Below are 57,671 nucleotides of genomic sequence, written 5' to 3' on the forward strand. Positions count from 1 at the left end.
ATGACAGAGGAACCAACCAATGATGCAGGCCAGGCCCTGTGGCAGGTCTGCGTTGAGCAACTGGGTCAGGAGCTGCCAGAGCAGCAATTCAACACCTGGATCAAGCCGCTGACGGCACTCGTTGCAGAAGATTTTTCCAAGGTCACCGTCTATGTGGCCAACCGCTTCAAGCTGGACTGGATCCGTGCCCAGTATGCGGGTCGCATCTCCGCCATGCTGGAGTCGCTCTACGGCCAACCCGTCACCCTTGAGTTAGCACTTGCTCAGCGTGAAAGCGTTGTACGTACTTATGTGCGCCCTCCGTCATCGACACAGCAGGCTGCACCGCAGACGCACAATGTCGCTGTGCCAACCGTCACCAGCGAAGAGGCCAGCGCACCGGTATTCCGCACCCGGCTGAACCCGGCTCTCACCTTCGAGACGCTGGTCGAAGGTACGGCCAACCGCATGGCGCGCTCGGCCGCCATGCATGTGGCAGGCTCGCCCGGTCATCTCTACAACCCGCTGTTCATCTACGGCGGTGTCGGTCTCGGCAAGACCCACCTGGTGCATGCTGTGGGTAACCAGCTGCTCAAGGACAAGCCCGACGCCAAGATTCTCTACATCCATGCCGAGCAGTTCGTCTCGGATGTGGTCAAGGCCTACCAGCGCCGCACCTTCGACGAGTTCAAGGAACGCTACCACTCGCTCGACCTGCTGCTGATCGACGATGTGCAGTTCTTCGCCAACAAGGACCGCACGCAGGAAGAGTTCTTCAATGCCTTCGAGGCCCTGCTGGCCAAGAAGAGCCATATCGTGATGACGTCCGACACCTATCCCAAGGGTCTGGCCAATATTCACGAGCGCCTGGTCTCGCGCTTCGATTCGGGCCTGACGGTGGCCATCGAGCCGCCCGAGCTGGAAATGCGCGTGGCGATTCTGATCAACAAGGCCCGCGCCGAGAACGCCGACATGCCCGAGGAAGTCGCCTTCTTCGTGGCCAAGAACGTGCGCTCCAACGTGCGTGAGCTCGAAGGCGCGCTGCGCAAGATCCTGGCCTATTCGCGCTTCAACCAGAAGGAAGTGTCGATCCAGCTGGCCCGCGAGGCGCTGCGCGATCTGCTCAGTATTCAGAACCGCCAGATTTCTGTGGAAAACATCCAGAAGACGGTGGCTGACTACTACAAGATCAAGGTGGCCGACATGTACAGCAAGAAGCGCCCGGCCAGCATTGCCCGGCCGCGCCAGATTGCCATGTACCTGGCCAAGGAGCTGACGCAGAAAAGCCTGCCCGAGATCGGCGAGCTGTTCGGCGGCCGCGACCACACCACGGTGCTGCACGCCGTACGCAAGATTGCGGGCGAGCGCCAGACCAACACCGAGTTGAACCAGCAGCTGCATGTGCTGGAACAAACGCTCAAGGGTTAAGAGCGTGTTCACGATCTCCTCGCGCCGACGTAGAGACCTTGAGCACGCTCTAAAAAACTCCCCCATGAATGTCACTCACACAGGGCAAAATGGGGAATTCACGCGGCATGAGGGAGCGTCCGCCCTGCCCTGCGGACGCCGCCGCGTCAAAACATATGCGCACTTAAATCACTGAGGTTGACATGATCGTCCTGAAAGCCACACAAGACAAAGTTCTCGCGGTCCTGCAATCGGTGGCCGGCATTGTCGAGCGCCGCCACACGCTGCCCATTCTGGCCAATGTGCTGATCAAGAAGACGGGCAATGCGCTGCAGCTGACAACCAGCGACCTGGAAATCCAGATCCGCACCACGGCCGAGCTGGGCGGCGACGCCGGCGACTTCACCACCACCATCGGTGCCCGCAAGCTGATCGACATCCTGAAGACCATGCCCGGCGACCAGACCGTGAGCCTGGAGACGCAGCAGTCCAAGATGATTCTCAAGGGCGGCAAGAGCCGCTTCACGCTGCAGACCCTGCCCGCCGAAGACTTCCCGCTGGTGCAGGAATCGGCCGCCTTCGGTCCCGCCTTCAGCGTGCCGCAGAAGGTGCTCAAGGACCTGCTGGGCCAGGTCTCCTTTGCCATGGCCGTGCAGGACATCCGCTACTACCTGAACGGCATTCTGTTCGTCGCCGAAGGCAACACCCTGAGCCTGGTGGCCACCGACGGCCACCGCCTGGCCTGGGCCAGCGCCACGCTGGATGTGGAAGTGCCCATCAAGCAGGAAGTGATTCTGCCGCGCAAGACCGTGCTGGAGCTGCAGCGCCTGCTGTCGGACGCCAGCGGCGAGAACCAGCCCGTCATCGAGATGCAGTTTGCCAACAACCAGGCCAAGTTCACCTTTGGCGGCATGGAGTTCGTGACCAAGCTGGTCGAAGGCAAGTTCCCCGACTACAACCGCGTCATCCCGCGCAACCACACCAACAGCGTGACTCTGGGCCGCGCCCCGCTGCTGGCATCGCTGCAGCGCACGGCCATCATGACCAGCGACAAGTTCAAGGGCGTGCGTCTGTCGGTCGAACCCGGCACCCTGCGCGTGGCGTCGAACAACGCCGAGCAGGAAGAGGCCATGGACGAACTCGATATCGACTACGGTGGCGACACCATCGAGATCGGCTTCAACGTGACCTACCTGATCGATGTGCTCACCAATATGAGCCAGGACATGGTCAAGATCGATCTGCAGGACGGCAACAGCTCGGCGCTGGTCACCATCCCCGAGAACGAAAGCTTCAAGTACGTCGTGATGCCCATGCGCATCTGAGTGAACCGAACGCAGCCAGCCATTTCATTGCCTGAAATAACAGGAGCAGCTACTGCTCGTCCTGTAATGATTTCAGGCAAGTATTCATTTGAAAGTTATGCAGGTCAGGCGCCAACAGCTCCTGACCTTGTAGCAGCAAGGTAATTTCATGACCGAAGAGAACAAGCCAGACACCCAGACCGCCGCAGATGCAGGCGGCTATGGCGAAGGCGCAATCCAGATCCTGGAAGGCCTGGAAGCCGTGCGCAAGCGCCCAGGCATGTACATCGGTGACACCTCGGACGGCACCGGTCTGCACCACCTGGTCTTCGAGGTCGTGGACAACTCCATCGACGAAGCGCTGGCCGGCTACTGCGACGACATTCTGGTCACCATCCATGCCGACGGCTCGCTGTCCGTCATCGACAACGGCCGCGGCATTCCCACCGGCGTGAAGATGGACGACAAGCACGAGCCCAAGCGCTCGGCTGCCGAAATCGCGCTGACCGAGCTGCACGCCGGCGGCAAGTTCAACCAGAACAGCTACAAGGTCTCGGGCGGTCTGCACGGCGTGGGCGTGTCCTGCGTGAACGCGCTGTCCGTCTGGCTCAAGCTCACCGTCAGCCGCGACGGCCGACGCCACGAAATCGACTTCTCGCGCGGCTTTGTGCAAAACCGCCTGATCGAAGTCGTGGACGGCGCCGAAGTCTCGCCCATGCGCGTGGTCGGCGCCAGCGACAAGCGCGGCACCAAGGTGCACTTTCTGCCCGACCAGGAGATCTTCAAGGAGAACTTCGAGTTCCGCTACGAGATTCTGGCCAAGCGCCTGCGCGAGCTGTCCTTCCTGAACAACGGCGTGCGCATCCGCTTGAAGGACGAGCGCGACGGCAAGGAAGACGACTTTTCGGGCGCCGGCGGCGTCAAGGGCTTTGTGCAGTTCATCAACGGCACCAAGAAGGTTCTGCACCCCACCACCTTCCATGCCAACGGCTCGCGCCCTGCGGAAACCTATGGCGGCATTCCCGGCACCGAAATCGGTGTCGAAGTGTCCATGCAGTGGAACGACAGCTATGCCGAGCAGGTGCTGTGCTTCACCAACAACATTCCCCAGCGTGACGGCGGCACCCATCTGACCGGCCTGCGCGCCGCCATGACCCGCGTGATCGGCAAATACATCGCCGACAACGAAATGGCCAAGAAGGCCAAGGTCGAAGTCTCCGGCGACGACATGCGCGAAGGCCTGTGCGCCGTTCTCAGCGTGAAAGTGCCCGAGCCCAAGTTCTCCAGCCAGACCAAGGACAAGCTGGTCAGCTCGGAAGTGCGCGCGCCCGTGGAAGACATCGTGGCCAAGAGCCTGACCGACTTCCTCGAAGAAAACCCCAACGACGCCAAGATCCTGTGCGGCAAGATCATCGAGGCAGCCCGCGCCCGTGAAGCCGCGCGCAAGGCCCGCGAAATGACGCGCCGCAAGGGCGTGCTGGACGGCATGGGCCTGCCCGGCAAGCTGGCCGACTGCCAGGAAAAAGATCCTGCGCTGTGCGAAATCTACATCGTCGAGGGTGACTCCGCCGGCGGCTCTGCCAAGCAGGGTCGCGACCGTAAATTCCAGGCCATCCTGCCGCTGCGCGGCAAGATCCTGAACGTGGAAAAGGCCCGCTACGAAAAGCTGCTGTCCAGCCAGGAAATCATCACCCTGATCACCGCCCTGGGCACCGGCATCGGCAAGGTCAGCGAAGACTCGGGCAAGAGCAGCAGCGACGACTACAACCCCGACAAGCTGCGCTACCACCGCATCATCATCATGACCGATGCGGACGTGGACGGCGCCCACATCCGTACCCTGCTGCTGACCTTCTTCTACCGCCAGATGCCCGACCTGGTCGAGCGCGGCCATATCTACATCGCCCAGCCGCCGCTGTACAAGGTCAAGAACGGCAAGGAAGAGCTCTACCTCAAGGACGGCCCTGCCCTCAACAAATACCTGCTCAAGATCGCGCTGAACCATGCCAGCGTGAACACCGGCGGCGACAATCCGCGCACCGTGGAAGGCGAAGAGCTGGCCAAGCTGGCCAACATGCACCTGGCCGCCGAAACCGTCATCGAGCGCCTGTCCAACTTCATGGATGCCGAAGCCCTGCGCGCCATTGCCGACGGCGTGCAGATCAAGCTCGACACCATCGAGGAAGCCCAGGAGTGCGCCCCGATTCTGGAAGCCAAGCTGCGCGAGCTGACCACCACCGGCGTGCCCGCCGATGTGACGGCCGAGATCGACCCCAACAGCGAGCACCCCATCCTGCGCATCAGCCGCCATCACCACGGCAATATCAAGAGCTCCATCCTGACCCAGGAGTTCGTGCGCAGCCATGACTACGCCGCCCTGTCCGACGAAGCGCAGAACTTCGTCGGCCTGCTGGGCGAAGGCGCCAAGGTCACACGCGGCGAAGGCGAGAAGGCCAAGACCGAAAAGGTCGGCGACTTCCGTCAGGCCATGGCCTGGCTGATCTCCGAAGCCGAGCGCACCACGGGCCGCCAGCGCTACAAGGGTCTGGGTGAAATGAACCCCGAGCAGCTGTGGGAAACCACCATGGACCCCAACGTCCGCAGCCTGCTGCAGGTCAAGATCGGCGACGCCATCGAGGCCGACCGCGTCTTCACCATGCTCATGGGCGACGAGGTCGAACCGCGCCGCAACTTCATCGAAGACAACGCGCTGCGGGCGGGGAATATCGACGTGTGATGTCCTCGGGCGACGTGGGTACCAGTATGGATCAGGATTCGCAGGAGGCGCATGCACTGCCTCCCATGCCTTTTGTTGAAGACTATCTGCCGGCGCTGCTAGCGCAGGCCAGCAAGCTAATTTCAGCTGAATTCCATACCGTGGTCGAGGCCGAGGGCTTCTCAATCACCGAGTGGCGAATCCTCGCCTCGCTGACAGGCACCTCCGGCATCAGCACCGGCCGCCTGGCGCAGATCTCGGTCAGCAAGCAACCAACCGTCACACGCCTTCTTGATCGCATGGAAGCCAAGGGCTATGTGGAGCGCTTCGCGCACGACACCGACCGGCGCCTCACCATGGTGCGTATTGCGCCAGCCGGCCAGACTATTGTGGCCGACCTGATCCGCAAGGCCAAGGAGCACGAGCTGCGAGTGCTGCAGCCCTTCGGCCTCAAGCGCGCCGAAGCGCTCAAGGTCACGCTACGGCGCATCATCGAACTACACCTGCCTCCAGGCTGAGAGGCGGATTCACTTCAATCCGCCTTGATGCCCTGCGTCCTCACGATGGGACCGAACAACGCCGCTTCCTCGCCGACCATGGCCGTCAGTTCAGCTGGCGACAGCGTCATTGGTTCGGCTCCGACCTCTGCAAACCGGGCTTTGATGACAGGCTGCGCGAGCAGCCTGTTCAGTTCGCGGTTCATGCGCATCACATGGGCCGCCGGCATCGCTGCTGGCGCATAGACCGCAAACGGCGTGTCCACGTAGACTTTGCCAAAACCCGCCTCTTCAATCGTGGACACATCGGCAGCATAGGATGGCCGGCGCCGGCTTGCCACGGCCAGCAGCTTGAGCTTGCCGGCCTTTACGCTGGGAAATACCGTGCCCGGCACCAGCGCATAGTCGACCTGGCCGGCCATCACGCTTTGGATTGCCGGCGCTGCCCCCCGATAGGGAATGTGTGCCGCGGAGATGCCCGCCGCCTGCTTGAACAGCTCACCGCCCACATGCGGCGTGGTGCCGTTGCCGGCAGATCCGTAGCTGAGCTTGCCGGGGTTGGCCTTCGCATAGGCCACGAATTCGGCCAACGTGTCCGGCGCCAGCGTCGGCCGCGTCACCAAAAACAACTGGGTATTGGCCAGTAGCGCCACATGCTGCAGGTCCTTAGCAGGCTGGATCGGCATACGCTCGAACATCAACGGATTGACCGATTCCAGCGTGGTCACGTTGACCAGGAAGGTGCGTCCATCGCTGCCGTTGCGTGCCACCTCCACTGCGGCGACATTACCGCTGGCACCGCTACGGTTGTCGATAATCACAGGCTGACCCAGCGCTTCGCTCAGTTGAGGCACCAGCAGGCGCATCAGCACATCAGCCAACCCTCCCGGAGGAAAAGCCACAACAAAGCGTACGGGCTTGCCGGGCCATGCAGCCTGGGCCAGCGCCGGAGTGCCGATCATGGTCATGGCCCCCGCCAAGGCCAGCAGATCTCGGCGGCGCGGATAGTGAAAACGTGAGGCCATCAATATGCTCCTGGAAATGGTCCTACAGCGCCAGGCTGCCGATGCTGGTGCCGCCGCAAACGTAGAGCACCTGGCCGGTCACGAAGCTGTTGGCAGCATCGGCAAAGAAGCCGACGGCGCGTGCCACGTCGGCCGACTCGCCTAGCCGGCGTACGGGCACCGAGGCGGCGAGCTGGCGCTCGCGGTCGCTGCCCTGCTCCACCACGTCGTAGAACATGTCGGTGCGGATGGGCCCGGGTGCGACTACGTTGACGGTGATGCCCTCGGGCGCCAGCTCCAGCGCCCAGGTGCGCGCCATGCCCTGCATGCCGGCCTTGGTGGCCGAGTAGCTGGTGCGCGTGGCCAGGCCCAGCGCGGCGCGCGACGACAGCAGCACGACGCGGCCGAACCGACGCGCGCGCATGGCCGGCAGCGCCGCCTGCAGCATCTGCACAGCGCAGCCCAGGTGCAGGTCGACCAGCGCATCCAGGTCGCCGAGCTTCACGTCGGGCAGCAGCGCGGCGCGGATCACACCGGCGTTGTGCACGATGGTGGTGACCTCGTGCCGCCGCACCATGGCCTGCACGGCCTCGGCCGTGGCGGCGCGGTCGGCCAGGTCGACCTCGATACTGTGCAGCCGGGGGTGGTCGATCTCGGTGCGCCGCCGCGCCAGCGAGACGACTTCGTAGCCCTGCTCCAGCAGTTGTTCACAGATGACCTTTCCGATGCCGGCGCTGCCGCCCGTCACCGCCGCAACCTTGTTGGGTTTCATGTCTTGCCCTCCACCAGTGCCAGCACGCGCAGCGGGCTGCCGCTGCCGTTCTCGATCTTCAGCGGTGCCGCCACCACCAGCGCGCCGGTGGGCGGCAACTGGTCGAGATTGGTAAGGCACTGCAGGCCGTACTTGCCGGCGCCGTGCATCAGCGAATGGCAGGGGTACGGCGGGCGCAGGTGGTAGCCCTGGCCGGCGTCCGTGCCTATGGATTCGGTGCCGAAGCCCAGCACGCCGCGCTGCTCGACCAGGAAGCGCACGGCCTCTGTGTCCGGCCCCGGCGTGTGCTGGCCGCTGGCGTCGAAGTTCTGGAAGGCCTCGGCATCGCGCGCCTGCGACCAGCGCCGCGCCCAGTCGGTGCGCATCAGCACCCAGTGGCCCTCGGGGATGCGGCCGTGCGCGGCCTCGAAGCGCTCGATGTCGGCCACGCCCATCAGGTAGTCGGGGTCGGCCGACGCCTGGGCGCTGCAGTCGATCACGCAGGCCGGCGCGATGAAGTGCTGCGGCGGGATGTTGTCCACCGCGTTGTTGGGCAGGTCGCGGCCCGAGATCCAGTGGATGGGCGCGTCGAAGTGCGTGCCCGTATGCTCGCCGCAGGAGAAGTTGTTCCAGTACCAGCCGGGGCCGCGCTCGTCGTAGGCCGAGATCTGCTCGATGCGGAAGGGCTGGCACTGGCCCATCTCGGGCGGCAGCGCGATGGCGGGGAAGTCGGGGCTCAGCGTCTGCGTCAGGTCGACGATGCGGATGCGGCCAGTGGCGAGGGCGAGCGCCATGCCGCCGAGGAGTTCGAGGGGGGTCTGCATGTCAATATCCTCCGGCGGCGATTTCGCGCTCCAGTACCTTGGGGTTGTGGCGCCAGCGCTCCAGCCATTCCTGGGCAACGTCGCCGGGGTAGATGTCTTCCACGCCGTCCTTCAGCGCCTTCACGATGGCCGAGGCCAGCGCGGCCGGCGCCAGCTTCGGCGGCGGCAGGTTCTGGTTCCATTCGTCGTCGATGGGGCCGGGAAAGACGTTGACCACGCGGATTCCCGCCGCCCGCATCTCGGCGCGCAGGCACTGCGCCAGCGACAGCGCCGCAGCCTTGGAGGCCGAGAAGGTGCCGTGCGGCGGGAAGTTGGCCAGCGCATAGATCGACAGCAGATTGACCCAGGCCGTGGCATGCGTAGCGCCGTCGGCCGCACGGCCCTTGAGCGCCGGGCCGAAGCACTGCGCCAGCCGCAGCAGGCCGAGGTAGTTGACCTCCATCTCGGCCTTGGCCACGTCGGTGCCGCGCCGCGCCGCGATGCCGAAGCCGCGGTGCAGCTCGGCGGTGTTGACCACGATGTCGACCTTGCCGCCGATCTGGCCGGCCAGGGTGCTGACCGAGCGCTCGTCGGTCACGTCCAGCGGCACCAGCGCGACCTGCGGCAGGGCTGCCAGCTCCGCCAGGCCCGGTAGCTTTTTCCAGGGCTCGGCGTGGCCCACCCAGACGAGGTCGGCACCGGCCTTGACCATGGCATGGGCCACGGCCTGGCCGGTGGCGGACTTGCCGTCCGTCACCAGCACCTTGCGGTACTTGGGGTCGCTGGCCATCTCGCGCAGCATGGGGTCGTCAGCCATGTTCTCCGTTCCTTTCTCGGGGTATCCGATCAGCACCGCCTGGCCGGCGCGGTCGAGCCGCGCGCCGACACGCACGCGCGCCGGGGCCTCGCCCACCTCGCCATGCAGGTGCACCATGACGCTGGGGCCTGCGTCGAGCCGCACCATGCCCAGGCGCCAGGGCAGGCGCTCGCGGAAATACAGGTCGTTGCTGTGGGCCAGCGTGGTCATGGCCAGCAGCTCGCCTGCGCCGCTTTGCGGCCGCCACGGCAGATCGGGCGACAGGCAGCGGTGGCAGGCCTCGCGCGGCGGGTATTGCACGGCACCGCAGTCGGCGCAGACCTGCAGCGCGAAGCGGCCTTCGGCCGCCGCAGCGGTGAGGCCCAGCGCCACACGGCCGCGCGCGGCTGGCGGCAGGTTGATCTGCGGGGTGCGCAGCACCGGGTTCTTGCGCGGGGGCTTGATGAAGGGCATGGTCATGGCGCCTCCGCCGGGCCGCCCCAAGGAGAGCGCCGCACCCCCTCGTGGGGCAGCGACCACACGGAGTGGGGAGCGTGGGGGTCATTTTTCATTCGCTTGTCTCCAGGATCACCGCCCCAGTGCACAGGCAGCGGTCGTAGGTCACCATGCCGAAGCCTCCCACCAACCCGGTGCGCGCGCCCGCCACGCCGCGCTCGCCGGCCTGGCCGGTGAGCTGGCGCAGAGTCTCCGTCATGCCGAGAAAGCCGCCGGCCGCACCCGCCTGGCCGCAGGAGAGCTGGCCGCCGCTGGTGTTGTGCGGAAAGTCGCCGGCATGGGTCAGGTCGTGCTCGCGCACGAAGGCCGGGCCCTCGCCCTTGTCGCAGAAGCCCAGGTCCTCTATCTGCATCATCGCGATCACCGGGTAGTCGTCGTAGGTCTGCAGCAGGTCGATGTCCTGCGGCGCGAAGCCGGCCTGGGCATACAGATCGGCGCAGTCCACGCGCCAGCCGCCGCGCAGCATCACCGGGTCGTCGGCATAGGCGTTGTGGCGCTCGATCGCGCCGCGCAGCAGCACGTGAGGCAGCCCCAGGTCGCGCGCTCGCTCGGGCGCCATCACCAGGAAGGCCTCGGCGCCGGCGCAGGGCATGACGCAGTCGAACAGGTGTATGGGATCGGAGATCGGCCGCGCCGCCATGTACTCATCGAGAGTCAGCGGCTTCTTGAACAGTGCGTTGGGGTTGCGCAGCGCGTTCGCCCGCTGGGCCACCGCGATGCGGCCGAAATCCTCGCGCTGCGCGCCGTAGCGGCGCATATAGCTCGCGGTGATGAAGGCGAACATGGAGTTCGGCCCACCTGCGCCGTAGGGGTAGCTCGCGTCGCGGGCGAAGTCGCTGAACGCGCCCAGCGTCTGGCGGAACGAATCCACATGGTTGGTGTCGGCCGCCACGCAGGCCACCACCTCGGCGTCACCGCACTGCACGGCGCGGGCCGCGCGCCGCAGCGCCATCACGCCCGAGGCGCCGCCGGTGGGGATGTGGTCCAGCCAGCGCGGCGACAGGCCCAGGTGCTGGGTCACGCCCACGGCCGTGTCGGGCGCCAGCGAGAAGCTGCTGACCGTGAGGCCGTCGATCTGCTCCTTGGCCAGCCCGCTGCCCTGCAGCAGGCCACGCACGGCCTGGCCCAGGAACCAGTGCGCGCCCCGGATGGAGTAGCGCTCGTAGGGCACGGTGACGGGCACGGCCAGCGCCACGCCCTCGTAGCCCCTGCGTCGGATGTATGCGGTCATGTTCAGTCCAGCCTGATGCCGGCCGCGCGGATGATGCGACCGAATTTCTGGGTGTCGCCCTGGATGGTCTGCGCGAACTGCTCGGGCGTGCCGGCCACCACCGTCATGCCCACGCCGGACAACAGCTCGCGCGTCTGCGGCATCTGCAGGATGCTGGCCAATTCCTGGTGCAGCTTGGCTATGACGGGCTGGGGCGTGCCGGCCGGCACCACGAAGCCGATCCAGGTCAGCAGATCGACGCCGGGAACGCCGGATTCGGCCAGCGTGGGGACGTCGGGCAGCAGCGGGTTGCGCTGCGCGCTAGTCACCGCCAGCGCCCGCACCTTGCCGCCCTTGATGTAGGGCATGGCCGGGCCCAGCGCATCGAAGATCAGCGGCACCTGGCCGCCCACCGTATCCGTCATCGCTGGCGCGCCGCCCTTGTAGGGCACGGCCAGCAGGTCCGCGCCGGTGGCGCTCTTGAAGACCTCACCCGCCACCTGCGCCGGCATGGCGCCATGCGCATAGGCCAGCTTGCCGGGCTGTGCGCGCGCCGCCACCAGCAACTCGGACACCGTGCGCGCACTGACCGACGGGTGCGCCGCCAGCACCATGGGCATGGTGATGGCCAGCGTCACCGGCGCGAAGCTCCTGGCCGGGTCGTAGGGCAGCTTGCCGTACAGGCTCTGGTTCATGGCCAGCGTGGAATCGATGGCCACGAACAGCGTGTAGCCGTCGGGCGCCGCCTTGGCGGCCGCCTCGGCAGCGATGATGGTGTTGCCGCCGGGCTTGTTGTCCACCATGACGGGCACCTTCCAGCGCTCACCGAGGCGCGCCGCCACGGCGCGGGCCACCAGGTCGCTGCCGCCGCCGGGCGGAAAGGGCACGATGATGCGGATAGGCTTGCCGGGATAGGCATCCTGCGCCGCCACGCCGCAGACCAGGCAGGCGCTGCACAGCAGCAGGGCCAAAGATCGTTTCAGGAAGGGCAAAACTCGCATGGAAGCTCCTTCGGGGTCAGCGCTTGAGCTGGATGCCGGCCGCATCGCGGTCCCAGGTCTGCTCGGTGATGCCGCGCTCGCGCAGCTTGAACTTCTGCACCTTGCCGTTCTCGGTCGAGGGCAGCACGGCCATGAATTCGAGGTAGCGCGGCACCGCGAAATACGCCATGCGCGGCTCGCAGAAACGCACCAGATCCACCGGATCCAGCGCGGCGCCTTCGCGCGGCACGATGGCGGCCATGACCTCGTCCTCGGCCAGCTCGCTCTTCACCGGAAACACCGCCGCCACGGCCACGGCCGGGTGGCTGAGCAGCACCTGCTCCACTTCGTAGGATGAAATGTTCTCGCCGCGGCGGCGGATAGCGTCCTTGAGCCGGTCGAGGAAGGTGAAGAAGCCGTCGGCATCGCGCACCACGCGGTCGCCCGTGTGGAACCACAGGTTGCGCCAGGCTTCCACGGTCTTGTCTGCCATGCCGAAATAGCCGGTGGCGAAGGCGAAAGGCTCGTCGGCGCGCAGCAGCAGCTCGCCGGGCGTGCCAGTCGGCACGTCCTCGTCGTGCTCGTCGGCCACCCGGGCGGTGAAGCCCGGCACGATGCGGCCCATGCTGCCGGGGCGCTGCTCGGCATCAAGGCCGATGACGAAGTTGCTCTCGGTGGAGCCGTAGCCGTCGAGCAGGCGCATGCCGAAGCGCTCGCTGAACTGCGCATGGAAGCGCGGCGGCACGCCGGGCGCCAATGCAATGCGCACACGGTGCGCGCGGTCGTGCGGCGTCGCGTCCTTGGACAGCAGGATGGGCACCATCGCGCCCAGCACATAGGTGGCCGTGGCCTGGTGCCGCACCAGCGCGGCCCAGAAGCCCGAGGCCGAGAAGCGTTTCTCGACCACCAGCGTGGAGCCGGTCAGCAGCGCCTGGAAGAAGGCGTTCATCGCGTTGGTGTGGAACAGCGGCAGCGTGGTCAGCAGCACCTCGCCATCACCCAACTCCAGCAGCTCGGCGGTATGCCGGCCCCACCAGTAGAACTGCGCATGCGGGCAGCACACGCCCTTCGAGAGACCCGTCGTGCCCGAGGTGTAGAGGATGGCCAGCGTGTCGCCAGGCTGCACTGATGCGGCATCCACCAGCGCATCGCCCGGCGCAGGGAAAGGCTCGGTGCCGGGTTCCTGCGGCGCGTCTGTGCGCCATACACGCTCCAGTGGCAGACCATCACGGTCTTCCAACCCGCGCAGCGCCGCCAGCCCTTCGGCCTCGGCCACGAACAGCCGGGCGCCCGAGTTGGCCAGGATGTGCCGCAGCGTGGCACCGCGCGCGGCGGTGTTGACCGGCACGGTGACGGCGCCGATCCAGGCGCAGCCCAGGAAGACCTGCAGGAACTCGGCTCGGTTGCCGCACATCAGCGCCACGCGGTCGCCGGCACGGATGCCGGCGGCCTGCAGCACCGCGCCCATAGCCTGGGCGGTGCGCAGCGCGTCGGCGTAGCGCCAGCGGGTATCGCCTGCGACGAGCAGCGTGCGCTCCGCAAATCGCTGGCACTGGTGCGCCAGCATCGCCGGCAGCGTACGTCCTGCGGGCGCGAAGGTTTCTATGGCGGAAATGGCAGCAGGCATCGCGGGCCTCACATGAAGAGTTGCATGTTGCCGAAAGCGGCATCGCAGTTCACCAGGTCCACGCGCTTGAGCCGCATACGCAGCGCGCCGTCGGCCTGCCGCACCAGCTCGTGGCTGGCCCAGCCGGCGTACAGCGTCTGCTCGTCCTGGCGTGTCTCGATGTAGTGGAACGCCGTGCGGCAGGTATAGGTGCCGGCCGCATCGTCGCGCGCCGTCACGCGTGGCGTCTGCAGCAGGTGGTGGCAGCGGCTGATGGGCTGCTGCGAGAAGGTGCGCGCGCCGCGAAGGCGCTCTATGCGCACCTGCAGCAGCAGCCGGTCCTCGTACAGCAGCGAGGCATGCAGCCGCGGATCGGTCTGGCCGTGGGCCAGCGGCATCCAGTAGTGGCCGTCCTCGGTGAACAGGGCCAGCCAGTCGCCCCAGCGCTGCTCGTCGAGCAGGGCCGCCTCGTCGAGCACGAAGTCGATGAGCTGCGGGTCGGTGGGTACGTTGCTCATGCCTGGGCTCCTTCGCGCATGCCGGCCGTCATGAAACGCGCCCAGGCACGCATCTGACTGCGCATCTGCCATTCGTTGGTGCCATTGGTCACGGCCCCTTCCTGCCCGTCTTCCCGGGCCTTTTCGGCGGGATCGAACAGCCGGCCCACGTTCACCCATTGCGAGCCGCGCGAGGCCAGGCCCTGCTGGGCGCGCTCGTACATCTCCAGGTCGTCGTGGCCGACCACCGAGGTGGGCGCATTGACCAGGCGGTTGTACATCAGCGTGCGCTCCAGCAGCAGGTCCGGCGCGCCCACGAGGCGGAAGGTCCAGCTCTCCACCAGCGTGCGATCGGCCGCCAGCGGGCGGAAGATGCGCAGCGTCTGGATAGGGCCCTTGACCATGATGTTGGGGAAGTACACGGTGTTGTGGCGCACGTCGCTCAGGATGGCGTTGGCGCGCTCCTCGCCATAGGTGGCGACCATGCTCTCCCGGTAGCCGGGCGCGGGCGAATAGGCCGCGTGGATGGAGTCGCTGACGCCGGTGTGGCCATGGCCGTTTGGCCAGACGCGGATGCCCATGTTCTCGAAGAACTCGTAGGGATTTACGAAAGGCGCGAACAGCTCCACCGCCATGGGCTTGGGCGTGCCCTCCGGCGCGCTCTCCCAGACCTGGACGGCCGTGCCGGCCGAGGACTCGTGCGCGACCATGGGGTGGCAGGTGTCGGTCTGGTTGTCGACCAGCATCTTCCAGTTGCAGCGGTGCAGGTAGCGCATCACGCCGCCGGCCACCTCGAGCTGACCCTCGGGGGAGCGGTCGACCATGTTGTCCAACGTGGACAGCGAAGGGCCGAAGAATTCCTCGAAGCCCATGCCCTCGGGGCTCAGCCGGCAGAAGACGAAGTCGCGGTACACCTGCACCGCGCCCACGGCGGCCAGGCCCTTGCTGGCCTCGCAGCTTTCCAGGCCGGTGTTCTCGTAGCCCTTCTTCAGCGGGATGGACAACAGCTGGCCGTCGGTGCGGTAGGTCCAGGCGTGGTAGGGGCAGCGGAAAAACTTGCCCGTGCTGCCGCAGCCATCGGGCGCCACCTTCACTCCCTTGTGCGCGCAGCGGTTGTACAACACCTTGATGCTCTGGTCGGTGTGGCGCACCATGACCACTGGCTGGTCTCCCACGGTGGTCGCGAAATAGTCCCCCGGCTGGGGCACCTGGCTGGCGTGGCCGACGTAGATCCAGGTGTTGGTGAACAGTTGCTCCATCTCCAGCGCAAAGATCTCGGGATGGATGTAGCAGTCCTTGTGCACTTCGGTGTCGCGCACCAGGGCGCGGATGGCTGCCGGGTTGTCGCGGTATTCGGACATTGCGCCTCCCTCAGTCCAGCTTGATGTTGGCTTCGCGCACCACGCGGCCCCAGCGCTCGCGCTCCTGGGCCGCGAAGCGGGCCAGCTCCTGCGGCGTGCCGGGCAGCGGCTCGATGCCCAGCGTCTGCATGCGGGCGCGGATGTCGGTGGAGTTCAGCACGTCCACCAGGTGCTTGTTCAGCGTCTTCACCGTCGCGGCGCTGACGCCGGCAGGCGCCACCAGTGCCTGCCAGGCCGAGGCCTCGAAGCCGGACAGGCCCTGCTCGGACAGCGTGGGGATGTCAGGCATGGTAGCCAGGCGCTTGGCGCTGGCCACGCCGATGGCGCGCACTTTGCCGGAGGTGATGAAGGCGCCGCCGCTGGAGGTGTCGACGAACATGAAGGGCAGCTGCCCGCCAACCACGTCGGCGATGGCCGGCGCGGCGCCGCGGTAGGGGACATGCGTCAGCGTCAGGCCAGTCTGCTGGCGGAACAGCTCAGTCGCCAGGTGGTGCGGGCTGCCGGTGCCGGGGCTACCGTAGCTCATGCCCGCAGGATCGCTGCGCACCCAGGCCAGGAAGTCCTTGAGGTTACGGGGCTTGGCGTTCGGATGCACGACCAGCACGAGCGGGAAGCGGGCGATGGTGCCCACCGGCGCGAAGTCCTTCTCCGCGTTGTAGGTCAGCTTGCTGTAGAGGAAAGGGTTGGCGGCGATCACGGCCGAGTCCCCGGTGAAAACCATGTGCTCGGCATCGCGCGACTTGGCCACGTAGTCGCCCGCGATGTTCGAGCCAGCGCCGGGCTTGTTGATGACGATGATGGACTGGCCCATAGACCGGCTCATGGCTTCGGCCAGCATTCGCGCCACGGCGTCGGAGCCACCGCCAGGAGCGTAGCCGACCACCCATTCGATGGGCTTGCCATCGGCCAGGGCCAGCGAGGGCGCCACGGCCAGCGGCAGCAGAGAAAGCACTTGGCGACGGGACAGCATGGTGGATTTCATCGCGGGACTCCTGGAAGCGGGTCGGTGGGGAGGAAGGAAAGGAAGGGGCGCGGGCTCAGAGGTCGAGCACCAGCCGCGCACTGCGGGCGCGCGAGACACAGATCTGCATCACCTTGCCGCCGGCGCGCTCGGCGGCGCTGAGCACGGCATCGCGGTGGTCGATCTCGCCCTCGATCACCCCTGCGGCACAGACGCCGCATTCGCCGCGCTTGCAGTCGAACAGCGGGTCGCAGCCGTGCTCGATCAGGCAGTCGAGGATGGACTGGCTTGCCGGCACCCTGAGCTGCTTGCCACTCTGCGCCAGCACCAGGTCGATGGCCTGGTCGCCCACGGCTGCGACCGGCGCGGTGAACAGCTCGAAATGCACGCGCTCGCGCGGCCAGCCGCGCGCATCGGTGGCCGCCAGCACGGCGTCGAGCATCACGCGGGGGCCGCAGACGTAGAGCTGGTCCTCGCCGGCGCAGCCGTCCAGCAGCGCCGCCACGTCCAGCGGCGCGCCCTGGTCTTCGTCGGCGTGCAGGGCCAGCGACTCGCCCAATAGGACCTGCAGCTCTGGCAGGAAGGCCATCAGCCCCCGACTGCGGCCCGCATACAGCATGCGCACCGGCAGGCCGGCGGCACGGCGTGCAGCCGCCATGCTGGCCAGCGGCGTGATGCCGATGCCGCCGGCCACCAGCACCGCGCAGCCGGCATGCGCGCCGAGCGGAAAATCGTTCTTCGGCGGCTCGATCGCGATGCACTGGCCCGGCTGCAGCCCATGCATCCAGCGCGAGCCTCCACGGCCCTCGTCCTCGCGGCGCACCGCGATGGTGTAGTGCGGCTGCGGCAGGCCGGTATCGGCGCTGGCATCGGTGTTCACCAGCGAGTAGTGGCGCCAGTCCCGCACCTCACCCTGAGCCTTGCCCGGCAGCCCTACCTGCACACGCACATGGGCGCCTGCGGCAAAGCCCGGCAGCGGGCTGCCATCCGCCGCGCGCAACGTGAAACGGCGGATCAGCGGATTCAGTTGGTCGGCGGCGACGACTTCGACAGCAATCGTTTCCATGGAGGTTCTCCTTCAAGCCAGCGCATGGCGCGCGAGTGCGTCATGCAATGCCTTGCCATGCTCATCGGCCAGCGCGGCCTCGCGCAGTTCGCGCAGCGTGGCCGGAGCCAGGCGCTGGCCCGCACCGCGCACTGCATCCATCAGCCGCAGGTAGTTGGACAGGCCACGCGCATGCGTGTCGCTGTAGCCCTTGACGAGGCGCTGGCACTGCGCCACCTCCACGGCAAGGGCCGGGTTGTGACCGGCCGCCGTTTCGATGTGCGCCAGCCACTGCTCGATGTTTGCGCTCTCCATCTGGTAGCGCAGCGTACTGCGCCGGATGCCGCGCAGGCGCGACAAGCCCCACAGCAGCAGATAGCCGCGCAGCGAGCTGGTGGTGACCACTCGGCCCTCCCGCGTGAAGCGCGCCAACAGGCGGTGCACTGCATGCGGGCGCGCCAGCCAGCGGCCCAGACCGGTGGGCAGGGTTTCGCAAATTTCCTCGATGCGCGGATGCATGAATTCATTGATCGCGAGCTGCTGGCCCTGCTGCACGCCCACCTCGGACTGCACGCGGGCAAAGCGGCTGGCGCGCGTCTTCAGGTCGGCCACGCGGATGGTGTCCTCGTAGCTCATCCACAGCGCGAGATGGCGCGCCGTCTCGCGCAGCAGCAGGCCGGAGCCTTCGGCCAGCACCTGCACCCGCGCCAGGCGGTCAAGGTACAGCGCGGCATAGCCCGGGTCCTGGTAGTCGAGCATGCGGCGCACGCCCTCGATGATCACCGGGCGAGCGTCGACCGCAAAGCCCTGCTCCACGCGCTGCAGCAGCGCCGCCACCCGGGGATCGCGCGGCGTGGCCACGGCGGCTGCGGCTGTTGCCGTTGCAGGCGATGCGCTGTCCGCCTGCTGCGCCTGATCGCAGGCACCGCCGAAAGCCTTGAGGCTGGCCTTGACGCCCACGCCACCGCGCTCGATCGTGGCCTCGAACTGCGTGCGGCTGAAGGGCAGTACGCCGGTGCCGGCCAGCGCGCCGAACAGCACGGCGCTGACCACGCTGCCGCTGGCCTGCGCGGCCTCGGCCATATCGAAGCGCACGAAGCGCTTGGAGGCACGCTCGGCATGGGCCAGCAGGCTGGCGTCATCCACGCGGCCGTCGCCCATGGCCGTCTTCTCGGCGATGGCATAGACGCGGTGCGTGGAGGAGATCAGCGTGGTGCGGTCCGCGGTGACCAGGCCGCGCTGCACGGCGCGGCCTGCCTCCATCAGCTCGGAGGCCAGCACCACGTCCACGTCGCCCGGCAGCGGCATCAGCGCCAGCACCGGCTGCGCCCCGTCGCGGCGCGCCTGCTCTGCCGGGAATAGCTCGACGTAGTAGATGGTGGCGCCGGTGCGTTGCGCCACACCGGGCACCGACGTGGTCTGGGCGATGTAGTCGTTGTGCTCCGCGAGGTCGACGATCCAGTCGGCCAGCACGCCGCCGCCCTCGCCGCCCATGGCGAGGATCGCAATCTTGATGGGTTGGATGGTTTTCATGACGGTGTCAGAAAGCATGGCGCTCGAGACGGCGCTGGTCGCGGCTCTGCAACCAGCCGATGACGGCGCTACGCAGGCACTGGCGCAAGCGATCCCAGCGCGTGGGGTTGCTCACGATCTGCGCGCGGTAGAACGAGGGGCAGAGCACGGCAGCATGCGAAACCTCGCCGCACAGGCCGCAGCCCACGCAGCTGTCGATGACGGTCGCCACCGGGTCTGTGCGCAGCGGATCGGGGTTGGGCTTGATGGACAGCGAGGGGCAGCCCGAGAGCCGGATGCACGAGTGGTCTCCCGTACAGGTGTCAGAGTCGACGCCGAAGCGCTCGCGCACCACGCGCTCGCCGCGTGCCACGGCGGCGCGTTGCTGCGGCTTGATGCGGCGCTGCTTGTTGAGCATGCACTCGCTCTGCGCCACCAGCACCTTGGGCCCCTGCTCCTTGGTGGTCAGTGCTTCGCGCAACGTGCCGACCATGGCCTTCAGGTCGTAAGTGCGGCACACCGTCTTGACCCAGTTCACGCCCACGCCACGCACCGCCTTCTCTATCGCATGGTTGGTGCTGCGCGTGGGGTTTTGCGCCGCCGACGAGAGGATGTCCTGCCCGCCCGTGGCCGAGGTGTAGCTGTTGTCGACGACGATGGTCAGGTTGTCGCTCTGGTTGAACACCGCATTGGCAATGCCGCTGGTCAGGCCGTTGTGCCAGAAGCCGCCGTCGCCCATGACCGAGATCACGCGCTTGCCGCCCTCCTGCTGCTTCGGAGGGTTGAAGGCCGCCGCGCCCGCAGCACCCAGGCCATAGCCCATCGTGGTGTTGCCCAGGTTGAAAGGCGGCAGGATGGAGAACAGATGGCAGCCGATGTCGGCGCTGACATGGTGTTCGCCCAGCTCACGCTCAACCAGCTTCATCGCGGTGAAGATGGGCCGCTCGGGGCAGCCGGTGCAAAAGCCCGGCGGGCGCGCCTGCACGCTGGCCTCAATGGGGTGCTCCGGTTCGGGCGGCACGGGTGTCAGCGGAATGATCTTGCGCGCAGCGGGCTGCGGCTGCAGCTTGCCATGCATCTCGAGGAAGGCGCGCAGACCCTTGAGCAAAGCGGCCGTGGTGTATTCGCCTGCGACCGGCAGCACATCCTTGCCGTGCAGCTGGGTGGCCGAGCTGGCCTGGCGCAGGATGGTCGCCACGTTCTGCTCGACGAAGTTGGGCTGGCCCTCCTCCACCACCAGCAGGGCACGCTTGCCTTCGCTGAAACGCAGCAGCTCGTTGTCCACCAGCGGGTAAGCCACGTTCATCACATACAGCGGAATCTGCGTGTTGCCGTAAGCATCGGCCAGGTCGAGCTGCTGCAGCGCCCGGATCAGGGTGTTGTAGCTGCCGCCCTGGCAGGCGATGCCGACGTCGCCGGCACCCTCGGCGAAGAACTCGTTGAGGCCGCGCTCCTCAATGAAGCGCACGGCAGCGGGCCAGCGCTGCTTGACCTTCTCCTGCTCGTGCAGGAAGCTGGCCGGCGGCAGCACGATGCGGTCCACATCGCGCTGCGGCCGGGCCATGGCCTGCTCGATGGTGTAGGAGGGGCGGCGGTTGTCGCTGGCAGTGAACCGGCCATGCACGTGGCAGGCGCGGATGCGCAGCTGCAGCATCACCGGCGTGTTGCTGGCCTCGGACAGCTCGAAGCCGTCCTTCACCGCCTGCACAATGCTCGGCAGGTTGGGGCGCGGATCGAGCATCCAGATCTGCGACTTCATCGCAAAGGCGTGGCTGCGCTCCTGCATGATGGACGAGCCCTCGCCGTAGTCCTCGCCCACGATGACCAGCGCCCCGCCCTTGACGCCGCCCGAGGCCAGGTTGGCCAGCGCATCGGAGGCCACGTTCGTGCCCACCGTGGCCTTGAAGGTCACCGCGCCGCGCAGCGGGTAGTTGACCGACGCGGCCAGCGTCGCGGCGGCCGTGGCCTCGCTGGCGCTGTTCTCGAAGCGGATGCCATGCTCGATCAGGATGTCCTGGGCATCGGCCAGCACGTCCATCAAATGCGAGATAGGTGCGCCCTGGTAGCCCGCGACGTAGTTCACGCCGGACTCCAGCAGCGCCTTGGTCACTGCCAGGATGCCTTCACCGTGGAATACCTCGCCGGCACCCAGACGGAGCTTCTTGACCTCTTCGACAAACGAGCGTTCTGCCATCGCAAGATCCTTCACAGGGCCCGCGTGGGAACGGGCGTTTATGATTTTGGATGAATATGGCACGCATTACTTTAAAAATAAATATATCCAAAATCATAGTTTTCCCTAGCCCCAAATGGGGATGAGAAGTACCGTGTCACGGATAAAAAGCAGTGTGAAAATGTCTAGCGCACGCAATGGCTCATGCATTTGCGCCAAGGGGAGTGTGGTTCTTGAGACCCCGGGAAGGTCAAGGACCAGGCATACGCCTGCCACTATGGCCGGCGCTAAGAGCGCCAAGCCCATGGATCTGATAGCGCGGTTAGCGGCTACCAGGAGATCGCTTGATCAGCATCTGATCTTCCAACAACAGGCCCTTGCGCACACCACTGACATCCAGAAGTTGGTCGCCGTCGTTCAATTCGACCTCAAACGGGCCATTCACCTTTTCGAGGATTTCTGCCGAATAGGCTTTTTTCCTTTTCCGGCACCGGTCCACTACCCATGGCCTGGACCCTATAGGTGCCAGCCTGGCTCAGACCCATGATTTCCTGGCCTACTTTTTTGAGCGAGTGATCGCGCTATCGCGTACCGCGAAGAGAGCCTATGGCCCTCTCCCATTGGGACGCAATCAGGCCTGCCACAGCCCTCGTCACAAGCGCTATGGCAATTCACCGATACGCTGGCATGCGTATTTCTTAGGTTCATCGCGCATTACCGGGGAAGGCTGCGCGAATCTTCAGAAAGAAATAGTCCTGATCGCGGTAGCCATAGGCCCGGCGCTTGATGACCTTGATGGTGTTGTTGATGCCCTCGACAACACTTGTGTTCAACGGATGCCGGCATCGGGCGATGATCCCGTGCAGGTAGCTTTGCAAGCGCTGAGCAAAGGTGCTCAGTGCTGTAATACCGCTTTGGCGCGCTTGCTCACACCAGTGCTGCCAGGCGCGATGCGCCCAAGCCGGACGACGGTAAAACCACAGCTGTTTTAGCTCATCGCGCAAGACGTATACCGCCATTAATGGCTCATTGGCCGCCAGCAGCTCCTTGAGCTGCACTGCTTGTTGAGCCTGCAGCTTGTTGCGATTGCGCAGTAGCAACCAGCGGCTGGACTTGAGCACCTTGCGCGCCAAGGGCTGTTGGCGCAGCAAGTTGGCCTGATCGACACGCACTCGGTCGATAACCTCCCGGCCATACTTGGCCACGACATGGAACAGGTCATAGACGATCTCGGCGTTGGGGCAGTTGGCCTGGATCTCCAGCTCGTAGGCAGTAGTCATGTCGATAGCAACCGCGCGAATGCGCTGGGCAACGCCAACGGGCAACTGCTCGAAGAACTGGCGGGCCGTCTCGCGTGAGCGCCCTTGCCCCACCCACAGCACCTGCCGGCTGATGGGGTCGACGACGACTGTGGCGTAGCGATGGCCCTTGTGCAACGCAAACTCGTCCATTGCCAAGTATTCGATCCGCTCCCATTGCGGCTGCGCGGTAGTGGCCAGCAATAAGGTCTTGTCGATGGACTTGACCGTGTGCCACCCAAGATCGAAGAAGGCCGCGACTGCCTTGATGCTGCTGCTGCGAAGCAACTGGCTGCACGCCTGTGCCAGACGGTCTGTGACGCGCTGGTAGCGACCGAGCCAGCTGAGTTTCTCCAGGCGCGGGCCACCACAGCTATCGCACCACAGACGCCGACGCGGCACATGCAGCACCACCTTGTACTCGAACAATGCCAGATCGCGCACGCGCCGTGTCGTGGTCTCATGGACTTGGCTGCACTGCGCACCGCAGCGCTCGCAATGCATGATGCTGGCCTGCGGCTTCAGATAGATCGACACGGTGCGGCTATCGCCCTGGGGCCACTGCACACGTTCAACCTCGTAGCCCTCCTAGCCGCCAAGAGCCTGCAATAACTTCGAGTCCAGCATTTGATTTGTTCTCCGATGTCAGCTTCGCTGCCGTCAGATTACAAAACGAACGGGCTCATCTCCACGGAATTCCTCGATGAACCTTTTTTTATTCATGCTCACCCGCGGACTTGCGGCTACCTGGGAAAGGGCTCGGCCTCATGCAGATTGCGCCGCCAAGCCAGATATCGCCGTCCGCTTGCTTGCCTACAGGCCACCGAAGCAAACGTACTTCATTTCGGTGTACTCAGACAGACCATGGCGGGATCCTTCACGACCAAGTCCTGATTCCTTGACGCCGCCAAAGGGGGCAACCTCGTTGGAAATCAATCCGGTGTTCACACCGACCATGCCGCTCTCGAGTGCCTGACTTACTCGGATGCAGCGCGCCATGTCCTTGCTGTAGAAATACGAGGCAAGACCTACATTCGATTCGTTGATCCGATGAATCAATTCTGCTTCGTCGCCAAAGCGAGCCACGGGCGCCAATGGCCCGAAGGTTTCGTTAGCCATACACAAGCTGTCAGGTGTTACCTCGACCAAGACTGTCGGCTCAAAGAAAAGATCTCCCACGGTACTTTGCTTGCCACCGATGGCAACCTTGGCGCCGCGCGACAGCGCGTCCGCAATGTGCTCCTGCACCTTGGCCACGGCTTGCTTGTTGATCAACGGTCCTTGCGTGACACCTTTGCTTAGGCCACTGCCAAGCTTCAGGTCGGACACCTTGGCAATGAATTTCTCGACAAACTTGTCATAGACCGCGCTATGCACAAAGAATCGGTTCGCACAAACACAGGTCTGCCCTGAATTGCGGTACTTTGAGGCCATGGCGCCCTCTACAGCCGCATCCAGATCTGCATCGTCAAAGACGATGAAAGGAGCGTTCCCGCCAAGCTCCAGCGAGAGCTTCTTGACCGTGCCTGCGGCTTGGCCATATAGGACTTTGCCGATTTCGGTTGAACCGGTGAACGACACCTTGCGCACACGCTGGTCGGCCATCCACACACCTCCGATCTGTTTCGCGTCGCCGACAACGACGCTGATCACGCCTTGAGGAATTCCGGCCTCATAGGCCAACTCCACCAGTGATAAGGCTGTCAGCGGCGTCAGCTCCGAAGGCTTTATGACCAAGGTGCACCCAGCGGAAAGCGCTGGCCCTGCCTTGCGCGTGATCATTGCCGCAGGGAAATTCCAGGGGGTAATCGCGGCACACACGCCAACTGCCTGGTGAGTCACAACCAAAAACTTGTCTTTTGAAGGGGAGGGGATTGTTTCACCATAGAGGCGTTTGCCTTCTTCGGCAAACCATTCGATGAAGCTAGCTGCATAGTTGATTTCACCTTTTGCCTCGGCAAGCGATTTGCCTTGCTCAAGAGTCAACTGAGTCGCGAGTGCGTCGGCGTTAAGTTTGATCAGATCGAACCATCTGCGCAGCAGGCAAGAGCGTTCGGCGGCAGGACGCGAACTCCATTTGGGAAACGCTTCAGCTGCAGCGTCGACTGCAGCGTTAGCTTCCTCGGCACCACACTTGGCCACCCGCGCCAATACTTTGCCATCAAAAGGGTTGGAAACGCTGATGGATTGCTCGCTGTTGCCCACGATGGTGCCGGAGAGTGAGCAATGAAGCAGGACTGGAGTTGCAGGCTGGAGGGTAATGAAGCTGGCCATAAGAAAACGTCTTTGAAAAGCCCCGCAGGGCTATGCTTGGGCGGGTTAGTTCATCCGAGGAAGGTTCGCGGCCTTGATGGCAACTGCCATCGCGTTGCGACCTTCAATCAGCTTCGTGCGGTAGTCGGCACCGCTTAGCGAGGCAGGATCCACGCCTGCGTTTTCAAGGATTGCAGCAAGCTGAGGACTGGTTGCAGCTTGACGGGCAACCTGTTCCATCTTGTCGCGGATTGCTGCAGGAGTTCCCCTGGGAAAGGCAAGGCCGATCCAGGAATCAATTTCAACGTCAAAGCCTTGCTCCTTGAGTGTGGGAACCTCTGGCAACTCTTTCCAGCGCATGGGGCTGGCGCTGGCCAACAGGCGCATCTTGCCGGCCTTTACATGCTGCACGATGTCCGACGGATTCTGAACGATGGCTTCCACGTGGCCACCCAGCAGGGCGGAGACAGTTTCCGCACCAGACTTGAAGCTCACTTGCTCAAACTGGCCGCCGGTCTTGCGGCCCAATTCAAACAACGCAATATTGTTGGGTGCAGAAGGGGCACCGAAGAATACGCCCTTGTTCTTCTTGGAAGCATCCACCAAGTCCTGGATGGTCTTGTAGGGGGAGTCCGCACGGACAGCAACACCGTAGCGATAGCGGGCTACACCGGCAATGAAGTCAAAGTTGTCAACCGTGTAGTCCACATTCATCAAGTGCGGCGTGATCGCAATGGTGGAGAAGGTGACCACACCAAAGGTATAGCCGTCCGCCTTTTGCTTGGCCAGTTGGGAAACCCCCAGCGTTCCCTGTGCACCGCCGCGGTTAATAGGAACCACTGGTTTTCTCAACAAGGTCTCCATGGCATTGCTGATCGCACGGGTGGCTACGTCAGTATTGCCGCCTGCGCCGTAGTTGATGATCATATTCATCTCACGCTCAGGGTACTTGGCGGCGTCTTGCGCCAATGCGTGCAGAGGAAGGGTTGCCGCCCAAGTGAGGGCAGCACAGGTGGCAAAAAACTGGCGCTTGGAGGTAGCAGTCATCCGAGTCTCCTTATCGGCCTCTGGGGCCTGTTGTGTTGCTCTAGTGGTGGGCCTCAGGTCATCAAAAAGCCGCCGTTCACATCGATGACAGCGCCATTGGTGAAGCCAGAAGACTCGCCGCTGAGATATGCAATGGCGGCACCGACTTCAAGCGGCTCGCCAATACGCTTCACAGGGATTTGAGCCGCATAGTTACGGTTGACCTCTTCACCCGCTTGCATCGCCATTTGAGTCAGGATGCGTCCGGGAGCCACGCAGTTTGTGGTGATACCGAACTGTCCCATCTCAGATGCAATGGAGCGGCTAAGACCCAGTACAGCGGCTTTTGTGAGCATGTACGCTGGGCCTGCCACAATGGATTTGCCTCGGCCGGCAAGAGAGGCCACATTCACAATGCGACCCCAGCCCTTGGCTTTCATGCCAGGCAAAGTGAGCTGGCATAGATTGAGCATCGCCAGCACGTTCACATCCAGCATTTTTTGGACTTCATGCAACTGAACGTCCAAGATGCCGTTGGATTGGCCCGCAGCATTTTTGATACTCAGGCCGGCGTTGTTCACCAAGATGTCGACCCCGCCATGCTCTTTTTCCAGCTCTTCCACGAGCTGCCTACACGCTTCCTTGTCCGCCACATCCAGAATATGGCTGAAGGCGTTTGCACGTAGCTCCACTGGGATCTCGTTGAAGTCGGGGAGACGCAAGTCGGTAAGCACCACCTTGCGGCCATCCTTGAGCAACTCGATGGCACTAGCTAGGCCAATACCTTGAGCGGCGCCGGTGACCAGGGCCACACGTACAGGTTTCGTTATGGTGCTTGGCATTAGTTTGCCTCCGGTGTGTAGAAGGTGATGGGAGGAAAGGCGTTTTCAGTGCACATCACTTCGATAAGAGTGGAGTCTTCGGCCGCCATGGCGTCCTTCAAGGTTGCAGCAAGCTGCGCAGGATCGTTTACGCGAACACCGTTGATGCCACAAGCGCGAGCAACAGCTGCGTGATCGACACCGGCAAATTGCACCGCTGTGGTGTGTTCACCGAATTTCACGTTCTCGGCGTGCTTCTGGTAACCCAGAATTCCGTTGTTGATCAGCAGTGTGATGACCTTGATACCCATGCGCTTGCAGGTTTCCATCTCGGACCATACGTGGCCGAAGCCGCCGTCCCCCACCAAGGCGAATACATGACCTTCTTCACGGGCCAGACGGGCTCCCATCGCCATCGGCATACCCCAGCCGAGACCCGCAAGACCCCGTGGAGTGATGAAGCGCTGGCCGGCTTTGCGGCTTGTCAGATAGTTAGTCACCCACAATGTGGAATAGCTCGCGTCGGTGACCACCGTATCCTCCGGCTTGAGCAAGGCATCGAGCTCCGTCATCAGGCGCTCAGGACGCATTGGCGTTTCCGAACTGTTGCGCACAGCTGCAGATTCATCCTGGTGCCTCTTTTTGCCTGCGGCAATTTGATCGGTCAGCTCTTGCCTGCGGGCTGAGCGCGCTGCAGTGTCTTTTGTCCTGGCCAACTCGGTCATGGCAGCCAGCGCCAGCTTTGCATCACCCACCAGGCGCAACGCGTCATAGTTGCGGCCAATCTCAGTGCCGTCGATGTCCAGGTGGATGAACTTGGCGCTCTTGGGATACAGCGTCCACGAGTCGGTACCGTTCTGATTGGTACGGTTGCCAACCAGGAACACAACGTCCGCCCCGGTGATGAAATCCTTCAGATAGCGGCCCGAGGCATTGGGGCCCATGCAGTTCGCCATGACACCCAAGGACAGCGGCTGCGTCTCATCCACAGCACCCTTGCCCATATTGGTGGTGCCTACAGGCAGCGTCATGGCATCCGCGAAGGCCACCAGCTCCTCGTGGGCCTGCGAGCCGTGCACACCACCGCCGGCAATGATCACTGGACTTTTGGCATTGCGTAGCAAATCGACAGCTTGCTCGAGCAAGCGGGTATCGGGGGTAAAACGGTCGAGCGGGAAGCGGCCCAGATTGGACTCACGCGGCACACTCGAAGCAATCCCCTTTTCCATCAGCAAGTCAGCGGGCAACATCAACGCCACGGGACCTGGTCGCCCACTGCAGGCTGCGATCACTGCCTGGTCGATGTAGTCCTCAATGCGAGAGGCTTGGTCTACCCGGCGCACCCACTTGGTAACCGGCTTGAACAGACCCATGTGATCCAAGTCCTGGAACGCATTCTTGTCCGTTTGCTCGCGCGCTACGTCCTGCACCAAAGCAATAATTGGAACCGAGACCTTGAGGGCTTCAGCCAAAGGCGCAACCAGCAGCGTAGCTGCGGGACCATTTTGTGCGGTGATCACCGCTGGGGTGTTGGTCATACGGGCGTAGGCATCGGCCATATAACCGCCGGCATTCTCGGTACGGTAGGCAATTTGCTTGATTCCCAACTCCTCGGCAGCCAGCACGAACATACTTGGCAAGGACTGGCCAAAAAACTGCTTGATTCCGTGCTTTAAAAGGGCCTTGGCCACAAGGTGGCCCACGGTTTCATGGGCGTTGAGGCCAGGGTTGGCGAGAGGTTTGAGCATCGATAGGTCTCCAAGTTTTCTTGCTTCGCATTAATTTATAAAATAATGCATCACACCCGCAGTGTGGCAGCAGACTTAGATCAACGTACAGGGGAAAGCCCCTATTGGAGACAAAATGGCTGAAGTCAATCACACCGACGTGGTGCGAGAGCGGGTACTGAAAAAGCTGATCTATGGCGAGTACGCTCCTGGCCATGTGTTCAAGCTACGCGAAATGCTGGAAGACCCGGACTTTTCAGGGATGAGCCAGACACCGGTGCGAGAAGCATTGCTGCAGCTCGTGGCCAAGGACATCCTGACGAGCCAGCGCGGCTTCAGCGTGCGTGTCCCCATGCCATCGGTCGAACATTTGACCGAGGTTCGGGCCATCCGCACCCAGCTTGAAATCATGGCTGCACTGAAAACCCTTGGCACCTGGACACCGGAAAAATTGGCCGTGCTGCAAGGCATCCACAAAGAGCTGATCGCTGCAAAAGCCAAAGGTGCGACCAGTGACATCTTGAGCGCAAATGTGCGGTTCCACTTTGGACTCTACGGCGAGGGGAAGTCTTACTTGCTGAACATGATCACGACGCTCTGGGCCATCACCGGGCCCAGTGTTCGTTACCTATACACCGATGGGGTGCCTAGCAGCAGCGACCGCCGGCATTCGCACGAAGATGTGATGGAAGGCTTGAAAACGGGTAACCCTGAATTGGTCGCCAAAGGTATCCGCGATGACCTGAGTAGTACCGGCGATCGCATATTGGAGGTGCTTCGAAAAACAGTCTCACCGGAAGCTCAAGCGATCAAGCAATTTGAGCCGATTCAGCTGGTTCGAGCGCGGGAAAGACGAATAAAAAGCTTAAACAAAAAGGAAGATGCGGCGTAAGTCTTGGACTTGCTCTACAGCGATCGCGAGGAACTGATCCTTGTGCACTCGCTACAGACCAGACTTCCCCCTGCGGCATTCCAACACTCCTCGGAATTTCTGAGCCCTCCTGGCCGGCCAGCTCAGTGCTGGCCGCCGAACTCTTCCCACAGCATCTGCGTGTGCTCGCCCAGCGCAGGTACCGCGCCCATGGCGGCTTCAGCATCCGAGAGCGTGGCCGGCGGCAGCAGCGCCTGAATGCTGGCGCCCGGCGTGGCCACCTCGCGCCAGCGTGCTCGCGCCTGCAGTTGAGGATGACTCCAGACCGCGTGCATGTCGTTGAGCGGCGCGTTGGCAATACCACCTTCATCCAGCCGCTGCATGGCCTGTTCGAGGCCCAGAGGAGCCAGTACGGATGCGATCAGCGCATCAAGCTCCGCACGGTGCGCCACGCGCTGCAGATTGGAGGCAAAGCGCGCGTCCTGCGCCAGCTCCGGTTGTCGCAGAACATGGATGCAGAAGCTATGCCACTCACGGTCGTTTTGCAGGCCGAAGATCAGGCTCTGGCCATCACCGACCGCGTACTGCCCATAGGGTGCGATGGAGGGATGTGTCAGCCCGCTGCGCGCGGGTGCCGCGCCGCCGTAGTGGGAGAAGTTCAGCGGGTAGGACATCCATTCGGCCAAGGCCTCCAGCATGGACACTTCCACGCGCAAGCCACGACCAGTGCGCCCACGCTGCAGCAAAGCAGACAAAATGCCCGAGTAGGCATACATGCCTGCCGCGATATCGGCGATGGAAATGCCCACGCGCACAGGCTGTTGCGGTGAACCCGTAACCGAGATGAGACCGGCTGCAGCCTGTATCAGCAGGTCATAGGCTTTTTGCTCGCTGAGCGGACCGCCTTCGCCATAGCCCGATATATCGCAGACGATGAGCCGGGGATATTTGGGGTGCAGGCTTTCAAAGTCCAGGCCCATTCTCTGCATAGCGCCAGGGGCCAGGTTCTGGATCAGGATATCGGCCTTTTCCAGAATTCTCTCGACGATATGCCGTCCCTCATCGGTCTTGATATCCGCAGCCAGGCTTTGCTTCCCCCGATTGGCCCAGACAAAGAAGGATGATTCTCCACCCACCTTATCGTCATAGCCACGCGCAAAATCCCCACCGGGCAATCGCTCCAGCTTGATAACCCTGGCCCCCAGGTCCGCCAATTGCCGGCTGGCAAAAGGTCCTGCCACGGCATGCTCCATGGCTAATACCGTCAAACCATCCAATGGGCGTGTCTGCATTTTCTTGAACAAGGCGAATGTTGGATGCGGCGGATTCTAGAATTGCCTCCCGACCCAAGCCAGTCGGCATTTTCTAAGGCAGATATCAAATCTTCTAAGCCTCAGAAAGCTTGGGCGAGCCTTCCTCGGGCAGTGGATTCGCCACTACATAGGCCACGAAATCACGGGCATAGCCGGGCAGCGTTTCGGGGTCGCGCGTGACCACTTTCTGCTCGCGCTGTGCCCAGGACTCATCCAGGCTCACCGCGCACAGCCGGCCCGCCAGCAGCGCCGACCCGGCAATGGAGCGTGGCACCAACGCAACGCCCACGCCCTCCTGTACACACTGCAACACCGCCTCGAACGTGGGTGCATGTACACGTACGCGCGGATTCATGCCCAGCCTAGATGCCATGTTCTGCAGATAGAGAAAATTGCTGGTCTTGCGGCCTATGGAAACCAGGTCATAGGTCAGCGCGGTTTCCAGCGAGACCTTGTCGCCTGCAGCCAGAGGGTGGCCCACAGGAAGCACGAAGACCAGTTCATCCTGGCCATAGGTGGTGGCATGCAGGCCATGCAGATCGGCATGACCGGCCACCAGGCCCACGTCGGCACTGCCGTCCAGCACGGCTCGCACGGTGTCCTCGCTCAAGCGCTCCTCCAGGCCCACATTGACGTTCGGATAATGAGCCAGATAGCGGCTGAGCACGGGCGCGATTCCCGTCAGCGTGCTGCTGTTGGCAAAGACTCGGATATGGCCAGATATCCCGTTGACATGCCTTTGCATTTCGCTGTGCAGGCGGTCAACGCTACTGAAGATGGAGTTGGCATATTTCTTGACCGTCATGCCCGCCGGCGTGAGCACCATGCCCTTGGAGGTTCTTTCAAACAGCGACGCACACATGGCCTGCTCAAGATTCTTGAGTCGGTAGCTGGCCGAAGGCGCAGTCAAGTGCACTTCAGCGGCGCCTGCGCTGAGGCTTTGGGCTTGGGCAATCGCAAGGAAAACCCGTAGATCCGTCAATTCATATCGCATCCGTTCCATGCCCGCGAGGGGCAACTCCCTGAGTGTTAGACGGCTTCTAACCGCCTTATCAATGATTCGACTGGCCCGCCTCGCATGGTATTTCTATATTCGGCGCCAGGAGACAACGGAGAAAATTATGGACTTCAAGACGGCAAGACGCCAAACCCTGATCACTGCTCTGCTGCTGGCCGCAGGCGCCGCCGCAGCGCAGGACTATCCATCGCGCCCCATTAAGCTCGTAATTCCCTATGCGGCCGGCGGACCCACCGACACCTTTGGCCGCGCCGTGGCCGAAGTTTGGAGCCAGAAGCTGGGCACACCGGTGGTGATAGAAAACCGCACGGGTGCAGGTACCCTGGTAGGCACTGAAGCGGTCGCCAAAGCTGCTGCCGACGGCTACACGCTGCTGTTGACCACGGTGGCGCATGCAGTCAATCCCCACATCCACGAAAAGATCGGCTACCGCACCGAAGAAGACTTCGCCCCTGTGGGCCTGGTCGCGAAGGCTCCGTTAGTGCTCATCGTGGACAAGCGGCTGCCGGTGCATAGCCTGCCGGAGTTCCTGGCCTATCTACGGGCACGGCCCGGCCAGGTCAGCTATGCCTCGGCCGGCGTAGGCAGCGCTCCCCACCTGGGTGCGGAGCTGCTGAACCTGATGGCGGGAACCAGGGCTTTGCATGTGCCTTACCGGGGCAGCGCACCGGCGCTACAGGATCTCATCGGCGGGCACCTGGCCTTCATGCTGGACAGCGCGCCCACGGGCCTGGCACAGGTCAAGGCAGGCACGGTGCGCTTGCTGGCCACCACCATGGCCCAGCGACTGCCCCAGACGCCAGACACACCGGCCATCGCCGAGCAGGTGCCTGGCTACGAGGCCTACACCTGGAATGCCGTGTTCGCGCCTGCAGGCACGCCGCAGACCTTGATCACCAAGCTGCAATCCAGCCTGCAGGCCACGGTGGACGATGCCGGGCTGCAGAAAAAGGCATTCGACATGGGTCTGGTTCTGGAAAAGCAGCCGCGCGCACCGGCGCTGGCCGCATTCCTGAAGCAGGAGCTGGAAAAATGGGGCAAGGTCGCCAAAGCCGCCCATATGAGCGCGAACTGAGGAGGCGGCCATGCAACACCGCCCCTCCATGTGCGCTCAGCGCTACTTCGAAGACTTCGCACTAGGCGAGGTCTTTGTGCTGCCCTCGCGCACCATGACCGAAGCTCTCTTCTCCGCCTTCCAGCTGGCCAGCGGCGACAACCATCCCGTGCACTACGACGTGGAATACTGCCGCGCACGTGGCATGCCCCATATGCTGGCCCATGGCTACCAGGTGGCCATACAGACAGCGGCGGGGGCCGGCCTGTTTCCGCACATGGTCGAGGAGTCGCTCAAGGGCTTTCTCGAACAGGGAAGCCGATTCCTGGCCCCCGTCTATGTGGGCGACACGCTGTACTGCACACTGACGGTGTCCGAGCTCAAGGCCAGTAACACCACGGGCGTGCTGACCCTGGCCACCCTGGTACTCAACCAGCGCGACGAGCGGGTGTCTGACGGGTTTCAGAAGTACCTGTTGAGAAAGCGGCCCAACTGAGGGCTTCGGGCGAGGCCGCTGCGCAACCTGGCGCGTCCCGAGATGCTGGACAACCTGGTTCCCAACTCATTGTCATGCGGCGCTTCACCCTATACAGCAAACTCCATACCGCTCATCAGCCGCCATCACCACGGCAATACCCAGAGCGCCATCCTGACCCAGGAGTTTGCAGCAGCCTTGATTACGCTGCCCTGCACTACGCAGCAGAGAACCTTGTCGGCCTGCTGGGCGACGGCGAACACGCCAAGCTCGCAAAGGTCTGCGTGGCAGATCTCCGAAGCCGAACTCACCACAGGCCACCAGCGCTTGCAAGGACCTGGGCGAAATAAACCCCGAGCAGGGCCTCATGCATCCGCAATCTGCTGCACAAGATCGACAACAAAATTGAGTCACATCAAAAGTTCATACGCCTTACGCAACCGTCTTTCTGTTAACGCGCAAAGTGCTTTGCCAAGCATTTTGGCAACTGTGTGCATCTATCTACAATTCTTTGCATGCTCAGCCTCAGCCAGCAACGCACACAGAAATACATCACTGCACGCCAGCAGCATCCGGCATGGCTGTTGCTGGCGGCGCGGCGGGCTCCGCTGGTGCTCAGCTGTCTGGATGCACTGTTTGAGCATCAGCGCGATGGCGTGGCTTTTGATGCGGCGGTGCAGGCGCTGGCGGACATGCTGTCTGCGCACGCCAACGACACCCACTTCGAGATTGACAGCAGCGACACGCTGAACGATGCGCGACGCGAAATCCGTGAGTGGATCAGGCGCGGCCTGGTGGTGGAGCGCGAGGGTCGCGTTTTCGAGACCGATGCACTCAAGACGGCCTTGGGTTTCATCGCGCAACTCGATGGCCGGATGATGACCTCCACCGCCTCGCGGCTGGCGGTCGTGCAGCGCGAAATCGACAACCTCGCCACGGCGCTCAACCCTGATCCACAAAGCCGCATCACGCATTTGCAGCGCCGTCTCGATGAGCTGCAGCAGCAACTGGATGCAGCGCTCGCGGGCCATATCACCAAGCTGACACCCGAGCAGGCCGTCGAAGGCATTCGCGAGATTTACACCTTGGCCACCAGCCTGCGGGCCGACTTCCGCCGTGTGGAAGACTCCTGGCGCAATGCAGACCGATCACTACGCTCAGCCATCATCAGTGCCCGCCATCATCGCGGTGCGGTGATCGATCAATTGCTCGACGGCCATGCCAGCTTGCTGAGCACACAGGAAGGCAGAGTATTTGACAGCTTTCATCAGCAGCTGTCCAACCGGACCGAGTTGACCGAAATGCGCCATCGCATCCGGCAGATTCTGCAGCACCCAGCGGCGGAGAAGGCCTTGGATGGCTTGCAGCGCAGCACCATGCAGACGCTGGTGATGCAGCTGATCAAGGAGGCCAAGGTGGTGCAAGGCGTTCGCGCACGCAGTGAACGCGAGGTAAGCCAGTTTATGAAGACCGGCCAGGCGGCCGAGAATCTGCGCGTCGGGCAATTGCTCAACGAAGTGCTGGAACAAGCCTTGCAGGTCAACTGGCAGCGCCAACAGGTCAGGCGCACGCCCGCGCCTTTGCCGCCCCTGGGCGTGGCGCTGGGCAGCGTGCCCATGGTGGAGCGGCTGCGCATCAAATCGCTCGAAGGCGGTGAACCAGCGGCGCTGCTGCTGACGACCGAATACACCGACCTGGGCCAGATGGAGGGCGACTTCTGGCAGTCCTTTGAGGGCCTCGATCGTGAAGCCTTGCTGCAACAGACTTTGCAGTTGCTGGCCCAATATGACCAGCCCATGACGCTGGCGCAGCTGGCTGCCGCCTTGCCACCAGCCGGGCATGATCTCGAAACGCTGGCACTGTGGCTGTCTATGGCCCAAGAAGCAGGCATTGATCTGCAGGACGTGCATGAGCAGATCGACACGCAAGATGACGAGAAGTCCTGGCGCTTTACCGTGCCACGCGTGGCACTGGATGCAGCACAACTGGCGCATATCAATTGGGAGCTTTGATGAACCAAGAGCCGGATATCTTTGATCTTATGGCAAGCCAGCCCACAGCACCGCAGCTGGATGCGTCAAAAAAAGAAGAGCACTCCCCGCTTGAATTCAATGAATCTGAAGGTCTAGTCGACCTGAGAACCCCACAAAATAAGCGCAAGGCGCTTCAATTTTTACTAGCAAACGGGTGGCTGGAAGCAGCCAGCAAGCCTGCGCTGTTTCGCCTGATCGCCACACAAAGCACCCAGTTGGATCGGCTGCTGGAGCCACTGGATTTGCGGCTGCAAGTCGATGATGTACGCGGCCTGGCTTTTCTGGCCGTGGTGACAGATTACGAGAATGATGATGTCGATGAAAGCGAGCAGGACGACTGGACGCATCCGCTGATGCGACGCCAGCGTCTGAATCTTGAACAATCGCTGCTGCTGGCGATTCTGCGCCGTGAATTCCTGCAGCGCGAGCAGGAAAACGGCACCGGCGTAACCGTTCGCATCACCGTGGAAAGCCTGCTGCCGCAGCTAGAGACCTATCTGGGCGCCACCGGCAGTGATATGCAGGAGCGCCGACGCCTGAACCAATTACTGGACAATCTGCGCAGCCACGGCATAGTGTCGGAAGTCGATGCTCAGGACTGCATCACCATTCGCCCAATGATCGTCCACCTGCTCAACCCCGAAAATCTGCAAGCGCTGCTGCTGAAGCTGCAAGAAGTGGCTGACGGCGCAGCATCGAACAGTGCGCAGAGCCCGGACAACGCCCCATGAGCGCCGAGGCTTCCTACATCCTGCAAGAGCTGCACCTGTATAACTGGGGGCCATTTGCGGGTCGCCACCAGGCAGATATCGATGCGGAAAACAGCGCCATCATCGGCCCCACGGGAAGTGGCAAGACCACGCTGGTCGATGCGCTGATGACCTTGCTGTGCGCCAATCCTCGCTACAACCTGGCATCGACAGGCGGGCATGAAAGCGACCGCGATCTGGTGAGCTATGTGCGCGGCGCCAGCGGTCAAGGCAATGAAAGCGGCGACCATATTGCACGGCCAGGCCAGTGCATCACCGGCATCGCCGCCAGGCTGGAGTGCGGCACGGCGCCGTTCGCGCAATCGGTTCTGCTGGGCGCACTGTTCTGGTTTGACGGCAGCAGCCAGTCGGCTGGCGATATGCAAAAGCGCTGGTTCTTTGCGCAGGGTCAGGGACAGACGCTGAACCTCTGGCTGGAAGAGCTGCACCAGGGCGGAGCACGCGCCTTGACGCGCCTGGCCAAGGACTGCGATGACCTGCAGATGCACACCAGCAAGACTGCCTATCTGGCCAAGCTGCACAGTTTTTTTGAGGTGGGCTCCAATGCCTTTACCTTGCTCAACCGCGCCGCGGGCCTGAAGCAGCTCAACAGCATTGACGAGATTTTTCGCGAGCTGGTACTGGACGAGCACAGCGCTTTTGACGATGCGCAGAAAGTCGTTGACGGCTTCGCGGAGCTGGCCTCCATTCATGCCGATCTGGAGCTGGCCAATGTGCAATTCGTCTCGCTGCTGCCGCTGCGCGATCTGGCCGCACGCGAGCAGCAGCAAAGCCAGCAGCTCCAGCATTTGCAGAGCTTGCAGCAACAGTTGCCACCCTGGTTTGCCGCGCAGGGCGCGCAGTGGTGGCAGCAGCATGCCAATCAGTTGCAGGCGCAGATAGCGCAGCGCAATCAGTTGCTGCACAGTGCACAGACCCGCATCGACACTGCGCGCCAGCATGAGCAGAATCTGCACGGCATTTATCTGCAAGCTGGTGGTGCCGACATTGTCACGCTGGAGGAAAACATTCAGCTGGCCCACAAGGAACTAGGGCGCCAGCAGAGCAACCTTGAGCAATACCTGCAACTGGCGCGCAATCTGGGACTGGACACCGCAGCAGGTGCACAGAGCCTGGTGTTCCATCAGGCCTTGGTTGCCGAGGCGCTCACGCAGTTGGAAGCTCGCCAGCATCTGCTGCAGGCCGATGCGGAATCCGCCATCACCGCCGAGCGCAACGCGCACCAGATCTGGAAGGATCTGGAGGCGGAACATGAAGCCGTGCGCCAACGCCCAGGCAGCAATCTGCCCATGGAATTCCAACGCTTTCGTACGGAACTGGCCGCTCATCTGGACCTGCCAGAAGACGATCTACCCTTTGTGGCCGAACTGGTGGAAGTGCAAAAAAACCAGCAACATTGGCGCGGGGCCATCGAGCGCGCCATCGGCAGCCACCGGCTGCGTATTCTCGTGCCCCCCAAGACCATGCGCGAGGCTTTGCGCTGGGTCAATCAGCGGCACAATCGCCTGCATGTTCGCCTGCTGGAAGTACGGGCCAGCGCGGCATCAGCCAGCTTTCTCAGCGACGGCTTTGCCGGCAAGCTGAACCTGAAACCACAGGCTCCCGCTACGCACCTGCACGCCTTGCGTCAACTGCTGGCCGATCTGGACCGCCACTGCGTTGCCGATGTCGAAACCCTGCAACACACGCCGCATGCGATGACGGCGCAAGGCCTGATGTCGGGCCGTTCCGATCAGTTTGACAAGCAGGACCACAAACGCCTGGACCAGGACTGGATGACGGGTTTCGACAATCGTGACCGCCTGGCACAACTGCTTCAGCAAAAAGAGCAGGCTGCTCAGGACTGGCAAGCACTGGAGGCCAAAAAAGCGCAAAGGCTGCAAGCCCAGAGCAATGCCCACAGCCAGCGCCAGCTCTGGCTTTCCTTGCAGGCGCTGCGCCTGGAAGACTTGGACATCACTGCCACCGAGCTTCTGCTGCAGCACAAACAGCAGCAGCTGCAGGCGCTGCTGAATCCGCAATCCAATACCGCGCAGGTCAAGCAGCAGTGGATGGATGCGCAGTTGCAGACAAAAAGCGCCGAAAATCATTGGCGTGATCTGCAAAGCGCTCAGACGCAGGATGAAACCTTGCTACGCACGGCGCACCAGAAGTACAGCGCTTTTGAAGAAAGGCTGCACCGCGCGGCAGCCGTGGATGATGACTTTCCAGCGCTGATCAAGAAGCAGCTTGGCAAAAGCCTGCCCGTTCTGGATGGCGACAATCTCGATGCGCATGAACGCGATACCGGCAGTGCAGTGCAAGCCAGGATCAATGAGGCCCAGAAAAAGCTCGCCAGCATACACAACGAGATCATTCGCCAGATGGGCAAGGCCAAGGCCGAAGACCGCGGAACATTGGAAAACCATGCGCCGGAGCTGGAGGCCTTGTCCCAATTCCTGAAGCGCCTGCAGCTGCTGGAAGAAGAGGCTCTGCCGCAAAAACGCCACCGCTTTCAGGAGTACCTGAACGAGACTTCGCAGCAAGGCGTAGACACGCTACTCAACGGCATTGCCGCTCATGTGGCTGACATCGAGGACCGCATCGCCAAACTCAATGAAACGCTCATGCGCGTGGATTTTCAACCCGGCCGCTATCTGCAGCTGGAGCCACGTCCCGTAGTGCACCAAAGCCTGCAAAGCCTGACCAGGGCGCAGGCACAGCTGCGTACGGAGCGCTTGCGCGATGACGGCGGCAGCAGCCATTACCGGGCACTGCGCGCCATTGTCGAAATGCTGCAGGAGCATGCCAGCAATCGCCGCAGCAAAGCGGCTCAGGCATTGCTGGACCCACGCTACCGGCTGCAGTTTGCCGTGCTGGTACTTGACCGACACAACCATCAACTGCTGGAGCGCCGCACGGGCTCCCAGGGCGGCAGCGGGGGCGAGAAGGAAATCATCGCCAGCTATGTGCTCACGGCCTCGCTGAGCTATGCGCTGTGCCCCACCGGCAGCAACCGCCCGGTGTTCGGCTCCATCGTGCTGGATGAGGCCTTCTCCAAAAGCTCGCAAGCCGTGGCAGAACGCATCATTCAGGCACTGCGCGAGTTTGGCTTGCATGCCTTGTTTGTCACCCCCAATAAAGAAGTGCGCCTGCTGCGCAGCCATACACGCTCGGCCGTTGTCGTGCACCGTCGGGGCAGGCAGGCAACCCTGGCCTGCCTGCGTTGGGAAGAGATTGATGCATTCCGTAAAAGCGCTGCACCCAAGCTCCCATGAAATCTCCACAGGATCTAGTCGCCAAACTGGCACAGCAATGGCAAAGCGCAGACTGGCGCGAACGCCAGCTTTTGGGCGGGGCCAGCGCATGGCCCGTGGTGCTCTCCATTGGCCAGCCCACAACACAGGTTTTCATGGGCGATTCAAGCCTGCTGCAGCGCCATCTGCAACAGTGGCGCAGCATTGAGCAGCAAGGACCAGGCACCGTGCAATGGCAAGCGCGCCGTTACCGCGGCAGCAACGATGTGATTGAAGTGCCCACACACTGGCAACTGGCTCGCCCCTCCGAATGGCTGGCCGCCATTCAGCAACTCAAAGCCCCGGGCCATGCACAGATCCGGGCGGACTACACAAGACTGAGCACCATCATCATGGCGGTGAAGCACAACGGCTTTCAGTGCCTGCTGGTGCGTCGCCTCACCCAGTGGCAAGGCATTCTCACCAAGGACATCATTAGCGCCGCACAAATGGCTTTGCAGCTGGAGCCCGGCTGCGCCCAGGGCAAGCCTCTGCGCGCTCTGTCGGTCCAGGGAAATGACAGCAAGTTCTACGAACGCCATGCAGGCCTCTTGACGGCCTTGCTGGATGAGCGTTTTGACAAGGAGGTCAGCCGCCAGGGCCTGACCGTCTTTCTGGGTGCCCTAGCTGAGGATGACCATTGGCTGCTGGTGGTACCACTGGCCCCCGGCCTGCTGCCCTTTGCGCGCCAGCGTGTGCCGGCCAGCGAGCTGCAAGCCACTCAATTGCCCGCAACCCGCATCCTGCTGGTGGAAAACGAGCGCAGTCTGCACCAGTTGCCGCAGCAGCAAGGCACCATCGCCATTCTTGGCGCAGGCCTGAACCTGAACTGGCTTGACGCACCCTGGCTGCGTGAGCGCAGCGTGGCTTACTGGGGTGATCTGGACACCTGGGGTCTGGCCATGCTGGCAACAGCGCGCCAGCACCTGCCTCATCTGCATGCGCTGCTGATGGATAGAAACACATTCGACACGCATAGTCATCTGGCCGTGACTGAACCCGTGCACGCACAAGAGTTTCCTGCTCTTCCACCCGAGCAAGCCGCTCTTGACGCGCATCTTCGAGGGCTCGAGCGTGGACGGCTGGAACAGGAATTTCTGCCCGCCAGCCTAGTGAAGCAGGCCGTACAGGCCTGGGCGAATCAAGCTGCCACAATATGAACAGCGCAACCACGCATTTGCTCAATCAGCCCAGCCTCTGCACCGAAGCCCTGGCCTTCACGCGCTCGAAATGGGCTGCCACGCGCGGGAATTCGGCGATGTCCACGCCGTCGCCCCTGAGCCAGCCGGCCACGGTGTAGAGATAGCCGTCGGCCACGGTGAACTGCTCACCCATCACCCAGGTCTTGTCGCCCAGATAGTGCTGCTCGATCATGCCAAAGCATTCGCGCATGTTCTGCGGCACCTTGGCGCGCATGGCGGCCTGGGCGGCCTCGTCGTCGGCCCAGCGCGAGGCGCGCGGGCGATGGGCGTGAGCGATGTGCGCGGTCGATGCCAGATAGGCATTGAATTCCTGCATCTGCGCCAGCGCGAAGGGATCATCGAGCGGCGCCAGCCTTGCCTGCGGATGGGTCTGCGCCACATACAGCAGCAGCGCCGGAGTCTCGGTCAGCACGCCGCGCTCCGTGGCCAGCGCGGGCACTCTGCCCTTGGGATTGATGCTCAGGTATTCGGGGCTGCGCTGCTCGTTGTCGGCAAAGCTCAGCGTCTTGAGCGTGAACTGGGCATCGGCCTCATAAAGCGCAATCAGTACGGCCTGCGCGCAGGTGCCAGCTGCGTAGTAAAGCGTGGTTTGGCTTGCCAAAATCGTTCTCCCGTGGATGGTGATATGCCTGTGCAGTGTAGGCTGCTGCGCAACCGGCTCAATCCCATGAGCCGGGTCTGCTCATAGCAATGACGCAAGGCAGACATCGACATCTCATGGCAGCATCGCGCTTCTCCCAGAAGTGCCCACCCGAAATGAAATCCTCCATCCGCATTGTTGACGTCGACCGCCTGGAAACCTGGAGCAAGTACAAGGCCGGCATGTGTGACAGCTGCGCGGCCAATTGCTGCACCATGCCGCTGGAGGTACGCCTGCCGGATCTGGTGCGCCTGGAGCTGGTGGACCCGTTCGAGGTCGAAAACATCGAACCCAAGCTGATCGCCAAGCGGCTGCTGAAGATGCGCCTGATCGACCACTTCAACCCCAAGCACGAGATCTTCACCATGGCCCGCCGGGCAGGCGGAGACTGCAATTTCCTGGACAAGAACACGCGCCGCTGCACGGTCTATGAAAAGCGCCCGGAGACCTGCAGATTGCATCCCAAGAAGGGGCCCAAACCTGGGTTCTGTGCCTACGGCAACAAGGCGCTTTCGCAGATCTGAAAGCGTCGCGGCAGCGCTTCAGACATCAGCCACTGCAGGCAGCCAGATGCGCGCCACCATGCCTGGATGGGCGTTGTGAAAACTGAGCCTGCCGCCATGCAGCTGGACAATGGCCAGCACGCTGGCCAGACCCAGTCCGTAGCCCGGACGATCCGATTCTGCGCGATAGAAACGGGTGGTCATCTTCTCCAGCGTCTGAGGATCTGCGCCCGGTCCCTGGTCCTGCACGGTGATTTCCACCCCCCATGCTCCATCGCTGCCCTGCTCCTGCGCTGGGGCGGCACGCAGCAGCACGTCAGCACCATGAACATCATCGGATGATGCTCCGTATTTGATAGCATTATCAACAAGATTGGCAACGGCACTGGCCAACAGGTCGCCATCGCCCAGGGCCTGCACACCTTGCTGCACATCCAGCCTGAGAATGCCGCCGGCGTCCTCCACCAGCGGCTCGTAAAAGTCCACCACATCGACCAGCAAGGCCTGCAGGTCAACCGGTGCAAAGCTCTTGCGGCTGGCCCCGCTTTCCACTTCGGCAATCTGCAAGAGCTTCTCGAACACCACACCGAGTTCAGCGACTTCTTCGGCCACCAGCGCCAGCGTGGCGGACTGCATTTCGGGGCTGGCCTGCTGTGCGTTTCGCAGGCGCAGCAATATGCGCGTCAGCGGCGTTCTGAGGTTGTGCGCAATGCTGTTGGAGACATGGCGTATGCCTTCCATCAACTGTTCGAGCCGATCGAGCATGGTGTTGATATCACGGTTGAGCAGCGTGAATTCATCACCGCGCTGATCGACCGGAATGCGCTGGCGCAAATCGCCCGCCGCAACGCGCGACATGGTGTTGCGAATGGCGGCCGCGCGCTCATCCACCACACGCCTGAAGACCATGGCACCTATCAGGGCCATGATGCAGGCCGCGACGGCTGCCAGCAAGCTGGCCTGACCGAACAGCTCTTCCATATCACGCTGCAGCTGCATGTCGCTGCCTACGGCCAGCAGATTGCCATTGGGCATTTCGACCACGGCAACCCGGCCCACCATCAGCCGCCCGTTGCGCTTCACGGTCAGCTCGCGCACGCCCATGATGCTGAGCTTGCGCGGAGGGTAGACCTCGGCATTGCTGACAATGGTCTCGCCTTGCGGGTTCATGAGAATGAGGATTTCCGTGTCGGTATTCACTCCGTCACGAATGGTCTGCAGTATCTCGCTCTCCAGCGCTCCGGGGCCGTATTTGGCCGAGTGCTCGGTCAGTCTGCGCACATGGTTTTCGGCCTGCTTGTCGAGCCTCACCCGCACCACGCCCACGGTCTGCACATAGAAGACGGCCAGCACAATGGCCATGGTCAGAACCAGGAGGCCGCCATAGCTGAGTGCCAGTCTGAAGGCCAGCGAACTCCAGGGTCTGGAGCGCATCATCAGACCACCTCGGGCAGGTCTTGCGGCTGGTCCGAAAGGCTGTAGCCCACACCGCGCACGGTATGGATGAGAGGCGTGGCAAAGCCTTTGTCCACCTTGCTGCGCAGGCGGCTGATGTGCACATCGATCACATTGGTCTGCGGATCGAAGCGGTAATCCCAGACCGACTCCAGCAACATGGTGCGCGTGACGATCTGGTGCGCATGCTGCATGAGAAACGCCAGCAGACGGAACTCGCGCGGCTGCAGCGAAAGCGGCTGGCCGGCACGCTCGGCACTGCGTGAAATCAGGTTGACGCGCAGATCGGCCACCTGCATCTCGCGCGTGGGAGCCGGGATCTGCGCGCGACGCACCAGGGCTTCGAGCCTTGCCGATAGCTCGGAAAATGCAAAAGGCTTGGTCAGATAGTCATCGCAGCCGGCCTTGAGCCCGCGCACTCTCTCGTCCGTGGCAGACAAGGCACTGAGCACCAGCACCGGCGTCTGTTTTCCCATGGAGCGCAGTGTCTGCAGAATCTGCAGCCCGTCAAAGCCATTGGGCAACATGCGGTCGAGGATGATGACATCCCAGTTCTCGCCAACGGCCTGTGCAATGCCTTGAACGCCGTCACCGCAGACGCTGACATGCGCGCCTTGCTGGCGCAAACCTTCAGCGATGTAACGCGCATTGAGCGCATCGTCTTCGATGATGAGGTAGCGGTACATGCTGAGTCTGTCTCTGGCCGTTGGTGGACAGACACTATAAGCCGTTGCCTCCACCTTCGCAGCCGGAGATGCAGCGGCATCAGGAGGTGGTACAGGGGTTTGTGCCATCTCCCTCGCCTCGCTCAAGGCTGCACCTGTGGCAGATCGCCGCTGGCCTGGCGCACTTCCCACTCGGCGTCCAGCATGTCCTTGACCAGCTCCAGATGCTCCAGCCTGTGCTCGGTAATCGAGCCCAGCGCATCGATCAGCTCCAGAATCGTGCCCTTGCCCAGCTTGTAGGCATCTTGTGCCATCTGGTGCAGTGGCGCAATCTGCGCCAGCCCTTCCTTCTCGTAATCGCGCACGGCCGTTCGACGCAGCGACAGCTGCTGCAGGGCACGCTGCAATTCGGACTGAGCGGCAAGCACGACCGCATCACGGCGCAGTTCGGCCTGATCGGCCTCGACCTTGGCGCGCTCGATAGGGCCCTGGCGACGGTCGAACAGCGGGATCTCCACGCTCACGCCCACCTGGTTGAAGCTGCCATCCACGCTGTTGCGGATGCGGGAGAGACCAAAGGATGGCGTGGGCAATGCTTCACGCTGCTCCAGCTTGATTTTCTGACGCGATCTGTCGAGCTCGGCCTGCGCGGCACGCAGGCTCGGCAACTGGGTCTGCGCCAGGTTCCACAGCTGCTCGTAGCTGGCTGCCTTGCGAATGTCAGTGGCCTGCAGGCTGCCTTCCACACGCACCTGCCATTGCGGCAAGGCCGCAATGCTGGCCACGCGCGATGCGGCATCCCGCAATGCGGCCTGAGCCTTGCTGACCTGCATGCTCATCTGAGCCTGCTGCAGGTTAAGGCGCGCGCCGTCATAGCGGCTGCGCGTGCCGGCTTCGATCTGGCCCTTGACGATATTGCCTGCCTTCTCCAGCTCATCACGGGCAGCCAACCACACCTGATAGCGCTGCTGTGCCACCAGCAGCTCATTGAAGGCATGGGCTGCATCGCTCATGGTGACGGCGACTGCCACATCGGCATTGGCCGCGGCGGCCTTCTCGCCCAGCCGGGCATTCTCGATGCGCATGCCGCGCTGGCCAAAGATGGGGATGGCCTGCTCCACACCCCATTCCTTTTCTCCGCGCTTGCTGGAGTAGTGCATGGCGGGATTGGGTATGGTGGCAGCCGTCTTGCTGTCTGCCTTGGCCAGATCCAGCTGCATGCGATCTGCCGCCAGATTGGGCTGGTTCTGCACGACGATGCGCAGATATTCCTGCAGGGTCACAGGCTGTGCAGGGGCCGCCATACGGCCCGCTGCAGCATTGCCCTGTGCGGCTGCATCCATAGTCTCGGCAGCATGGCCTGTGCCGCTGAAAGCACCGCAGCACAGTGCAGCGGCCATGGCCAGAGAGTGCCACTTATTCATCTTGAGCGCTTTCATCACGTTCTTCCTGCGTCAACATGTTCTTGGGGCCCAGCAAGGCATACAGCACCGGCAGCAGCACCAGTGCCACCAGAGGCAGCACCACCATGCCGCCGACGATGACCGAGGCAAAGGGGCGCTGGGTTTCGCTACCCACGCCGGTAGACAGTGCCATGGGCAGCAGGCCCAGCAGCGCCAGCAACGCCACCAGAATGATGGAGCGCATGCGCTCGGCTGCACCTTCGATCAGCGCCTGCATCGAGGGCATGCCCTGGCGGCGCAAATCCTCGACCGCAGAGACCACCAGCAAGCCCGCAAGGGCCACCTGACCCAGCAAGGCGATAAAGCCGATGGCCGCGCTGATGGACAGCTCGATGTGTGCCAGATGCAAAGCGGCGATGCCGCCCACCATGGCGAACGGCGCGCACAGCAGGATGATGCCGGCGCTGCGGGCCTGGCCCAGCGCGCCAAACAGCAGGGCGTAGACGATGACCAGAGACAGCGGCACCACCACCTTCAGGCGTGCAGCCGCACGCTGCTGGTTCTCCCACTCACCGCCCCAGACGGCCTGGTAGCCTTCGGGCAGCTTCACGTTCTGCTTGAAGGTGGCCAGCGTGTCCTTCACCACCGAGCCGATGTCGCGGCCTTCCACGTTGAACTTCAGCGCCATGTAGCGCGCATTGCCTTCGCGGAAGATGGAGGAGTTACCGATCTTCATGCTGACCGTACCTACCGATCCCAGGGGGACCGAACCACCATCGGGCAGCGGTATGGCGATGTTGCGAATGCGCTCCTCGTCCATGCGGTCCACATAGGGCAGACGCACGCGCACCGGCACGGGGAATTCACCCTCCCACAGAGTGGTGGCCACATTGCCTGCCAAGGCCACTTCCAGCGTCTTTTGCGCGTCTTCCATGGCAATGCCCTGGCGCGCCAGTGCCTGGCGATCGAACTGCACATGCACCTGAGGTGCCGGAGCATCGCGGTACAGGTCCAGGTCAACCACTCCGTCGATGCCTTTCACCAGCGACTTGGTCTGCTGAAGAATGCCACGCAGCGTGGGAATATCGGGGCCGAACAGCTTGAGTACCACCTGACCACGCGCGCCCGATGTGGACTCTTCCACGCTGTCGCGAATAGGCTGTGCGAAGTTGAAGGCCACACCGGGAATTTCACCCAGCGTCGCACGCATTTCCTCGATCAGCGCGGGCTTGGTCAGGCCCTTGCGCCATTCGCCATGGGGCTTGAGGCGCACCAGCACCTTGGCCAGATTGAGCGTCTCGTTGTCGGTGCCCGATTCGGGGCGTCCCTGCTCCGTGGTGACGGTGATCACCTCGGGGAACACCTTGAGGCGCAGACGCACATCGCGCAGCACTTCCTGGCCTTTTTCCAGCGAGATGGAGGCAGGCATCTGCACCAGCACATAGGCATCGCCCTCATCGAGCTCGGGCAGGAACTCGGTGCCCAGCCATTTGGCTGAAACCCCGGCCACCACCAGCACGCTCACGAACACGGCGATCACCGCAGTGCGGCGCTTGGCTGCACCCAGCACCTTGGCGATCCAGTGCTGGTAGCCATGATGCGCGCGGTCGAAGATCTTGGGCTCTTCCACCATCACATGCTTGGGCTTGAGCATCAGGGCGCACAGCGCAGGCACCAGTCCCATGGCAAACACCAGCGCACCCAGCAGGGCAAAGCTGTAGGTCATGGCCAGCGGGCGGAAGATGCGGCCTTCGATGCTCTGCAGCGAGAACACGGGAATCAGCGCCGCAATCACGATGGCCATGGCGAACAGCGTGGGCTTGGCCACGGCAACGGCCGAATCCACAATGATGTGGCGCATGTCATTGGCCGTCTGCGGCTTGCGCTGGCGTGCGTTGCGGATGATGTTCTCGGCCAGCACCACGGCACCGTCCACCATGATGCCGAAGTCGATGGCACCCATGGAGATCAGATTGGCGGGCATGCCCAGCCAGTGCAGGCCGATGAAAGCCACCAGCAGCGACAGCGGAATCACGGTGGCCACGATCAGCGAGCCACGCAGGCTGCGCAGGAACAGCCACAGCACGGCCACGATCAGCGTGGCCCCGAACAGCAGGTTGTGCTGCACGGTCTTGAGCGTATGGCCCACCAGATCGGAGCGGTCATAGTTGGTGACCATGTGCATGCCTTCAGGCAGGCCGCCACTGTTGAGCTCCTCGACCTTGGCATGAATGTCATCCAGCACGATGGAGGGGTTGGCGCCGCGCTTGAGCAGCACAATGCCCTGCACCACATCGTTCTGGTCGTCCATGCCCACCGAGCCCTGACGCGGCGTATGCGACTGCGCGACACGCGCCACGTCACCGATGGTCACGGGGGCCTTGCCACGCATGGCAACGACCACATCCTGAATCTCCTGCGGATTGCGCAACAGGCCGATACCGCGAATGATGAAGGACTGCTCGCCGCGGCGCATCAGACCACCGCCGACGTTGCGGTTGGACTTGGACAGCGCATCGCTCACATCATCCAGCGACAGGCCCAGGCTGTAGAGCTTCTCGGGGTCCACTTCAACGTGGAACTCCTTGACGAAGCCGCCAATGCTGACCACGTCGGCCACGCCCTGCACCTGCTTGAGCACGCGCACCACATGCCATTCCTGCTCGGTGCGCAGCTGCGCCAGGGTGTGCCTGTCGCTTTGCAGGCGATAGTAGAAAATCTTGCCCAGCGGCGTGTAGTCGGGCGCCATTTCAGGCGTCACGCCGTTGGGCAGATCTGCCTGTGGCAGACGCTGCGAAACCTCGGCGCGCGCAATGAAGCTCTTCGCGTCGTCGTTGAAGACCAGGTTGATCATGGAGAGGCCGAAATAGCTCTCCGAGCGCAGCGATATCAAGCCCGGCGTGCCGTTGAGTTCACGCTCCAGCGGCTGGGTGATCTGGCGCTCCACCTCTTCAGGAGCCAGGCCCGGTGCCTGGGTGATCACCCCGACCTGCACATTGGTCACGTCAGGGTAGGCTTCGATGGCCGTCTGCAGATAGGCATAGACGCCATAGATGGCAATCGCCAGCGTGGCGCACAGCGCCAGCAGCCGGCGATGGACGACAAATGCAATAAATGAACGCAGCATGGTTCAGACTCCTGCCGGGACTACAGCAGCTGACTGGCCGCGCCGTCGAGCAGCAGGCCACCACGCACCACGATCTTCTCACCGACCTTGAGGCCGCTGATCACCGGCACCATGCCGCGCGATGGACGCCCCAGCGTCACTACGCGAGCTTCGAACTGGTTGTTCTCATGCTGCACATAGACCACGCTGCGACTTTCATCCTTGATGAGCACGGCAGTGACGGGAATCAGCATCTCCTGCAGATTCGACAACTGCACGCCCACCTTGGCCTGCATGCCGGGACGCAGCACCGGGTTCTGTTCGCTCAGCTCCACCACCACGGCAGCGCGGCGCGACTCCTTGTCCAGCGTGGCTCCCAGATGACGGACCGTGCCCTTGAGAGGTTTGGGCAGTTGCGGTACCTCCACCTGTACGGAACTGCCCAGACGAATGCCGGGCAGATCGGACTCGAACACCTCTGCGACCACATTCATGGCCTGGGGGTCGCCAATCATGAACAGCGCCGCTCCCGGCTCAGCAGCAGTCCCCACCACGGCCTTGCGCTCGGCCACAATGCCGGCACGCGGTGCGCGCAGCTCGATCCGATCACCGCTACCGGAGCCCAGCAGCGCTGCCGTGCCCTGTGCACGGCCCAACTCCTGCGAGGTCTCACGCAGCTTGGCCTGCGCGGCACGCAGATCGACCTCGACACCCACGCCCTTGTCCACCATGGTCTGCTGGCGCTGGGCTTCCACCACAGCCACGTCGTGTGCGGTCTTGGCCGCAGCCACGTCATAGCGGGTGCGCAGTGCATCGGGGCTGACCAGCGTCGCCAGCAAATCACCGGCCTTGACCATATCGCCCACATGCGCATTGACAGCCACGACACGCGCCGACAACGGCACTGAGACCGAGGCCACACGATCCTCGACAAACGCCACATGCGCAGGAGCCCAGGCCATCTGCACCCCTTGCGGATCGGCCACAGGCGCGATCTCCAGCATCTTCACGGATTCTGGCTTGACCTGAATGAAGCCTTTGGGCAGCTGTGCAACCGGTTTCTTCGCTTCCTCGGTGGCCTTGGAGGCATCACAGCCACCCAACAGAGCCGCCACGGCAATGGCCGCAGCCACCACCGGCAGTCTTGCCCACGTCCAGTTTGGTAAATGTGCCGCTCCCGGCAGTCCCACAAGGCTTTTGTTCATCGTTCACCCTTTTGCATGGCTGGCAAGTGACGAGCTGGTCCGCGGCTTCACTTGCAGTGATGCCTCCATGCTAGGAACAGCCCCCAGCAGCGTGGATGACACACGCATTACGGTTTGGTAAGACCGGGCACGGACTGGAACGGGGCCGCAGAGCAAGCCAGACCCCGCTGATGGCCTGACACCAGGAAATCAGCCTTCAGACAGGCCGCATTGCCCGTTTTTCAGGCAATTCACGCATACCTTCTGCAATTTGCTCAAAAAACAGGCATTTTTCATGTATTTTTTCATACATGAGTATCAAAAGCATCATTACTTCATGATCAAAGGCCGATCCATGCCTTGCCTCTGAATTTCAGAGAAAACACGATCAATCGATTGATAGTCAATGGATATCTACTATCAAAAGATGAGCTTTGAAGTTATCCACGCGGTGGATAGCTTTCGCCCTCTTCCTCCTTCGCACACAGATTTCAACAGAAACCGGCGCTCTTGCATACAAAGCAGAGAGACGAGCATTGCCGGTGAGTAATCTTCCGCCCACAGCTGCGCGCCATTGCCTTCAACAAACTTGTGGATAAATTTTCAGCTTCACCACCTGCAAGAGCGAAGAAAACCATGAACAACCTTACCCACAGCACTTGAAAACCATGCCATTTCTGAAAAATTCCAGCAAAGCGAGAATCTAGAAAAATCTTTTTATTCATAAAAATTTAACAACCATATCCACAGGGATAGATACATGGTTGTCTCCAGGATATGTACAGGCTGATTTTCGGCTGCTTCTGTGGATAAGTTTCTTGGTAACTGCACCCGGAAGAATCCACAACTACAATGAACAAGTCATATACAAGTAGTGGAAAAGTTCTACCTGCCGACTCCCTCGGATACGGCTGTAGAACATACAAACCACCCTGATTTGTATGCCGTATTGCATAAGAAATTCAATCTTATTTGATACATATCTCTGTACGAATACTTATAAGTCGCAAAAGCACAGCGTCTTTGCGTCTCAAAAAACGCTGAAATGCATGAAAAAAAGTGGGCTGAAGAGGCCCTGAATTCCTTTGATGCCGTGGTCGGGGCCATGCCGGGATTTCGCAGTCGTGATGGGCAGCGAAAAATGGCGGCCCAGATCGCGCAAACGCTGAGCCAGGCCCAGCTCGGAAAAATCGATGAAGGCGAGCCGGAACCACGTCGTGCCATCGCTGTCGTGCAGGCCGGAACCGGGGTCGGAAAATCGCTGGCCTACAGCATTCCGGCCATTCGCATGGCGCTGTCGCGCGGCACGCGCGTGCTGATCTCCACAGCCACGGTGGCGCTGCAGGAACAGCTGGTGAACAAGGATTTGCCGGCCCTGGCACAAAAGCTGGACCAACCTTTCAAGTTCGCCCTGGCCAAGGGACGTGGCCGCTTTGTCTGCAAGCTCAAGCTGGAACGTCTGGCGAGTACGGGGGAAGCACAGGACGAGATGGACGATCTGTTTGGCGATGAGCAGGGCCAGACCAAGTTCAGCCGTCCTCAGCATGAGCTGCAGGCCCGCATGCAGTTCTACAAATCCATGGCCGATGCGCTGGCCACGGAGGCCTGGAACGGCGACCGCGATTCGCTGGAGACCCCGCCCGAGGCCGAGGCCTGGAGCCCCGTGGCAGCCGAGTCCTCTTCATGCACGGGAAAGCACTGCCCGGCCTTCGGCAACTGCGTCTATTACGAGCGCCGCAAAGACCTGGTGGCAGCGCAAGTCATTGTCGCCAATCATGATTTGCTGCTTTCATCGCTGGGCTCCAAGCTGCTGCCCGAGCTGGACAACTGTCTGCTGGTGCTCGATGAAGCCCACCACCTGCCCTCCACGGCTCTGGACCAGTTTGCCGGCGAGATGGATCTGAGCCGCCTGGGCTGGATCGACAAGCTGGCCAGCCGTGCGCTGCGCGTGAACCAGGTCGCCGAAGTCGAGGAGCTGGCCGACGTGCCCAAGCATGCGGGTCAGCTGCGCCAGCAGATGCAGGAGCTGGCGCGACTGGTCATGGAGCACTACGGAGAGACGCTCAAATCGCAGAAAGACAGCTATGGGCCAGCCAGGGTGCGGGCACCCCGCGGAATGCTGCCTGAGGCGCTTCTGGAGCCCCTGGGACAGATTGCGCACCATGCCGACGGCTTTCTGGATGCGCTGCGTGCCGTCTCCAAGGCCCTGCGTGCCGAAATCAAGGAGCAACCCGAACAAGCGCAGCGCCTGTCCACCGTCTATGCGCAGGTTGGCGCCCTGGCGCCCAGGCTGGAAGCCATTTTCAACACCACGCAATTGCTGCTGCAGAACAACGAGAGCGATGGCGACGGCAAGATGGTGCCCCATGCCAAGTGGTTCACGCTGGAGATGGACGGTGAGTTCATCGTGGTCAAGGCCCATGCCAGCCCGATACAGCCCGGCTCCACCCTGCGCCAGCACCTGTGGTCGCAGGTGCGCGGCGCGGTACTGACATCCGCCACGCTGACCAGTTGCGGCCATTTCGACTTCTTTCTGCGCGAAGCGGGGCTGGCCAATGACGACTGTGTCACCACGCTGGAAGTGCCAAGCCCATTCGACTATGCGCGCCAGGGCACGCTGGTGGCCCGTGAAACGGTCTCAGACCCTCGTGAAGCCGCCCGCTTTACCGAGGAGATGGTCGAGGCCCTGCTGAACGATCTGAGCCGCATAGAGGCCGGCGCACTGGTCTTGTTCACATCCCGCGAGCAGATGCGCCAGGCCGTGGATGCGCTTTCCACCAGCATGCGCAACCAGGTGCTGGTGCAGACCGCCCTGCCCCGCCAGACACTGCTGGCACGCCACCGCGAGGCCGTGGCCATGGGCGAGCCCTCCATCATCTTCGGCATGCAGTCCTTTGGCGAAGGACTGGACCTGCCCGGAGCGCTATGCGAGTCCCTGTTCATCACCAAGCTCCCCTTTGCGCCACCCGATGACCCCGTTGGCGAAGCCCGAGCGGAATGGCTGCGCAGCAGCGGCCGCAACCCTTTCAACGAGCTGGTGGTGCCGGCCACGGCCATTCGCCTGGCCCAGTGGGTGGGCCGCGCTATCCGGACCGAGGAAGACCAGGCCCATGTGTATTGCTATGACCGCCGCCTGACGGGCACCAGCTACGGCCAATTGCTCATCAAAGGCCTGCCGCCCTTCACGCTGCAACGGCGCCCTGTTTCAATGTCCTGAAGTCCTGAACGAAGCGCGCCTTTCACGCAGGTGATCCAAGGCCGTTTCGCAGCTCTTTTGCACCATTCCTGAGGCTGGTTTTCAGCGCTCCAGAGCTTCGCAGCATGGCTGTTTTCTGCACTGCCGCTGCGCCCTTCCTGCGCACTTTCACTCAGTCCCGGCGCACTCCGCGCATTTGTAATTTTTCTAACAGTTGCTCGGCATTGCGAGCAGCATCCAGCCTTGCCTGGCTGCCGACCCGCAAGGTCTTGCCTGAAGCAATACCGCCGGGCTTGTGCACCATTGATCACCGCGACTCGTTGGCAACTCCCGGTGCTCGTGGTTTCCGTCCCATCGACGGATGGCTGCACTTTCCCAGAGCTTGCCGTATCCGCTCAGGTTTCTGCTCCAGGCAGAAGCAAAAAATTCTTTGAAAACAATGACCTATAGATCATTGAATTTTTTTGAATGAACAAGGCGGAATCCGGGCAGCTATCGCTGGCGCGCATCCCCGGACAGTTTCCCCCAGCTGTTCATAACATTCTGTGGATAACCAACGTCTCAAAGACTCCTCAATGGGAATTTATCCCCACCTCCAATCATTGAGGAGGCGCATCTTACGCCAATTTTTCGAGATCTGGCGCGTCAATTTGGCCAAAGTCCTTTTTTTATGGACTTCCCTCTGAATCAAAGGGATTGGAGCACCTGATCAACCGCAATTTTGCATGGGTTCGACTCTTTCCCGTGGCTTCACCTTCAGTTGTTCTTTAGAAGTTTTATAAAAATATAGTCGTAGTAGTAAGACTTGGCCCCTGCTGTTGATAACTTCCAAAACCCAAGGTAAATCAAGCATCTTGTGTGATGACAAACATGGAGACAAATGGCGGTTGCTGCTGTCCTTGATCCATGAACAACTTTGGCTGCTTCCGTATTTTTGTGGAAAACATGAAAGTTGATAGGTTGTTATCCACAGAAATCCATTTATTCGTCTATATCCATTAAATACTCTGTATACATTGATATATAAGAGTTTTTAGCTACTATTTTTATAGTGAACAACTGGTGAAGCCGTGCTTGGGCACATCAGATTTCGAGGGTGTGATGTAGCAAGAACTTCTTGAAGTCGATCTGATCGGCCTCTTTTTTTATTCAGTCCATGTCCGATTGCTGTGTAAACTTCGACCAAAGTTGTTATTTCTAGTCTTATCTTTTTACTTAGTAGTAATAGTAAGTAGTCCACTTAATTGTTGATAAGTAGTTAATTTCAATAAAAATCAACAACTTACAGTTTCACAAAGTCTGTGCCCTGACATGGGCTGCCGATGTCCTTGATTTGGGAACAACTTTCCAGAAGCCAGCCGGCCTGTGGAAAACCGAAAATTTCCTTGGCCTTTATCACCATGTTTATTCACAGATCGTGCGACTGCTGCAAAGCATGAAAAAAGCCGCCCGTTGGGCGGCCTTGTCGATACAGATTGCGCTGGCCCGGGAATTCAGAAGTGACGTGCGTATCGCAGCTGAAGAAAGTTCTCTCCCGGATTGGGGCGCTTGATGCCTGCATTGGACTGGTGCTCGAAGCGCAGGCTGATCTCGTTTTTCATTTGCTCGCCAAACAGGTAGCCGATGCCTATATGGCTGGCAAAGTTGTAGCGGGTCGAAAATTCCTTGTGATCGGTGATGAAACGGTGGTTGGTGGCATAGCTCATGCCTAGGCCGGCTTGCAGGAACCAGGGCGACTGGCCTTGAGAGGGGCGCCAGCGTAATGTGGGTTGTGCTCCCAGAACCCAGGTTGAACGATTGCTGCCCTGATAGTCGGCCGACCAGCGGCTGATGGAGAGATCCCAGAAACCTGTCATCCGTCCCGAGCCAAGGGCGTAGCTCCAGTTCCAGGGGAGGATGACGCCACCTGTCCAGCTGTCGGTGCTGTGCTCTGCCGAGCCGTACTGCAGATAGATCGCTGCTGTCGATGCTTGCACAGGCTGTGCATGAAGCATGGGGCTGCCCAGGCTGACCAGCATCGGGATTACGAGATTCGTTGTCAATTGCAGTTTTTTCATGTCAATTGCCATCTAAATGTTTTGAATCTGGTCGCGATATCGATGCTCTGACAATGCCTTGATTTCGCTCCCTCTGTGGATATGAATCTAGAATCTTGTGAATAATTGTTCTGTCGGCAAGCGCTTGCGTTGGTAGTCAGCCAATTGACATCGAAATGAAAAAAGCCCCCGGTCATGACGACCGGGGGCTTTTATGGAGAAGGCGATTGGGCTCGGCTTACTTTGCTGCAGGGGCCGGAGCTGCGGGACGCTCCTGGCCGGGTTTGCCGCCATGCTGGCCATGATGATGCTCACCGCGCTGGTGATGCATGTGCAGGGTGGCTGCATCGAAGGTCTTTTTCTGCTCGGCATTGAGCTGGGCGTAGAAGGCCTTGGTGGCTTCGGCACGGCGGTCCATTTCCGCCATGCGCTTGTTGCGCATTTCACGCATCTTGTCGATGCGCTCGGGCGTGGTCAGCTTGGCAAAGGCTTCGCGGTCGCCGGGGGCAGGGCGCTCACCGGGTTTCATGGCTTGCGTGTAGGTGGTCCAGGCAGCTTGCTGCGCAGGCGTCAGCTTCAGATCGGCCTTGAGTTTTTCCATGCGCTGCTTCATATGCTCCATGCGGTCGCCGCGCTTGTCACCACGCTGGTGCTGGTGCGGCTCAGGTGCTTTTTGAGCTGCAGCAGGCTGCTCAGCGGGGGGCGTAGTCTGGGCAAAGCTGGGCAGGCTCAGCGAGGCGAGCAGGGCGGTTGCAACAGCAGCGCCGGTCAATGTCTGGCGAAAGCGGTTCATGTCTGTTTCCTTTTCGGTTGAAGTGGAAGAAGTGGCCGCCTGGTCTTGCTCCTGAATGGGCATTCGGTAGCGGATGACTGAAGTGTGGACCTCCCATGTTTCTGAGACGTGAGGTTTTGCAGCCGCTCTGTAAAGTATTGATAAGTTTGAGTGGCTCCGACTGCGCAACAATGGATGCATGGGCTGCTTTGGCGGCCGATTTTTTCCGCGAGGTCCAGCTGCAGGAGCTGGCGACGATTGAAGGTTTAGCAAAGGTTTTTGATGTTCAAGAACATGATTGTTTATCGCATTGCCGAGAGCTGGCAGGGCGATCTGCAGCTGCTGGAAGATGCGCTGCAAAAGACGGTGTTTGAGGAGTGCGGCGCGACCCAGGAACGTTCCGTGGGCTGGGTGCCGCCGCGCGGCGAGCCGCATGGCCCGCTGGCGGAAAGCGTGGCCGGCCAGTGGGTGATGCGCTTCATGAGCGAGTCCAAGATGCTGCCGGCCAGCGTGCTCAACCGCAAGGTCAACGAGAAGGCCGAGCACATCGAAAAGACCGAGGGCCGCAAGCCGGGCAAGAAGGAGAAAAAAGAGCTCAAGGACGAGGCCAAGCTGGACCTGCTGCCCATGGCCTTCACCAAGCAGGGCAGCATGTGGGTCTGGATCGATCCGCAGGCGCGCACGCTGGTGCTCGATACCAGTGCGCAAGGTCGTGCCGACGAGATCGTGACTCTGCTGGTCGAAGGCCTGCCAGGCTTTGCGGTGGCGTTGCTGGACACGCAGACCAGTCCGCAGGCCGCCATGGCGCACTGGCTGATGACGCAGGAGCCTCCCGCAGGTTTTTCCATCGACCGCGAGTGCGAGCTCAAGGCCGCCGATGAGTCCAAGGCCGTGGTGCGTTATGCGCGCCACCCACTCGATATCGACGAGGTGCGCCAGCATATCGAGCATGGCAAGTTGCCGACCAAGCTGGCCATGACCTGGGATGACCGCGTGAGCTTTGTGCTCAGCGAAGGCCTGCAGATCAAGAAGATCGCGTTGCTCGATGCAGTGATGGATGGCAACAGCCAGGACGATGGCGGTTTCGATACCGATGTGGCGATTGCCACGGGCGAGCTGTCGCGCCTGATTCCCGATCTGATCGAGGCTCTGGGCGGGGAGGGGCGCACGGGTCTGGGCGAAGGCCTGCCTGCATCGCTGTCGTCGGCGCCTGCGGCAGAAACTCTGCCCGTGCGCCTGGCACAGGGGCGCAGCCAGGGAACAGTCACCGGGCCGGCCACAGCTCCCGCCGACACTGCTCCTGAAGAGGCTCCATTCTGAAGCTATGGATGATGTAGCGGTCTGCGCTTGCCAGGCAATGAATTCAGTATTTATTGATGCTGAAATTAAGTACTAGCAGGCGCAAGAAGCTATCAAAAAGGCCTGCCAGATCACTCTGGCAGGCCTTTTTTCATGGACGTTTCAGGTGCTCTGAAACGCGTGGATCAGACGCGTTCGAAAATCGCGGCAATGCCCTGACCGCCGCCGATGCACATGGTCACCAGCGCATAGCGGCCGCCGGTACGCTGCAGCTCATACAGGGCCTTGGTGGTGATGATGGCGCCGGTGGCACCCACGGGGTGGCCCAGTGAGATGCCGGAGCCATTGGGGTTGACCTTGGCAGGGTCCAGAGCCAGCTCCTGAATCACGGCGCAGGCCTGGGCGGCGAAGGCTTCGTTGGCTTCGATCACGTCCATCTGCTCGATCTTCAGACCGGTGCGTGCCAGCACCTTCTGCGTGGCAGGGACCGGGCCGATGCCCATGTATGCGGGCTCGACGCCGGCGTGGGCGTAACCGACCAGGCGGGCAATGGGCTTGGCGCCGGAGGACTTCAGGGCCTGCTCGCTCATCATCAGCACGGCAGCTGCGCCGTCGTTGATGCCGGAGGCGTTGCCGGCCGTGACCGTGCCGCCTTCCTTCTTGAACGCGGGCTTCATGCCGGCCAGGGTGTCCAGCGTGGTGGCGGCGCGCACATGTTCGTCGGTGTCGAACAGCACCACGCCCTTGCGGCTGGCAATTTCCACGGGAACGATCTGCTCCTTGAAACGGCCTGCCTCGATGGCGGCCGCGGCGCGCTGCTGGCTGATGACGGCCAGCTCGTCCTGCATCACGCGGCTGATCTTGTAGCGCTCTGCCACGTTTTCAGCAGTGATGCCCATATGCATTTTTTGCCAGGGATCGTGCAGGATGCCCAGCATGTAGTCGATGCTCTTGGCATCGCCCATGCGTGCGCCCCAGCGCGCGGACATGTCGAAGTAGGGACCGCGGCTCATGGATTCGGAGCCGGCGCCAATGGCCACTTCGCAGTCGCCCAGCGCAATCGATTGCGCTGCCGAGACGATGGCCTGCAGGCCTGAGCCGCACAGGCGGTTGACGTTGTAGGCCGGGGTTTCGATGGAGCAGCCGGCGTCCACGGCC

At 62.2% G+C, this 57,671-nt stretch carries 44 protein-coding genes (1 of these 44 running past the window's edge); 14 read left to right on the forward strand and 30 right to left on the reverse strand.

The annotated features are described in order from the left end of the window. From dnaA to F0P97_RS00020, 4 genes are all read left to right on the forward strand, one after another. Nucleotides 1-1,407 (forward strand): chromosomal replication initiator protein DnaA, encoded by a 1,407-nt coding sequence (dnaA, locus tag F0P97_RS00005; protein ID WP_003064795.1) that lies wholly within the window; start codon nt 1-3, stop codon nt 1,405-1,407. Nucleotides 1,408-1,589: 182 nt separating this feature from the next. Further along, nucleotides 1,590-2,711: a DNA polymerase III subunit beta gene (dnaN, locus tag F0P97_RS00010; RefSeq protein WP_003064798.1), complete on the forward strand. Its 1,122-nt coding sequence runs from the start codon at nt 1,590-1,592 to the stop codon at nt 2,709-2,711. 148 nt (nt 2,712-2,859) lie between these two features. Beyond that, entirely contained in the window at nt 2,860-5,427 is a 2,568-nt protein-coding gene (gene gyrB / locus F0P97_RS00015; protein ID WP_012836528.1) for a DNA topoisomerase (ATP-hydrolyzing) subunit B, read from the forward strand. Continuing rightward, nucleotides 5,427-5,924 (forward strand): MarR family winged helix-turn-helix transcriptional regulator, encoded by a 498-nt coding sequence (locus tag F0P97_RS00020; RefSeq protein WP_182285119.1) that lies wholly within the window; start codon nt 5,427-5,429, stop codon nt 5,922-5,924. Before gyrB ends, F0P97_RS00020 begins: the two co-directional genes overlap by 1 nt. Nucleotides 5,925-5,938: 14 nt before the next feature. On the opposite strand, the gene F0P97_RS00025 is transcribed toward F0P97_RS00020, so the two are convergent. From F0P97_RS00025 to F0P97_RS00110, 18 genes are all read right to left on the reverse strand, one after another. Then, on the reverse strand, nt 5,939-6,928 hold the full coding sequence (locus F0P97_RS00025; protein WP_182285120.1) for a Bug family tripartite tricarboxylate transporter substrate binding protein: 990 nt from the start codon (nt 6,926-6,928) through the stop codon (nt 5,939-5,941). 22 nt (nt 6,929-6,950) lie between these two features. Then, complete coding sequence (locus F0P97_RS00030) at nt 6,951-7,679, reverse strand: SDR family oxidoreductase (RefSeq protein ID WP_182285121.1); 729 nt, start codon at nt 7,677-7,679, stop codon at nt 6,951-6,953. Then, nucleotides 7,676-8,482, reverse strand: coding sequence for a cyclase family protein (locus tag F0P97_RS00035; protein ID WP_182285122.1), 807 nt, complete (start codon nt 8,480-8,482; stop codon nt 7,676-7,678). Before F0P97_RS00035 ends, F0P97_RS00030 begins: the two co-directional genes overlap by 4 nt. Before the next feature lies 1 nt (nt 8,483). Further along, on the reverse strand, nt 8,484-9,737 hold the full coding sequence (locus F0P97_RS00040; RefSeq protein ID WP_182285123.1) for an SDR family NAD(P)-dependent oxidoreductase: 1,254 nt from the start codon (nt 9,735-9,737) through the stop codon (nt 8,484-8,486). 88 nt (nt 9,738-9,825) lie between these two features. After that, complete coding sequence (locus F0P97_RS00045) at nt 9,826-11,004, reverse strand: thiolase family protein (protein WP_182285124.1); 1,179 nt, start codon at nt 11,002-11,004, stop codon at nt 9,826-9,828. A gap of 2 nt (nt 11,005-11,006) precedes the next feature. Then, nucleotides 11,007-11,984: a Bug family tripartite tricarboxylate transporter substrate binding protein gene (locus F0P97_RS00050; RefSeq protein WP_182285125.1), complete on the reverse strand. Its 978-nt coding sequence runs from the start codon at nt 11,982-11,984 to the stop codon at nt 11,007-11,009. Nucleotides 11,985-12,000: 16 nt separating this feature from the next. Next, on the reverse strand, nt 12,001-13,590 hold the full coding sequence (locus F0P97_RS00055) for an ATP-dependent acyl-CoA ligase (RefSeq protein WP_182285126.1): 1,590 nt from the start codon (nt 13,588-13,590) through the stop codon (nt 12,001-12,003). Between the two features lie 8 nt (nt 13,591-13,598). Further along, the gene (locus tag F0P97_RS00060; protein WP_182285127.1) at nt 13,599-14,087 is read right to left on the reverse strand and encodes an aromatic-ring-hydroxylating dioxygenase subunit beta; all 489 of its coding nucleotides are present in this window, start codon (nt 14,085-14,087) and stop codon (nt 13,599-13,601) included. Continuing rightward, nucleotides 14,084-15,427 carry an aromatic ring-hydroxylating dioxygenase subunit alpha gene (locus tag F0P97_RS00065; protein ID WP_182285128.1) on the reverse strand — a complete coding sequence of 448 codons (1,344 nt, stop codon included), beginning with the start codon at nt 15,425-15,427 and terminating at the stop codon, nt 14,084-14,086. The genes F0P97_RS00060 and F0P97_RS00065 overlap by 4 nt, the downstream gene beginning before the upstream one ends. A 10-nt stretch (nt 15,428-15,437) precedes the next feature. Next, the gene (locus tag F0P97_RS00070; RefSeq protein ID WP_182285129.1) at nt 15,438-16,409 is read right to left on the reverse strand and encodes a Bug family tripartite tricarboxylate transporter substrate binding protein; all 972 of its coding nucleotides are present in this window, start codon (nt 16,407-16,409) and stop codon (nt 15,438-15,440) included. Nucleotides 16,410-16,464: 55 nt separating this feature from the next. Next, on the reverse strand, nt 16,465-17,454 hold the full coding sequence (locus tag F0P97_RS00075; protein WP_182285130.1) for a PDR/VanB family oxidoreductase: 990 nt from the start codon (nt 17,452-17,454) through the stop codon (nt 16,465-16,467). A 12-nt stretch (nt 17,455-17,466) separates the two neighbouring features. After that, a complete protein-coding gene (locus F0P97_RS00080; RefSeq protein ID WP_182285131.1) occupies nt 17,467-18,966 on the reverse strand; it encodes an indolepyruvate oxidoreductase subunit beta family protein in 1,500 nt (499 codons plus the stop codon). Nucleotides 18,967-18,973: 7 nt separating this feature from the next. Then, complete coding sequence (locus F0P97_RS00085; RefSeq protein ID WP_182285132.1) at nt 18,974-21,139, reverse strand: indolepyruvate ferredoxin oxidoreductase subunit alpha; 2,166 nt, start codon at nt 21,137-21,139, stop codon at nt 18,974-18,976. Between the two features lie 683 nt (nt 21,140-21,822). Next, nucleotides 21,823-22,983: an ISL3 family transposase gene (locus tag F0P97_RS00090; protein ID WP_182285133.1), complete on the reverse strand. Its 1,161-nt coding sequence runs from the start codon at nt 22,981-22,983 to the stop codon at nt 21,823-21,825. Between the two features lie 246 nt (nt 22,984-23,229). After that, a complete protein-coding gene (locus F0P97_RS00095) occupies nt 23,230-24,690 on the reverse strand; it encodes an NAD-dependent succinate-semialdehyde dehydrogenase (protein WP_182285134.1) in 1,461 nt (486 codons plus the stop codon). Between the two features lie 45 nt (nt 24,691-24,735). After that, nucleotides 24,736-25,716: a Bug family tripartite tricarboxylate transporter substrate binding protein gene (locus tag F0P97_RS00100; protein WP_182285135.1), complete on the reverse strand. Its 981-nt coding sequence runs from the start codon at nt 25,714-25,716 to the stop codon at nt 24,736-24,738. A 53-nt stretch (nt 25,717-25,769) separates the two neighbouring features. Beyond that, nucleotides 25,770-26,537, reverse strand: coding sequence for a 3-oxoacyl-ACP reductase (locus tag F0P97_RS00105; RefSeq protein ID WP_182285136.1), 768 nt, complete (start codon nt 26,535-26,537; stop codon nt 25,770-25,772). Further along, entirely contained in the window at nt 26,537-28,264 is a 1,728-nt protein-coding gene (locus tag F0P97_RS00110; RefSeq protein ID WP_182285137.1) for an acetolactate synthase catalytic subunit, read from the reverse strand. Before F0P97_RS00110 ends, F0P97_RS00105 begins: the two co-directional genes overlap by 1 nt. Nucleotides 28,265-28,379: 115 nt before the next feature. Between F0P97_RS00110 and F0P97_RS00115 the strand changes: the two genes are divergently transcribed. Next, entirely contained in the window at nt 28,380-29,135 is a 756-nt protein-coding gene (locus F0P97_RS00115) for a GntR family transcriptional regulator (protein ID WP_182285138.1), read from the forward strand. A gap of 122 nt (nt 29,136-29,257) precedes the next feature. Here F0P97_RS00115 and F0P97_RS00120 read toward each other — a convergent pair whose 3' ends face one another. Both F0P97_RS00120 and F0P97_RS00125 read right to left on the reverse strand, forming a co-directional pair. Next, the gene (locus tag F0P97_RS00120; RefSeq protein ID WP_182287050.1) at nt 29,258-30,406 is read right to left on the reverse strand and encodes a CaiB/BaiF CoA transferase family protein; all 1,149 of its coding nucleotides are present in this window, start codon (nt 30,404-30,406) and stop codon (nt 29,258-29,260) included. 94 nt (nt 30,407-30,500) lie between these two features. Beyond that, entirely contained in the window at nt 30,501-31,421 is a 921-nt protein-coding gene (locus tag F0P97_RS00125; RefSeq protein WP_182287051.1) for a LysR family transcriptional regulator, read from the reverse strand. A gap of 127 nt (nt 31,422-31,548) precedes the next feature. On the opposite strand from F0P97_RS00125, the gene F0P97_RS00130 reads away from it, so the two are divergent. The 6 genes from F0P97_RS00130 to F0P97_RS00155 all read left to right on the forward strand — a co-directional run bounded on the left by F0P97_RS00130 (nt 31,549) and on the right by F0P97_RS00155 (nt 40,212). Beyond that, entirely contained in the window at nt 31,549-32,520 is a 972-nt protein-coding gene (locus tag F0P97_RS00130) for a tripartite tricarboxylate transporter substrate binding protein (RefSeq protein WP_182285139.1), read from the forward strand. A 10-nt stretch (nt 32,521-32,530) separates the two neighbouring features. After that, nucleotides 32,531-32,995 (forward strand): MaoC family dehydratase, encoded by a 465-nt coding sequence (locus F0P97_RS00135; RefSeq protein WP_182285140.1) that lies wholly within the window; start codon nt 32,531-32,533, stop codon nt 32,993-32,995. Between the two features lie 494 nt (nt 32,996-33,489). Continuing rightward, a complete protein-coding gene (locus tag F0P97_RS00140; protein WP_182285141.1) occupies nt 33,490-34,986 on the forward strand; it encodes a DUF3375 family protein in 1,497 nt (498 codons plus the stop codon). Beyond that, nucleotides 34,986-35,738 carry a DUF4194 domain-containing protein gene (locus F0P97_RS00145; RefSeq protein ID WP_198424706.1) on the forward strand — a complete coding sequence of 251 codons (753 nt, stop codon included), beginning with the start codon at nt 34,986-34,988 and terminating at the stop codon, nt 35,736-35,738. The genes F0P97_RS00140 and F0P97_RS00145 overlap by 1 nt, the downstream gene beginning before the upstream one ends. After that, nucleotides 35,735-39,034 (forward strand): ATP-binding protein, encoded by a 3,300-nt coding sequence (locus tag F0P97_RS00150; protein WP_182285142.1) that lies wholly within the window; start codon nt 35,735-35,737, stop codon nt 39,032-39,034. The genes F0P97_RS00145 and F0P97_RS00150 overlap by 4 nt, the downstream gene beginning before the upstream one ends. Continuing rightward, nucleotides 39,031-40,212: a Wadjet anti-phage system protein JetD domain-containing protein gene (locus tag F0P97_RS00155; protein WP_182285143.1), complete on the forward strand. Its 1,182-nt coding sequence runs from the start codon at nt 39,031-39,033 to the stop codon at nt 40,210-40,212. The genes F0P97_RS00150 and F0P97_RS00155 overlap by 4 nt, the downstream gene beginning before the upstream one ends. A gap of 25 nt (nt 40,213-40,237) precedes the next feature. On the opposite strand, the gene F0P97_RS00160 is transcribed toward F0P97_RS00155, so the two are convergent. Continuing rightward, on the reverse strand, nt 40,238-40,855 hold the full coding sequence (locus tag F0P97_RS00160; protein ID WP_182285144.1) for a glutathione S-transferase family protein: 618 nt from the start codon (nt 40,853-40,855) through the stop codon (nt 40,238-40,240). A 155-nt stretch (nt 40,856-41,010) separates the two neighbouring features. On the opposite strand from F0P97_RS00160, the gene F0P97_RS00165 reads away from it, so the two are divergent. After that, nucleotides 41,011-41,418, forward strand: coding sequence for a YkgJ family cysteine cluster protein (locus F0P97_RS00165; protein WP_003065319.1), 408 nt, complete (start codon nt 41,011-41,013; stop codon nt 41,416-41,418). Nucleotides 41,419-41,436: 18 nt separating this feature from the next. Here the strand turns inward: F0P97_RS00165 and F0P97_RS00170 are convergent, their stop codons facing one another. From F0P97_RS00170 to F0P97_RS00190, 5 genes are all read right to left on the reverse strand, one after another. Continuing rightward, entirely contained in the window at nt 41,437-42,834 is a 1,398-nt protein-coding gene (locus tag F0P97_RS00170; RefSeq protein WP_182285145.1) for a sensor histidine kinase, read from the reverse strand. Next, complete coding sequence (locus tag F0P97_RS00175; RefSeq protein ID WP_003065317.1) at nt 42,834-43,538, reverse strand: response regulator transcription factor; 705 nt, start codon at nt 43,536-43,538, stop codon at nt 42,834-42,836. The genes F0P97_RS00170 and F0P97_RS00175 overlap by 1 nt, the downstream gene beginning before the upstream one ends. Before the next feature lie 122 nt (nt 43,539-43,660). Further along, entirely contained in the window at nt 43,661-44,956 is a 1,296-nt protein-coding gene (locus F0P97_RS00180) for a TolC family protein (protein ID WP_182285146.1), read from the reverse strand. Then, nucleotides 44,934-48,047 carry an efflux RND transporter permease subunit gene (locus tag F0P97_RS00185; RefSeq protein WP_182285147.1) on the reverse strand — a complete coding sequence of 1,038 codons (3,114 nt, stop codon included), beginning with the start codon at nt 48,045-48,047 and terminating at the stop codon, nt 44,934-44,936. The genes F0P97_RS00180 and F0P97_RS00185 overlap by 23 nt, the downstream gene beginning before the upstream one ends. 20 nt (nt 48,048-48,067) lie before the next feature. Beyond that, nucleotides 48,068-49,231, reverse strand: a complete 1,164-nt coding sequence (locus F0P97_RS00190) for an efflux RND transporter periplasmic adaptor subunit (protein WP_182285148.1) — start codon at nt 49,229-49,231, stop codon at nt 48,068-48,070. 1,024 nt (nt 49,232-50,255) lie between these two features. Here F0P97_RS00190 and dinG point away from each other — a divergent pair. Further along, entirely contained in the window at nt 50,256-52,427 is a 2,172-nt protein-coding gene (gene dinG, locus F0P97_RS00195) for an ATP-dependent DNA helicase DinG (protein WP_182285149.1), read from the forward strand. Nucleotides 52,428-52,578: 151 nt separating this feature from the next. Here the strand turns inward: dinG and F0P97_RS27785 are convergent, their stop codons facing one another. The 3 genes from F0P97_RS27785 to F0P97_RS00205 form a co-directional block, all read right to left on the reverse strand. Further along, on the reverse strand, nt 52,579-52,710 hold the full coding sequence (locus F0P97_RS27785; RefSeq protein ID WP_256495323.1) for a hypothetical protein: 132 nt from the start codon (nt 52,708-52,710) through the stop codon (nt 52,579-52,581). A 1,189-nt stretch (nt 52,711-53,899) separates the two neighbouring features. Continuing rightward, complete coding sequence (locus tag F0P97_RS00200) at nt 53,900-54,463, reverse strand: acyloxyacyl hydrolase (protein ID WP_182285150.1); 564 nt, start codon at nt 54,461-54,463, stop codon at nt 53,900-53,902. 217 nt (nt 54,464-54,680) lie between these two features. Beyond that, the gene (locus F0P97_RS00205; RefSeq protein WP_182285151.1) at nt 54,681-55,235 is read right to left on the reverse strand and encodes a Spy/CpxP family protein refolding chaperone; all 555 of its coding nucleotides are present in this window, start codon (nt 55,233-55,235) and stop codon (nt 54,681-54,683) included. Between the two features lie 261 nt (nt 55,236-55,496). Between F0P97_RS00205 and F0P97_RS00210 the strand changes: the two genes are divergently transcribed. Next, nucleotides 55,497-56,534, forward strand: a complete 1,038-nt coding sequence (locus F0P97_RS00210) for a recombination-associated protein RdgC (RefSeq protein ID WP_182285152.1) — start codon at nt 55,497-55,499, stop codon at nt 56,532-56,534. Nucleotides 56,535-56,698: 164 nt separating this feature from the next. Here F0P97_RS00210 and F0P97_RS00215 read toward each other — a convergent pair whose 3' ends face one another. After that, nucleotides 56,699-57,671 carry the 3' portion of an acetyl-CoA C-acyltransferase family protein gene (locus F0P97_RS00215; protein WP_087085572.1) on the reverse strand. Its footprint extends 215 nt past the window's final position, so 973 of the gene's 1,188 nt are visible here — the last part of the coding sequence; the start codon falls outside the window, past its right edge — the gene reads right to left on this strand; its stop codon occupies nt 56,699-56,701.

This window comes from Comamonas testosteroni, from assembly GCF_014076415.1.
In the GTDB taxonomy this organism is placed as follows: domain Bacteria; phylum Pseudomonadota; class Gammaproteobacteria; order Burkholderiales; family Burkholderiaceae_C; genus Comamonas; species Comamonas testosteroni_F.

Bases quoted from the DNA above. Each gene is read 5' to 3' on its own strand.
- dnaA (WP_003064795.1), top strand. From the start codon at position 1: ATGACAGAGGAACCAACCAATGATGCAGGCCAGGCCCTGTGGCAGGTC.
- dnaN (WP_003064798.1), top strand. From the start codon at position 1,590: ATGATCGTCCTGAAAGCCACACAAGACAAAGTTCTCGCGGTCCTGCAA.
- gyrB (WP_012836528.1), top strand. From the start codon at position 2,860: ATGACCGAAGAGAACAAGCCAGACACCCAGACCGCCGCAGATGCAGGC.
- F0P97_RS00020 (WP_182285119.1), top strand. From the start codon at position 5,427: ATGTCCTCGGGCGACGTGGGTACCAGTATGGATCAGGATTCGCAGGAG.
- F0P97_RS00025 (WP_182285120.1), bottom strand. From the start codon at position 6,928: ATGGCCTCACGTTTTCACTATCCGCGCCGCCGAGATCTGCTGGCCTTG.
- F0P97_RS00030 (WP_182285121.1), bottom strand. From the start codon at position 7,679: ATGAAACCCAACAAGGTTGCGGCGGTGACGGGCGGCAGCGCCGGCATC.
- F0P97_RS00035 (WP_182285122.1), bottom strand. From the start codon at position 8,482: ATGCAGACCCCCCTCGAACTCCTCGGCGGCATGGCGCTCGCCCTCGCC.
- F0P97_RS00040 (WP_182285123.1), bottom strand. From the start codon at position 9,737: ATGACCATGCCCTTCATCAAGCCCCCGCGCAAGAACCCGGTGCTGCGC.
- F0P97_RS00045 (WP_182285124.1), bottom strand. From the start codon at position 11,004: ATGACCGCATACATCCGACGCAGGGGCTACGAGGGCGTGGCGCTGGCC.
- F0P97_RS00050 (WP_182285125.1), bottom strand. From the start codon at position 11,984: ATGCGAGTTTTGCCCTTCCTGAAACGATCTTTGGCCCTGCTGCTGTGC.
- F0P97_RS00055 (WP_182285126.1), bottom strand. From the start codon at position 13,590: ATGCCTGCTGCCATTTCCGCCATAGAAACCTTCGCGCCCGCAGGACGT.
- F0P97_RS00060 (WP_182285127.1), bottom strand. From the start codon at position 14,087: ATGAGCAACGTACCCACCGACCCGCAGCTCATCGACTTCGTGCTCGAC.
- F0P97_RS00065 (WP_182285128.1), bottom strand. From the start codon at position 15,427: ATGTCCGAATACCGCGACAACCCGGCAGCCATCCGCGCCCTGGTGCGC.
- F0P97_RS00070 (WP_182285129.1), bottom strand. From the start codon at position 16,409: ATGAAATCCACCATGCTGTCCCGTCGCCAAGTGCTTTCTCTGCTGCCG.
- F0P97_RS00075 (WP_182285130.1), bottom strand. From the start codon at position 17,454: ATGGAAACGATTGCTGTCGAAGTCGTCGCCGCCGACCAACTGAATCCG.
- F0P97_RS00080 (WP_182285131.1), bottom strand. From the start codon at position 18,966: ATGAAAACCATCCAACCCATCAAGATTGCGATCCTCGCCATGGGCGGC.
- F0P97_RS00085 (WP_182285132.1), bottom strand. From the start codon at position 21,139: ATGGCAGAACGCTCGTTTGTCGAAGAGGTCAAGAAGCTCCGTCTGGGT.
- F0P97_RS00095 (WP_182285134.1), bottom strand. From the start codon at position 24,690: ATGGCCAGCTTCATTACCCTCCAGCCTGCAACTCCAGTCCTGCTTCAT.
- F0P97_RS00100 (WP_182285135.1), bottom strand. From the start codon at position 25,716: ATGACTGCTACCTCCAAGCGCCAGTTTTTTGCCACCTGTGCTGCCCTC.
- F0P97_RS00105 (WP_182285136.1), bottom strand. From the start codon at position 26,537: ATGCCAAGCACCATAACGAAACCTGTACGTGTGGCCCTGGTCACCGGC.
- F0P97_RS00110 (WP_182285137.1), bottom strand. From the start codon at position 28,264: ATGCTCAAACCTCTCGCCAACCCTGGCCTCAACGCCCATGAAACCGTG.
- F0P97_RS00115 (WP_182285138.1), top strand. From the start codon at position 28,380: ATGGCTGAAGTCAATCACACCGACGTGGTGCGAGAGCGGGTACTGAAA.
- F0P97_RS00120 (WP_182287050.1), bottom strand. From the start codon at position 30,406: ATGCAGACACGCCCATTGGATGGTTTGACGGTATTAGCCATGGAGCAT.
- F0P97_RS00125 (WP_182287051.1), bottom strand. From the start codon at position 31,421: ATGCGATATGAATTGACGGATCTACGGGTTTTCCTTGCGATTGCCCAA.
- F0P97_RS00130 (WP_182285139.1), top strand. From the start codon at position 31,549: ATGGACTTCAAGACGGCAAGACGCCAAACCCTGATCACTGCTCTGCTG.
- F0P97_RS00135 (WP_182285140.1), top strand. From the start codon at position 32,531: ATGCAACACCGCCCCTCCATGTGCGCTCAGCGCTACTTCGAAGACTTC.
- F0P97_RS00140 (WP_182285141.1), top strand. From the start codon at position 33,490: ATGCTCAGCCTCAGCCAGCAACGCACACAGAAATACATCACTGCACGC.
- F0P97_RS00145 (WP_198424706.1), top strand. From the start codon at position 34,986: ATGAACCAAGAGCCGGATATCTTTGATCTTATGGCAAGCCAGCCCACA.
- F0P97_RS00150 (WP_182285142.1), top strand. From the start codon at position 35,735: ATGAGCGCCGAGGCTTCCTACATCCTGCAAGAGCTGCACCTGTATAAC.
- F0P97_RS00155 (WP_182285143.1), top strand. From the start codon at position 39,031: ATGAAATCTCCACAGGATCTAGTCGCCAAACTGGCACAGCAATGGCAA.
- F0P97_RS00165 (WP_003065319.1), top strand. From the start codon at position 41,011: ATGAAATCCTCCATCCGCATTGTTGACGTCGACCGCCTGGAAACCTGG.
- F0P97_RS00170 (WP_182285145.1), bottom strand. From the start codon at position 42,834: ATGATGCGCTCCAGACCCTGGAGTTCGCTGGCCTTCAGACTGGCACTC.
- F0P97_RS00175 (WP_003065317.1), bottom strand. From the start codon at position 43,538: ATGTACCGCTACCTCATCATCGAAGACGATGCGCTCAATGCGCGTTAC.
- F0P97_RS00180 (WP_182285146.1), bottom strand. From the start codon at position 44,956: ATGAAAGCGCTCAAGATGAATAAGTGGCACTCTCTGGCCATGGCCGCT.
- F0P97_RS00185 (WP_182285147.1), bottom strand. From the start codon at position 48,047: ATGCTGCGTTCATTTATTGCATTTGTCGTCCATCGCCGGCTGCTGGCG.
- F0P97_RS00190 (WP_182285148.1), bottom strand. From the start codon at position 49,231: ATGAACAAAAGCCTTGTGGGACTGCCGGGAGCGGCACATTTACCAAAC.
- dinG (WP_182285149.1), top strand. From the start codon at position 50,256: ATGCATGAAAAAAAGTGGGCTGAAGAGGCCCTGAATTCCTTTGATGCC.
- F0P97_RS27785 (WP_256495323.1), bottom strand. From the start codon at position 52,710: ATGGTGCACAAGCCCGGCGGTATTGCTTCAGGCAAGACCTTGCGGGTC.
- F0P97_RS00200 (WP_182285150.1), bottom strand. From the start codon at position 54,463: ATGAAAAAACTGCAATTGACAACGAATCTCGTAATCCCGATGCTGGTC.
- F0P97_RS00205 (WP_182285151.1), bottom strand. From the start codon at position 55,235: ATGAACCGCTTTCGCCAGACATTGACCGGCGCTGCTGTTGCAACCGCC.
- F0P97_RS00210 (WP_182285152.1), top strand. From the start codon at position 55,497: ATGTTCAAGAACATGATTGTTTATCGCATTGCCGAGAGCTGGCAGGGC.